This is a genomic window from Citrobacter sp. KTE30 (assembly GCF_000398825.1).
Taxonomy (GTDB): Bacteria; Pseudomonadota; Gammaproteobacteria; order Enterobacterales; family Enterobacteriaceae; genus Citrobacter; species Citrobacter freundii.
The window spans coordinates 3,561,989-3,619,659 of sequence record NZ_KB976055.1 but is presented as its reverse complement, the minus strand read 5'-3'; the positions used below and the strand labels follow the sequence as shown (position 1 = coordinate 3,619,659).

54 protein-coding genes and 3 tRNA genes are annotated in these 57,671 nt (G+C 52.0%); 26 read left to right on the top strand and 31 right to left on the bottom strand.

Translation table 11 applies throughout. The features are described 5' to 3' along the window. Positions 1–464 precede the first annotated feature (464 nt). From WC1_RS06000 to WC1_RS06055, 12 genes are all read right to left on the bottom strand, one after another. Positions 465–944 (bottom strand): hypothetical protein, encoded by a 480-nt coding sequence (locus tag WC1_RS06000; RefSeq protein ID WP_016150897.1) that lies wholly within the window; start codon positions 942–944, stop codon positions 465–467. Continuing rightward, positions 941–1,708 carry a winged helix-turn-helix domain-containing protein gene (locus WC1_RS06005; protein WP_003840308.1) on the bottom strand — a complete coding sequence of 256 codons (768 nt, stop codon included), beginning with the start codon at positions 1,706–1,708 and terminating at the stop codon, positions 941–943. Before WC1_RS06005 ends, WC1_RS06000 begins: the two co-directional genes overlap by 4 nt. A 284-nt stretch (positions 1,709–1,992) precedes the next feature. Further along, positions 1,993–2,967: a glycyl-radical enzyme activating protein gene (locus WC1_RS06010; protein ID WP_003037447.1), complete on the bottom strand. Its 975-nt coding sequence runs from the start codon at positions 2,965–2,967 to the stop codon at positions 1,993–1,995. Next, positions 2,930–5,308, bottom strand: a complete 2,379-nt coding sequence (gene cutC / locus WC1_RS06015) for a choline trimethylamine-lyase (RefSeq protein ID WP_016150896.1) — start codon at positions 5,306–5,308, stop codon at positions 2,930–2,932. Before cutC ends, WC1_RS06010 begins: the two co-directional genes overlap by 38 nt. Positions 5,309–5,321: 13 nt before the next feature. Further along, a complete protein-coding gene (locus WC1_RS06020) occupies positions 5,322–5,651 on the bottom strand; it encodes a DMT family transporter (RefSeq protein ID WP_008322725.1) in 330 nt (109 codons plus the stop codon). Further along, positions 5,648–5,977, bottom strand: coding sequence for a DMT family transporter (locus WC1_RS06025; RefSeq protein ID WP_225623509.1), 330 nt, complete (start codon positions 5,975–5,977; stop codon positions 5,648–5,650). Before WC1_RS06025 ends, WC1_RS06020 begins: the two co-directional genes overlap by 4 nt. Before the next feature lie 766 nt (positions 5,978–6,743). Further along, the gene (gene sitD / locus WC1_RS06030; protein ID WP_016150895.1) at positions 6,744–7,595 is read right to left on the bottom strand and encodes an iron/manganese ABC transporter permease subunit SitD; all 852 of its coding nucleotides are present in this window, start codon (positions 7,593–7,595) and stop codon (positions 6,744–6,746) included. Further along, positions 7,592–8,449: an iron/manganese ABC transporter permease subunit SitC gene (sitC, locus tag WC1_RS06035; protein ID WP_016150894.1), complete on the bottom strand. Its 858-nt coding sequence runs from the start codon at positions 8,447–8,449 to the stop codon at positions 7,592–7,594. The genes sitD and sitC overlap by 4 nt, the downstream gene beginning before the upstream one ends. A gap of 2 nt (positions 8,450–8,451) precedes the next feature. Further along, the gene (gene sitB, locus WC1_RS06040; protein WP_003840297.1) at positions 8,452–9,267 is read right to left on the bottom strand and encodes an iron/manganese ABC transporter ATP-binding protein SitB; all 816 of its coding nucleotides are present in this window, start codon (positions 9,265–9,267) and stop codon (positions 8,452–8,454) included. Continuing rightward, complete coding sequence (locus WC1_RS06045; protein ID WP_016150893.1) at positions 9,264–10,181, bottom strand: metal ABC transporter substrate-binding protein; 918 nt, start codon at positions 10,179–10,181, stop codon at positions 9,264–9,266. The genes sitB and WC1_RS06045 overlap by 4 nt, the downstream gene beginning before the upstream one ends. 180 nt (positions 10,182–10,361) lie before the next feature. Then, positions 10,362–11,135 carry an SGNH/GDSL hydrolase family protein gene (locus tag WC1_RS06050; protein WP_016150892.1) on the bottom strand — a complete coding sequence of 258 codons (774 nt, stop codon included), beginning with the start codon at positions 11,133–11,135 and terminating at the stop codon, positions 10,362–10,364. Between the two features lie 10 nt (positions 11,136–11,145). Then, complete coding sequence (locus WC1_RS06055) at positions 11,146–12,186, bottom strand: porin (protein WP_016150891.1); 1,041 nt, start codon at positions 12,184–12,186, stop codon at positions 11,146–11,148. Positions 12,187–12,591: 405 nt separating this feature from the next. On the opposite strand from WC1_RS06055, the gene WC1_RS06060 reads away from it, so the two are divergent. Further along, the gene (locus WC1_RS06060) at positions 12,592–13,962 is read left to right on the top strand and encodes a class-II fumarase/aspartase family protein (RefSeq protein ID WP_003840287.1); all 1,371 of its coding nucleotides are present in this window, start codon (positions 12,592–12,594) and stop codon (positions 13,960–13,962) included. A 46-nt stretch (positions 13,963–14,008) separates the two neighbouring features. Here WC1_RS06060 and WC1_RS06065 read toward each other — a convergent pair whose 3' ends face one another. After that, on the bottom strand, positions 14,009–14,902 hold the full coding sequence (locus WC1_RS06065; protein ID WP_003840284.1) for a MurR/RpiR family transcriptional regulator: 894 nt from the start codon (positions 14,900–14,902) through the stop codon (positions 14,009–14,011). Between the two features lie 353 nt (positions 14,903–15,255). Here WC1_RS06065 and dcuC point away from each other — a divergent pair, with 353 nt between their 5' ends. The 3 genes from dcuC to WC1_RS06080 all read left to right on the top strand — a co-directional run bounded on the left by dcuC (position 15,256) and on the right by WC1_RS06080 (position 18,799). Next, complete coding sequence (gene dcuC / locus WC1_RS06070; RefSeq protein WP_003846583.1) at positions 15,256–16,623, top strand: C4-dicarboxylate transporter DcuC; 1,368 nt, start codon at positions 15,256–15,258, stop codon at positions 16,621–16,623. Positions 16,624–16,675: 52 nt separating this feature from the next. After that, the gene (locus WC1_RS06075) at positions 16,676–18,370 is read left to right on the top strand and encodes an NAD-dependent malic enzyme (protein WP_016150890.1); all 1,695 of its coding nucleotides are present in this window, start codon (positions 16,676–16,678) and stop codon (positions 18,368–18,370) included. 84 nt (positions 18,371–18,454) lie between these two features. Continuing rightward, positions 18,455–18,799, top strand: coding sequence for a nitrous oxide-stimulated promoter family protein (locus WC1_RS06080; protein WP_016150889.1), 345 nt, complete (start codon positions 18,455–18,457; stop codon positions 18,797–18,799). A 39-nt stretch (positions 18,800–18,838) separates the two neighbouring features. Here WC1_RS06080 and flhA read toward each other — a convergent pair whose 3' ends face one another. The 6 genes from flhA to hypA all read right to left on the bottom strand — a co-directional run bounded on the left by flhA (position 18,839) and on the right by hypA (position 24,785). Then, the gene (gene flhA / locus WC1_RS06085; protein WP_003840276.1) at positions 18,839–20,917 is read right to left on the bottom strand and encodes a formate hydrogenlyase transcriptional activator FlhA; all 2,079 of its coding nucleotides are present in this window, start codon (positions 20,915–20,917) and stop codon (positions 18,839–18,841) included. A gap of 128 nt (positions 20,918–21,045) precedes the next feature. Beyond that, positions 21,046–22,056, bottom strand: a complete 1,011-nt coding sequence (gene hypE / locus WC1_RS06090; RefSeq protein ID WP_003037416.1) for a hydrogenase expression/formation protein HypE — start codon at positions 22,054–22,056, stop codon at positions 21,046–21,048. After that, positions 22,053–23,174, bottom strand: coding sequence for a hydrogenase formation protein HypD (gene hypD / locus WC1_RS06095; protein ID WP_003037413.1), 1,122 nt, complete (start codon positions 23,172–23,174; stop codon positions 22,053–22,055). The genes hypE and hypD overlap by 4 nt, the downstream gene beginning before the upstream one ends. Beyond that, positions 23,175–23,447 (bottom strand): hydrogenase 3 maturation protein HypC, encoded by a 273-nt coding sequence (gene hypC / locus WC1_RS06100; protein WP_003037411.1) that lies wholly within the window; start codon positions 23,445–23,447, stop codon positions 23,175–23,177. It abuts the gene before it with no gap. Beyond that, positions 23,438–24,310: a hydrogenase nickel incorporation protein HypB gene (gene hypB / locus WC1_RS06105; RefSeq protein ID WP_016150888.1), complete on the bottom strand. Its 873-nt coding sequence runs from the start codon at positions 24,308–24,310 to the stop codon at positions 23,438–23,440. The genes hypC and hypB overlap by 10 nt, the downstream gene beginning before the upstream one ends. 103 nt (positions 24,311–24,413) lie before the next feature. Continuing rightward, positions 24,414–24,785: a hydrogenase maturation nickel metallochaperone HypA gene (gene hypA, locus WC1_RS06110; RefSeq protein WP_016150887.1), complete on the bottom strand. Its 372-nt coding sequence runs from the start codon at positions 24,783–24,785 to the stop codon at positions 24,414–24,416. 198 nt (positions 24,786–24,983) lie between these two features. On the opposite strand from hypA, the gene hycA reads away from it, so the two are divergent. From hycA to hycI, 9 genes are all read left to right on the top strand, one after another. Beyond that, positions 24,984–25,442: a formate hydrogenlyase regulator HycA gene (hycA, locus tag WC1_RS06115; protein WP_003840271.1), complete on the top strand. Its 459-nt coding sequence runs from the start codon at positions 24,984–24,986 to the stop codon at positions 25,440–25,442. A 143-nt stretch (positions 25,443–25,585) separates the two neighbouring features. Continuing rightward, positions 25,586–26,197, top strand: coding sequence for a formate hydrogenlyase subunit HycB (hycB, locus tag WC1_RS06120; RefSeq protein WP_003037401.1), 612 nt, complete (start codon positions 25,586–25,588; stop codon positions 26,195–26,197). Continuing rightward, complete coding sequence (gene hycC, locus WC1_RS06125) at positions 26,194–28,020, top strand: formate hydrogenlyase subunit 3 (RefSeq protein ID WP_016150886.1); 1,827 nt, start codon at positions 26,194–26,196, stop codon at positions 28,018–28,020. Before hycB ends, hycC begins: the two co-directional genes overlap by 4 nt. A 2-nt stretch (positions 28,021–28,022) precedes the next feature. Further along, positions 28,023–28,946 carry a respiratory chain complex I subunit 1 family protein gene (locus WC1_RS06130; protein WP_003825914.1) on the top strand — a complete coding sequence of 308 codons (924 nt, stop codon included), beginning with the start codon at positions 28,023–28,025 and terminating at the stop codon, positions 28,944–28,946. Between the two features lie 17 nt (positions 28,947–28,963). Next, entirely contained in the window at positions 28,964–30,673 is a 1,710-nt protein-coding gene (gene hycE, locus WC1_RS06135) for a formate hydrogenlyase subunit HycE (RefSeq protein WP_003037393.1), read from the top strand. A gap of 9 nt (positions 30,674–30,682) precedes the next feature. Continuing rightward, the gene (gene hycF, locus WC1_RS06140; protein WP_003037391.1) at positions 30,683–31,225 is read left to right on the top strand and encodes a formate hydrogenlyase subunit HycF; all 543 of its coding nucleotides are present in this window, start codon (positions 30,683–30,685) and stop codon (positions 31,223–31,225) included. After that, the gene (gene hycG, locus WC1_RS06145) at positions 31,225–31,992 is read left to right on the top strand and encodes a formate hydrogenlyase subunit HycG (protein ID WP_003037388.1); all 768 of its coding nucleotides are present in this window, start codon (positions 31,225–31,227) and stop codon (positions 31,990–31,992) included. Before hycF ends, hycG begins: the two co-directional genes overlap by 1 nt. Beyond that, positions 31,989–32,399 (top strand): formate hydrogenlyase maturation HycH family protein, encoded by a 411-nt coding sequence (locus tag WC1_RS06150; RefSeq protein WP_016150885.1) that lies wholly within the window; start codon positions 31,989–31,991, stop codon positions 32,397–32,399. Before hycG ends, WC1_RS06150 begins: the two co-directional genes overlap by 4 nt. Continuing rightward, positions 32,392–32,862: a hydrogenase maturation peptidase HycI gene (gene hycI / locus WC1_RS06155; protein WP_003037382.1), complete on the top strand. Its 471-nt coding sequence runs from the start codon at positions 32,392–32,394 to the stop codon at positions 32,860–32,862. The genes WC1_RS06150 and hycI overlap by 8 nt, the downstream gene beginning before the upstream one ends. 56 nt (positions 32,863–32,918) lie before the next feature. Here hycI and WC1_RS06160 read toward each other — a convergent pair whose 3' ends face one another. From WC1_RS06160 to ascF, 3 genes are all read right to left on the bottom strand, one after another. Further along, the gene (locus WC1_RS06160) at positions 32,919–33,158 is read right to left on the bottom strand and encodes a SymE family type I addiction module toxin (RefSeq protein ID WP_003037379.1); all 240 of its coding nucleotides are present in this window, start codon (positions 33,156–33,158) and stop codon (positions 32,919–32,921) included. A gap of 172 nt (positions 33,159–33,330) precedes the next feature. Continuing rightward, positions 33,331–34,755, bottom strand: a complete 1,425-nt coding sequence (locus tag WC1_RS06165) for a 6-phospho-beta-glucosidase (protein ID WP_016150884.1) — start codon at positions 34,753–34,755, stop codon at positions 33,331–33,333. A gap of 22 nt (positions 34,756–34,777) precedes the next feature. Further along, a complete protein-coding gene (gene ascF, locus WC1_RS06170; protein ID WP_016150883.1) occupies positions 34,778–36,232 on the bottom strand; it encodes a PTS cellobiose/arbutin/salicin transporter subunit IIBC in 1,455 nt (484 codons plus the stop codon). Between the two features lie 264 nt (positions 36,233–36,496). On the opposite strand from ascF, the gene WC1_RS06175 reads away from it, so the two are divergent. The 3 genes from WC1_RS06175 (at position 36,497) to hypF (ending at position 40,585) form a co-directional block, all read left to right on the top strand. Further along, complete coding sequence (locus WC1_RS06175; protein ID WP_016150882.1) at positions 36,497–37,510, top strand: LacI family DNA-binding transcriptional regulator; 1,014 nt, start codon at positions 36,497–36,499, stop codon at positions 37,508–37,510. Positions 37,511–37,655: 145 nt separating this feature from the next. Then, complete coding sequence (gene hydN, locus WC1_RS06180) at positions 37,656–38,201, top strand: electron transport protein HydN (protein WP_003037366.1); 546 nt, start codon at positions 37,656–37,658, stop codon at positions 38,199–38,201. Positions 38,202–38,344: 143 nt separating this feature from the next. Beyond that, complete coding sequence (gene hypF, locus WC1_RS06185) at positions 38,345–40,585, top strand: carbamoyltransferase HypF (RefSeq protein WP_016150881.1); 2,241 nt, start codon at positions 38,345–38,347, stop codon at positions 40,583–40,585. 161 nt (positions 40,586–40,746) lie between these two features. Here the strand turns inward: hypF and norW are convergent, their stop codons facing one another. Beyond that, entirely contained in the window at positions 40,747–41,880 is a 1,134-nt protein-coding gene (norW, locus tag WC1_RS06190; RefSeq protein ID WP_016150880.1) for an NADH:flavorubredoxin reductase NorW, read from the bottom strand. Next, positions 41,877–43,325, bottom strand: a complete 1,449-nt coding sequence (gene norV, locus WC1_RS06195) for an anaerobic nitric oxide reductase flavorubredoxin (protein ID WP_003037359.1) — start codon at positions 43,323–43,325, stop codon at positions 41,877–41,879. The genes norW and norV overlap by 4 nt, the downstream gene beginning before the upstream one ends. 191 nt (positions 43,326–43,516) lie before the next feature. On the opposite strand from norV, the gene norR reads away from it, so the two are divergent. After that, on the top strand, positions 43,517–45,037 hold the full coding sequence (gene norR / locus WC1_RS06200) for a nitric oxide reductase transcriptional regulator NorR (RefSeq protein WP_003846057.1): 1,521 nt from the start codon (positions 43,517–43,519) through the stop codon (positions 45,035–45,037). On the opposite strand, the gene gutQ is transcribed toward norR, so the two are convergent. The 7 genes from gutQ to srlA all read right to left on the bottom strand — a co-directional run bounded on the left by gutQ (position 45,034) and on the right by srlA (position 50,022). Next, entirely contained in the window at positions 45,034–45,999 is a 966-nt protein-coding gene (gutQ, locus tag WC1_RS06205) for an arabinose-5-phosphate isomerase GutQ (RefSeq protein ID WP_003037353.1), read from the bottom strand. The two genes, norR and gutQ, sit on opposite strands and share 4 nt — an antisense overlap. Continuing rightward, positions 45,992–46,765, bottom strand: coding sequence for a glucitol operon DNA-binding transcriptional repressor SrlR (locus tag WC1_RS06210; RefSeq protein ID WP_016150879.1), 774 nt, complete (start codon positions 46,763–46,765; stop codon positions 45,992–45,994). Before WC1_RS06210 ends, gutQ begins: the two co-directional genes overlap by 8 nt. A gap of 137 nt (positions 46,766–46,902) precedes the next feature. Further along, complete coding sequence (gene gutM / locus WC1_RS06215; protein ID WP_016150878.1) at positions 46,903–47,262, bottom strand: transcriptional regulator GutM; 360 nt, start codon at positions 47,260–47,262, stop codon at positions 46,903–46,905. A gap of 55 nt (positions 47,263–47,317) precedes the next feature. After that, positions 47,318–48,097: a sorbitol-6-phosphate dehydrogenase gene (srlD, locus tag WC1_RS06220; RefSeq protein WP_003037345.1), complete on the bottom strand. Its 780-nt coding sequence runs from the start codon at positions 48,095–48,097 to the stop codon at positions 47,318–47,320. A 17-nt stretch (positions 48,098–48,114) separates the two neighbouring features. Beyond that, positions 48,115–48,477 (bottom strand): PTS glucitol/sorbitol transporter subunit IIA, encoded by a 363-nt coding sequence (gene srlB, locus WC1_RS06225; protein WP_016150877.1) that lies wholly within the window; start codon positions 48,475–48,477, stop codon positions 48,115–48,117. Between the two features lie 13 nt (positions 48,478–48,490). Beyond that, positions 48,491–49,462, bottom strand: coding sequence for a PTS glucitol/sorbitol transporter subunit IIB (locus WC1_RS06230; RefSeq protein WP_003840246.1), 972 nt, complete (start codon positions 49,460–49,462; stop codon positions 48,491–48,493). Continuing rightward, positions 49,459–50,022 (bottom strand): PTS glucitol/sorbitol transporter subunit IIC, encoded by a 564-nt coding sequence (srlA, locus tag WC1_RS06235; protein ID WP_003037339.1) that lies wholly within the window; start codon positions 50,020–50,022, stop codon positions 49,459–49,461. The genes WC1_RS06230 and srlA overlap by 4 nt, the downstream gene beginning before the upstream one ends. A gap of 265 nt (positions 50,023–50,287) precedes the next feature. Here srlA and mltB point away from each other — a divergent pair, with 265 nt between their 5' ends. From mltB to WC1_RS06280, 9 genes are all read left to right on the top strand, one after another. Further along, entirely contained in the window at positions 50,288–51,367 is a 1,080-nt protein-coding gene (gene mltB, locus WC1_RS06240; RefSeq protein WP_003037336.1) for a lytic murein transglycosylase B, read from the top strand. Between the two features lie 192 nt (positions 51,368–51,559). Continuing rightward, on the top strand, positions 51,560–52,057 hold the full coding sequence (pncC, locus tag WC1_RS06245; protein WP_016150876.1) for a nicotinamide-nucleotide amidase: 498 nt from the start codon (positions 51,560–51,562) through the stop codon (positions 52,055–52,057). Positions 52,058–52,149: 92 nt separating this feature from the next. After that, a complete protein-coding gene (gene recA / locus WC1_RS06250; protein ID WP_003037330.1) occupies positions 52,150–53,214 on the top strand; it encodes a recombinase RecA in 1,065 nt (354 codons plus the stop codon). An 86-nt stretch (positions 53,215–53,300) separates the two neighbouring features. Continuing rightward, positions 53,301–53,801, top strand: coding sequence for a recombination regulator RecX (gene recX / locus WC1_RS06255; RefSeq protein WP_003037326.1), 501 nt, complete (start codon positions 53,301–53,303; stop codon positions 53,799–53,801). Between the two features lie 128 nt (positions 53,802–53,929). After that, complete coding sequence (gene alaS / locus WC1_RS06260) at positions 53,930–56,557, top strand: alanine--tRNA ligase (RefSeq protein WP_016150875.1); 2,628 nt, start codon at positions 53,930–53,932, stop codon at positions 56,555–56,557. Between the two features lie 237 nt (positions 56,558–56,794). Further along, positions 56,795–56,980, top strand: a complete 186-nt coding sequence (csrA, locus tag WC1_RS06265; RefSeq protein WP_000906486.1) for a carbon storage regulator CsrA — start codon at positions 56,795–56,797, stop codon at positions 56,978–56,980. Between the two features lie 336 nt (positions 56,981–57,316). Then, positions 57,317–57,409 (top strand) — tRNA-Ser (locus tag WC1_RS06270). A gap of 3 nt (positions 57,410–57,412) precedes the next feature. After that, a tRNA-Arg gene (locus tag WC1_RS06275) sits at positions 57,413–57,489 on the top strand. 90 nt (positions 57,490–57,579) lie between these two features. After that, a tRNA-Arg gene (locus tag WC1_RS06280) sits at positions 57,580–57,656 on the top strand. Positions 57,657–57,671: the final 15 nt, after the last annotated feature.

Here is a 57,671-nt window from a genome sequence, read left to right as displayed (position 1 = left end):
AGCAGAATGCCAGCCAGAGGCTGACACAATGCAGACTCAGTTTGGTTGGTATATAACTTCCTTTAGTTTTTCCGCTAGTTACATGCATTCTTGTCGTACAAGAAGAAACAGATACAACATGGTCCTTACTCCGGAGGAATGGACAAGTTAATTCAAATTCTTATTGGTAAAATTTCATTCGCCGCCTTCAATATCACTGTGTATATAACAATGTTATATTTAGATGAAACCGGATCTCTGATAAATTGTGAATTCCAATCTCACTAATACTTAACAGATTCTTTAATATGTAATTTTTAATTAATACCGTATCCGCAACCGTAATGAGGGGTAGCCACTGGTACATGGTATGGTAAATTCAGGATGTTGTTTAATACTGCTGTGATTTAATATTAAAACAAAGGAAGTGATTTAATGTCATTACAGGTTTAATTATTTAACTCTGCAGTCACGCTTTTATTGTTTTAATATTCAACACAAGTGAGAACCCAGGCATCCGGATTACCGATAAGCCAGGCGTGGTTATCAATTCTTTCTCGCTCAAAAATCAGGGTTGCGTCATCACCGCTGACTTCTGCCAGTAAGATTTGAAAAATATCATCCTCAACATGATCTGCCGGTAATCTGCGAACGCCGTCATTCTGGTACTGGAGAGTATGGTTATCTATCTGATGACCATCCCGCAGAAGAATTTTACGGCTCACGCTTTGTGTTACATCGCCTCCCACAACCTTACCATTAAATGAAATAAAACCCGTATTATCTTCATATAATTGAATGGTTTGCTTAACATAGAAATCATATACCACTGAATTTCTTGTTATACGATAGCGTGACTGATTCGTACATTTGAAGTTACTGATTCCATGGGCATAGTTAAATGAAACACCCAGGCAGACAGCAATCAGGACAAGACCCATGCACACTATCCATTTAATTTTCATGATTGCTTCCAGTTGTGGTAGTAGACGTTGTCACACGCGATAATTTGATTATTTTTTCCTGCTGTGCAAAGCGAAAAAAGGGTGCGCCCGGCGCTTTGCGCGGTAAAGGAGTCATTGCTGTCAAATATCACCTTTTGTTCAGGGCCGCAGGTGGCGGCATTGTCCTTAAGAATGGCAGCAATATTCTTCCTGGCTTTCTCCCGATCTCGCTCACTCAGATTTTTCATATACACCACCTCGCACCCGGTCGCCAGACTGTCTTTATACAACGGGTAGTGACTGGTACTGACCGATGAGACGGTATTAAAAAAAACGATCGCACCGCAAATGAATAATGTCAGAACGATAATCATCGTGAGGTACGCATTTTTTAAAGAAAACAGTTTCCCGGTACGTTGAGAAGTGACCTGTTCAGGTATACTGAGCGGCACTGTCTGGGTTAACTGAAGTGTGATGTCAGGATTTAGCCTGAACCCCATCTTCGGCACAGTAATTATCAGTTCTTCACAGCCGAATGCAGATAATGCGCGACGTAAGATACTGATATACTGATTAAGGCTGCTATTGGACGCCTGTAAACCATAATCGTCCCAGACCATAGTTAATAATTTCTCACGTGATAGTATCCCTTCTGACGCCCTTAATAGGGTTTCCAGCAAGCGGCTGGCCGTTAGGGTGAGTTTTACCGTTTCCTTTGTGGCGCAATGGGTTAGCGATCCATCCTCTGGATTAAACTTTATTTTCTCCGCAATTAAAAAAATCATATTGGCAATTACCAGATACCTGCGTTATTACAGAAAATTATAACACAGATATCCGGGTGATTATGCGCTAAATTGCCTCCCGTATATTGGTTACATTTATGAAAATTCTCATCAATATAACTGGTAATTATTAACGAATTTAACAGTTGCTAATGAATTTAGCCCGAAGTAGTAATATTCTCAGTTATTAGCTTATAAGCAAAATCACTACAGATAACAGACAGTTTGCTGAAAAAATGAGTAATGTTGTTAAGCCAAAGTTGTGCAATTGCGGCACAGTTCTTTTAACCCACCAGGCTGGTTGAAAGCGTAGCGGAGATTCCTCTGTCTTTTGCAATCTGAAGGAATGTTGCGCCATTACTTTCTGTACCCTTCCTGATAATAGTACTGGCCGGGTAATCGCGTCCCAGCAGTGAGTATTTTTGTACGCCGTAAGCATGGTAAGGCAATAAATCAATACCCTGAAAAGATGTCTTTCCGGCAGTAAGATTGCTGATAAGCAGGAGCATATTATTTATTTCATGTGATGAATCGTTAACGCCGGGAATTACTGGGATCCTCAGGCGTACTGGAGTATTCAACGTCAGTAATTTTTCAAGATTGCGTAAAATACGGATATTACTGACCCCGGTAAATCGTTGATGAAGTGTGTCATCCGCCAGCTTGAGATCATAGAGCACCAGATCAGCCACAGTGCTGACTTTCTCAACCGCTGACCAGGGGGCGAACCCTGCCGTTTCCACCGCGGTATGGATACCCTCCCGGCGTAAGTTTTGTAGTACCTGGACTGCAAAATCCGGTTGAAGCATCACTTCACCGCCGCTGAGCGTAACGCCTCCTCCTGATAACTGATAATAAGCTACATCTTTTACGACCTCTTGATGTACCTCATCAACTGACATCTGACGTCCGACAATCTTAAGCGCCTGGGACGGGCAAGCTTCTTCACAAAGACGGCAGCCATCACACGACATACTGGGATCAATAACGTGATTCTTATTACTCCACTGATGAATACCTTTCTGGCAGGCATCAACGCAGGCCCCGCAGTGCTGGCAACTACTGGCACGCCACAGCACGTCATTATCCTGACGCAATCCTTCGGGATTCGCGCACCAAATACAGCTCATCTGACATCCTTTAAGGAATACGACGCTGCGAATACCCGGGCCATCATGTAACGAGAAGCGCTGAATATTAAAGACGCGGCCTGTTAGCGGCTCAGCATTCATGTTGAACGGTACGGCTAATGATTTCATCCTGCACCTCACGGCTGAGTTCAACAAAAAATGCGCTATATCCGGCCACACGAATCATCAAATTCGGATACTCCTCCGGACGTGCCTGCGCGCGCTTCAGCTCTTCATTATCGACGTAGCTAAACTGCATTTGCCCATTACCAAGCATACTGGCGGTGCGAAGCAGGTTAATCAGTTGATTAATGCCTTCATCGCTTTCCAACATACCGTGCATTAGTTTGAGGTTATGCACCATGCCGATTTCCATCTCTTCAACGTTTATCCTGCTCACCGAGTTAATCACTGCCGTCGGGCCATTGATATCGGTTTGCTGCGATGGGCTTATTCCGTCGGCCAGAGGTTTATGAGCCAGTCTGCCGCCAGGTAACGCACCGGTTGCCAGTCCGAACGGCGTATTATTTGAAATAGATAGCGTGCCATGCGTGAAGCGGCCATAAAGCATGTGATAGCGGCGATGCTCTTGCTCAGTGTAATGAATAAGGGAACGCGCCAGTTCGTCAGCTTCTGCAATATCATTGCCGTATTTCGGTGCTCGCAGGCAGCGCTGGCGAAGCGCTTCATGCCCAACAAAATTGGCTTTCAACACTTCATCCAGCTCAGACAAAGTGACCTGCTCTTGCTCATACACCACTTTTTTAATGGCCATCAACCCGTTCGCTAAATCAGCCAGACCTGTCCAGATAAGCCCGGGGCCGTTGTTTAACCACGCTCCGCCCGCGGTAACATCGCGACCTTTTTCCAGGCATCCCTCAATCAGGCAGGAAATAAGCGGTTTTGGGGCATACTGTCTGTGCAACTTCTGAATGATGAGTGTGGCTTGGGCCGCTTTAGCCGTAATAGCCGCCAGTTGCTGTTTTACTGCCGCTTCAAAATCGTTGTAACTGGTCATCTCTGTCAGTTCGCCGGTCTGAGGACCGATACGCTCACCCTGTGGCCCATAACCATTACTAAACGCCAGTTCCAGTGGCCGAGTAAACGTGGTATAGCCTACAGATGTCCATTGATACATTTTTCCGGACTTTTGAGGCTCAACACAGCCCATCAGGCAATAATCACGTGCATCTTCATAATCAAATCCCTTGCGCAGCATCATTTTGATATGCGCGTCATCGAAATGGCAGGCCGGAAAACCCGTTCCCCCGCGGATAACTTCCACAATTTCCCGCAGATAGTGCCACGGCGACTGGTTATGTATCCTTACAGCCAGGCTGGGTTGATAAATTTTCAATTTCCGTGAGCAGGCCATAATCATCATTGTCAGCTGATTAGTGGCATCGCCGCCCTCACGTTTTTGCCCGCCAACAACCATATTGATAAATGGTTGATATCCAGCGAAATATTTTGCTGTAGACTCACTACAGATCCACAAACTCTCTGCCATTTTAATCATCCAGCAACACAGTAATTCTTCTGCGTGGGCATGAGTCAATGTCCCTTCTGCCAGGTCACGCTCCAGTAATGGCCAGAGATACTGATCGACGCGTCCCAGTGAAATACCGGTCTGGTTTTCTTCAAGACAAAACAGAGACTGTACAATCCACAGGGACTGAAGCGCCTCATAAAAATTACGCGGCGCGTGTTCAGGTACACGGCGACAAATGTCAGCGAGACGGTTCAATTCTACTCTGCGTTGAGGATCGGTTTGTTCATCAGCCAGTTGTGCGGCGTAGTCGCTGTAACGATGGGCGTAATGGATCACCGCATCGCAGGTCTCTTTCGTTGCCAGATAAAATTGGTGGCGTTCCATATCTTCTGCGCAGGTTAAACTTAGCTGTTCAATTGCGTGAATAGCCCTGTCACGCAAACCGCCCATACCTTCTGTCAGTAATAACGTGTCGTAACCCGGACAGGTATCACCTCCGCCATTCTGGGTTTTAATGGTTACGTCGCAGACGCCGTATTCATTGCACCATTCCCAGAGGCCTGCATGACGGAGTTGAGTTTCCGCGATTTCATCCAGCGAGCGACCGCGCCAAAAAGGGAAGATTTCTTCTCTGAGAATACGCTTTGCGCTGTCACTTATCTGATAGGGATCCTGTTTACGCTCTTTTACGGTATCCAGTTCTTCAGCTACCCAGCGCCAGCTGAGCTCAGGTGATACTTCTCCACCGCGCGGACCGCCTGCCGGGTGGCTGATAATAAGCTCATTCTCGGCAATCCATAAAGGTGCCCGTTCGCAGGCGCGCCGAAAGGCAAGTGCCCGTAACATAATCAGATCCAGCCCGGGGTTGTTTTTATAGACCTCTGTAACCGCCTGTGCCCTTGAAACAGAGATAAACGGCTTTGCGCTGAAATATTGGGCTTTCAGGGCGTCAATACGATCGGTAAGTTGCTTTTCCATTTAATAACTCCTTTTATGCAAATCCCATCAGCAGCGTGCCACTCAGGATCAGTGCAATACCTGCTTTTTCAAATATGCTGGTATGCATGTCGTAATAAATACTACTTATCACAGTAATTAATACTGTGCCCATACCACACCAGATTGCGTAAGCGATACCTGGTGTCATTAATTTCATTGCTTGCCCCAGGGCATAAAAACAAACTACGTAACTTAACGCACAAAATATGGTTGGGGCGAGTCTCCGAAAATGTCGGGTTTTGGGTAGCATGGCAGTACCAAAAACTTCAGTAAGAATGGCAATAAATAACCATGTTGTACTCATGAGTATTATTTGAATCATGTGTTTTCCATCGTTTTATATTTTGCGGAAAAATTAATAACAATAACTCCGGCGACGATTAACCACATGCCCAGTAAGTGGCCGCCACTTATTGAATAGCCGAAATTTAACACGCCAATTATATTTACTGCGACGATACCCACACCAGACCAGATCGCATAAGCAACGCCAAGGTGCATTCTGCGAAATACATAAGTTAGGATATAATAGCAAAGCCCATACCCTATTATGGATAAAATAGAAGGAAGGATGCGAGTAAATCCTTCAGAAAGGACCAGCATAGTTGTTGCAAATATTTCGAACAAAATAGCCAGAGCAAGTTTCATGTATGTCTTTCTTAACGTCATATTAACTTTCCTGATTAATGAGCCTGGTTACAGGTCGGATTGGATGACGGACATGAAACAGTATTTTTATTTTTCTAGCTATATAATTCGAAAAAATTGGCGATTATAGTTTTTTATTCTTTGTTTATTTGCTTGTGAAGCGTTAAATTTCATCTTTTAATGATATGGGACGAGTACCTCTCAGTATTGCTTTTATGCCTGATATCATTTCCCGAAGTGCAGGCTAAATAATGATGTTGATGTAATTTAACCTTTGAGATTAATATCTGCCCAGGCAGCTCAAAGAGCGTACGTGAATGCTTAGAGTGTATATACGGTTCAGTTATGGGGTGTTTGGTGCGGCGAAGGATTTTGGAGCCATAACCCGCACTAGTATGGCTTAATAAAAAATTATTAATTATTTTCTGGGGTGTGATATGAGCTTTGCCGATGTTGTATGGATTTATCTATAAACCTGCAGATTATATTTCTTCAGTGAGTGGAGAAATAATGATCATAAAATTAGATAGTTAATTAAAAACTGGTTAATGAGTCGATTTCTTTATCTTTAACAGATGAACTTCAAGTATCAATGCCACACCCTAATTTACCATTGTGGTGTGGCCGGTGAAGTTTGTATCAAATTACTCTTTCATTTCGTGGTTGCTCTTTTTTATCTTATGGAATAACGATAATACCCGTCAGGATGTGGAAACGAGGCTCTAGAGGCATAAACATCATTAGCTGACATATTATGAAGCATTATTTATACATCATGCACCTGAAGTTGATTCTCTAAACGCCGATCGCGCAGGGTTGCATAAATAAAAGTAATCACAAACAGCAGTGAAAATAATACGACGATGGTGGGAGCCGGTGCGCTGTCGATGAAAAATGACAGATACACCCCCATAAACGAGGTAATGACCGACATCACCACCGCCAGCCACAAGGCGTGAGAAAATTTTCGCGTCATTAAGATCGCGATGGCGCCGGGTGCAATCAGTAAGGAGATCGACAAAATAATCCCGACTGATTTTAGCGTGGCGACAATCGTCAGGGCGATCATGCACAGCAGGCCGTAATGTAGCAGTGCAGTGTTAAGCCCACTGGCCTTGGCCTGATGCGGATCGAACGCATGCAGCAGCAGATCTTTCCACTTAAGCCCAATGATAAGCGCGATCCCCAAAGCGATCGCCGTTGTTTGCATGATATCGGTCAGTGATATACCGAGTATATCGCCGAACAGAATATGATCGAGATGCACTTCCGACTGAATGGAAACATACAGCACCAGTCCCGCACCGAACATCCCGGAGAAAACAATGCCCATGATGGTGTCGCGCTTAATGCGGCTGTTATCGTCGAGGTATCCAGTTGCTATCGCGCAGAACAATCCAGCGACAAATGCGCCAATTGCCAGCGGGATGCCTGCGATATAAGCCAGAACGATCCCTGGAAAAACCGCATGGCTCATGGCATCGCCCATCAGCGCCCAGCCTTTGAGTACTAAAAATACCGACAGCAGCGCGCAGGGCACGGCGACAATGGTGGAGATAACCAGCGCATTGACCATAAAGCTAAACTGAAAGGGTTCTAATAGCGTTGTTAAGATCATACTGACTCCTTGTTCACCAGTCGGGCGCGTCGGCGATTCGCCAGCAGACCATGTTTTGGTGCGAAGACAAATGCCAGCAGGAACAGCAATGTTTGCAGAACGACGATAATTCCGCCGGTTGCGCCGTCCAGCCAGTAGCTCAGCCAGGCGCCGAAAAAGCTGGTCAGGCTGCCGATAGCTACGGCGATGGTGAGCAGGCGTGGAAAACGATCGGTCAGCAGCCAGGCCGTCGCTCCGGGCGTAACCACCAGGCAAATCACCAGAAATGCACCGACGGTTTGCAGGGCGGCTACCGTTGAAACGGAGAGCAGCGTAAAAAACAGCAGTTTTAAACGCCCCGGATTCAAACCGATAGAGCGCGCGTGGTTTTCATCAAAAAAGACCACCATCAGATCTTTCCACTTCAAAAACAGGATAGTCAGCGAGATAACCCCGATGATGGCCAGTTGCAGAATATCTTCCGGCGCAATTGCCAGGATATTACCGAGAATAATGGTCTGGATGTTCACCGACATCGGATTGAGCGACACCATAAACAGCCCGATACCGAAGAAAGACGAAAAAATCAGCCCGATAATCGCATCTTCCTTCAGGCGTGAACGTTGATTGAGAAACAGCATACTGCCCGCTGCCAGCCCACCGGAAAGAAATGCGCCAAGCGCGAAGGGAAGCCCTAACATATAAGCGCCTGCCACGCCCGGAACAATAGAGTGCGACAGCGCATCGCCGATCAGCGACCAGCCTTTGAGCATCAAATAGCAGGAGAGAAACGCGCACAGGCCGCCGACCATCGCCGAGACCCACATGGCGTTGAGCATATATTGGTAACCAAACGGCTCTGTCAGCCAGTTCATGATTATTCCCCCTCGCTTGCCGCGCGTCGTGAAATAAACGGGCGTTCATCATCGGTAATCACGTGTTGTTCGCCGCCGCTCAGCGCAACGTGACGCAGTACGCCGCTGAATGCCAGCTCGAGATTCTCGGGGGTAAAGGTGGTATCGGTTGGTCCACTTGCCAGCACCGTGCCCTTAATCATCACCGTGTAATCACAAAACTCGGTGACGGATCCCAGATTATGGGTAGAGACCAGCATGGTTCGACCTTCATCACGCAGTTCACGCAGCAGGTCGATGATCCGGGCCTCGGTTTTTACATCCACGCCGGTGAAGGGTTCATCCAGTAAAATAACCTGTCCGTCCTGTGCGATTGCCCTTGCCAGAAAAACACGCTTTTTCTGCCCACCGGACAGTTCACCTATCTGACGATGGCGATAGTCCAGCATATCAACCCGCGCCAGCGCCGCATCCACGCAGGCGTGGTCGATCTGTTTTGGCCGACGCAGCCAGCCCATATGGCCAAAGCGTCCCATCATCACCACATCTTCCACCAGTACTGGAAACGACCAGTCCACCTCTTCTGACTGAGGGACATAGGCGATAAGATTCTGTTTGAGCGCCTTATTTACCGGCTGTTGCAGAATTGAGATTTCCCCTTGCGCCAGGCGGACAAAACCCATCAGCGCTTTAAAAAGCGTTGATTTTCCCGACCCGTTTACGCCGACCAGAGCGGCAATTGAGCCGCCCGGAACCTGAAAAGTGGCGTCCCGCAATGCGGTATGACCGTTGCGATACGTCACCGTAACCTGATTTACGGTAATCGCAGAGTGACTCATGGTTGGCTCTCCAGACCTTTGTTGATGCCGTTAACAATGGTTTGCGTGGTGACGCGCAGTAAATCCAGATAGGTCGGTACCGGACCATCGGCAGCGCTGAGCGAATCGACATACAGCACGCCTCCGTAATACGCGCCAGATTCACGGGCAACCTGACGCGCTGGTTTGTCGGACACGGTGCTTTCGCTAAATACCGTTGGGATATGATGCTCTCTGATCGCATCGATTACCTTGCGTACCTGCTTCGGCGTACCTTGCTGATCGGCATTGATCGGCCACAGATACAGCTCTTTCAGGCTGTTATCACGTGCCAGGTAGGAGAATGCGCCTTCACTGGTGACCAGCCAGCGTTTATCGGCGGGGAGTTTTACCAGTTCAGCATGCAGCGGCGCCAGGGTCTGCTGGATTTTCGCTTTATAATTCTGTGCATTTTTCTGGTAAGTGGCGGCATTGTCTGGATCGTATTTCATCAGCGCATCGCGAATGTTATCCACGTAGATGAGTGCGTTCTCCGCTGACATCCAGGCATGCGGGTTCGGTTTGCCGTTGTACGGCCCTTCGCTGATACCCATTGGCTGGACGCCGTTTGAGACCATCACTTCTGGTACGCCGGACAAATTTTGGTAGAAGCGGGCAAACCATAGTTCGAGGTTAAGACCGTTGGAGAGAATAAGCTGTGCGCCTTGCGCTCGTTTAATATCACCTGGGGTTGGTTGATATTCGTGAATTTCTGCGCCAGGTTTGGTGATGGAACTGACCTCTGCTGCATCTCCCGCCACATTGCTCGCCATATCGGCAATCACCGTAAAGGTGGTTACTACCTTAAATTTTTCTTTCGCCCAGGCAGGAGACAGCGTCAGCGCCGTGATTACGCTGGCAAGGAGAAACGATTTCAGATGGGGCAGATGCGGCATAGTATCCCTCACAACAAAATGGTTAATTTATCATCGAATATAGCCTTTGCTATGTTATATAGCACATGGCATAAATAAATGAAAATAATTCTTATTTGCGTAGGGCGCTAAGGAATGGATGAGGATAATGCGTTTACGCCGACACGATTGTCGGCGTGTGGGGGAAGACTAACCCGATGATTATGGCTTCTGGAACTCAGTGACGGTTTCCCAGGCCACTTGCTGCAAGGCTTTGGCGTCGCCAGGGCTCATGTCTGTATCAATAGGAAGCGCACCGCCGACCGGAGACTGGTTATACAGAGTAGCGAAAAATACACAGGCGGCGAGATACGTTCCAGAAATCGAAGGGTGTACACCATCTTGATAATACAGGTTAATTTCTGGGTGCGTTTTACGTGCTTTCTCGAAAGCCAGGCCTACCGGAGCCACATATCCCCCCGTTTTTTGCGCAATCGAGAGATAAGCATCTGCCAGTTTTTGGCTATCTTCAGGTTTGTCTTTTTTCGGCCAGGTCATGAAATAGACGACTTTTGCACCGGCTTTATGCGCCATTTCGGCCATTTGGGTTGCAGAGTCCACGAAGTTTTGCCGGGTACTTTCTTTCTTTGAAATCGTTTCTGTTGAGTTTCCCTGCAGGACGACGGCATCCCATTTCTGTAGCGTGTTCTGATAGCGCATATTCTCAATTTGCCAGCCTAAATGACCGCTGGAAATCGTGATCCCCCGATATTTATAGCCTTTGGCGTGATCAGGCAGTAAGGACTGCGTCAAATCCCGCAGGCGGGTATTAATATTATTGTTATAGAAAGTGAAAGAGTTACCATAAAGCGCGACAATTTTATTCTCACCATCCATTTTCGCATGTGCGGAAGGCGCTAATAACGTATCCGCGTGAACACAGATACTACTTAATGCGAAAGTCGTCGCTGCGGCAAGTAATGTTATTTTTTTCATTTTTTATCTCTTAGAAATCATAACGGAGCCCAACGATAAGCGCATCATCATTGGTCTTTTTGTTCTTACTTGCGAACTCTTTATCGTAAGTAAATGATAACCACGTGTCTTTAGCCAATGTTAATTGCGCTTCAGCACGCCAGTCTTCTTTTTCAGCAATATCTTTACCATCTTCATTTAAAAAGCTATATCCGGTAAGAACCTTGACGGTGCCAAAGTTGTAGGAAATGAGCGAATCCATCCCTTTGTAATTATTATCGCTTTTGTTATCGCGAGAGATAGACGTACGTAATGCGGTTACTGCGACTTCATAGGCTTTATAACTGAGTTGTAATCCTCCCATGATTTGATCGTTTTGATTACGTCCATCGGTGGTCACTACGCCGTCCTGTCGTTTATAACGGCTGGCCGCTATCGCAGGTGTAATCCTAAAGTCGCCAAATTTGAAAGACTTGCGATAGCTGGCCATCGCGCCGTAATCCAGAGCTTCGTTATCACTGTTGCCGTTACCGGAGACCCATGCCAGCTGAATCTCATTGCCGGCAAATTTAGCGTTCCACTGAACGGTGCCGTCCTGTCGGTTGAACTGGTACGAATCATCAATGGTTGTAATGCCATAGCTGTAGATATTAGGGGTGAAATTTTTGTATTTATCGGTCATTTTCATTACCTGATACAACGGGTTTTTGGTTCTCCCGGTGATCAGTTCACCCCATGTTTTATTTGACAGGCCGACATAGGAATATCGGGCCTCCATATCGCTTTCACCGGTATTGTTATCATTTTTTTCGGTACGCACCTGCCATTCCAGGCGCCCCACGATTTTGGTCTCTGGCAGAATATCCAAATCTCGCGTGAGATAAATACCTATACGTCCACCCAAATCGCTTCGGCTTTCACTGCCAGCAAATGAATTCTGACCACTCGCGATTTTACCCTCAACGCGGCCATAGATGTCCAGCGTATTTCCATCTTTATTATACACATTTAAGGCGAACGCCGAGGAACTCATACCCATTAGTAATATTAGTGAATAATTTTTTAGCTTCATATCATCCCTCAAACCAGCATTGATTTCCTGACCATAAATAAAGTTTACAGCGGGATAATTGTTCGTGAAAAAGGAATGGTAGTGATATGGGAATCATTTTTTCTCGTGATAAAATGTGATTATTTACGCATAAATATCTCTGTTTTTACTATTGTATTAATGGTTCTAATATTTAATTATGGGGCTTTTAAAATGTTACGGCTCTACAATATATGATCATGAAAATTACTGTGAAGTACGTCTCATTTCTACTGGGTAGAAAAGCTGAAAATGGGAATGTTGTATTCTCATGATTACTATTGAGGTGGGAATACTATTTTCCCCTATAATTTGGCAGACAAATCCCGCAAAATTGATTAATCAAATTTTCTATTATCACGCATTCACTAGCCGGAGAGGCGCTGTATGTACGGGAAGCAAACAACGGTATTTGATTCTGACCTTTATTCATCATTGTTCACTCAGGATAAGATGCGGGAAATATGGTCTGACGACAATCTGCTGCGTTGTTGGTTGCGTTTTGAGGCGGCGGTCGCTCGAGTGCAAAGTGAGTTGGGAATTATTCCTGAACAAGCAGCCGTTGAAATTGAACAAACCTGTCGGGAAATACAGATAGACTGGCCAGCCTTGGCGCAGGAAACACAAACGGTCGGCATGGCGATAAAGCCGCTGATCGATCAGATCTCCGCCAGCGGAACACCGCTGGTCAGTCAGTTTCTGCATTGGGGATGCACCACTCAGGATTTACTCGACTCAGGCATGGCGATGAGATTGCAGCAAACGCTGCGGCTATTGCGTGAGCAATTGCTTGATGTTGGCGAAGCCATGAAAGCGATGGCGTTACGACACGCGCGTACGGTAATGGTTGCGCGTACCAATTCGGTGGATGCCTCTGCAACGACGTGGGGGCTTCATGTTTGCAGTTATCTGGCGGAGATAAACCGCCACCTGACACGACTACAGCAGCTGTATCCGCGTGCCGTAACCGGACTTTTTGGCGGTGCGGTGGGGAATCTGGCTTCTGTAGGTAAGCAGGGAATGGAAACGCGCCAGCGGCTGATGTTAGCGTTGGGTCTGAACGTGCCCTGCGGGATTAATAATGCCAGCCAGGATGCGGTTGTTGAGGTTGTGCAGTTTTTTGCTCTTGTTCACGGCACGCTGTGTCGTCTGGCCAACGATGTCGAAACCATGGGACGCACGCCGATTGCAGAAGTACTCGAAGGAGAGGGCGGTGGCGGATCCAGCACCATGCCACACAAAGTTAATCCACGCGCCAGTAATATGGTGCAAACGTTGGCAAGAATGGGGTGGATGTATGCTTCCGGCGCGCCAGCAATGCTGGATCAACAGGATGTACGAGCTGCCTCAATGCGGGTATTAAACTGGACGATCCTCCCGGAGGCCTCTAATGCGTTATCGACCAGCCTGACACGCGCAAAGAATCTGCTTTCGCATCTCATTGTTAATGAAGATAAGATGCGCGCTAATTTTGACTGCTCAAAGCACTTTATTATGTCTGAGTCGCTGACGATGAAGCTTGCCGCCAAAATTGGCAGAGAGTCCGCCTATAACCTGGTGAAAAATCTGCTGAAGCATGCAACCGGCGAGTACAGCTTCATGGAGATCGTACAGGCTAGCCCGGAAATCCGCGCGTCATTATCTGGGGCGGAAATTGCTGCCGCCTGCGAGCCGCTGTCATATATCGGGGCTAACGACGCGTTAATCGCTGAGACTATCGCTGAGTTCGATCGCGTGAAAACCGCAGATATTGCCTGATTCGTCATGTCGCCGGGAAGGATAGCTCTCCTAGCGGTTGGTGGCACTAAGTATTGTGGGACGATGCCGAAAATGTTTCGAAAAAGACGAATAATTCTTCCAGTTGGGCAAAATTCCCCTCGCTATCTCCTTTCTCATAAGCCAGATGTAGAATGAGTTCGATAAAAAAGAAGCCAAGAATACGGCTTTGAAAAATGGAATGTACGTCGCTTGGGAGAACAAACTGCAGATCGCAGAACTTACCGTAAGGGTTCGCCTCTGAGTTGGTCACCAACACTACGGCAGCATTCTTTTTTCTGAACCATCTTGCAATATTGAGGGCGACCCGGTTAAATCGATAGTAAGAGAAAACAATCAGGACATCTCCTTCCTCAATGTTGACGAGACATTTGGGGAGTTCGCTGATGTCCGTCGGTAACAGGGAGATGTTACTGCGGAAGTACTTTAGCAGTGTACAAAAATGCGTTGCCATGGCATGAGACGATGAAGGGCCGACGACATAAATATGACGTTTGTTGTTCAGCACCAGATCGATAAATGCATTAAGGCTCTCAATATCGATATTATTTTTAAATTGATTAAATAATTCTGATACTTTGTAGGTGAAATCGGTAACGATACTTTCAGTGGTAATCCCAGGATTGTTACGCAGTTTGATGTTTTTCTCAAACGGTGCGGATATTTTATTTTTTGACAGCGTGATGTCTAATGCCTTGCGGAAAGCAGCATAACCCGTAAACCCCATTTTATTTAAAAATCGGCCAATAGTTGCTTTGCTTACCATCGCATTTTGCGAGAGATCAACAATGCCATGGTAAGGCAGTTCATTGAAGTGTTTATTAATGTACTCATTAAGTCGGCACTCAGATTCAGTTAGATCACCCATATTAAGAGTAAGTAAGTTATACTCATCCAGACTTAATGTGTTTTTATTATACATGGATAACACCCGATTGCTGTTGAATATCAACGTTGTTATAGGGTAATACGCTTTCGACGTCAATCATTGAATGAATATCCTGGAAACCCGCATCCAGCTCTTCCTGGAAGATATGACCATACTCATATAAGTTGCGATCTTACTCACAAAAAGGGGTGGGAAAATATCTTTCCCGTATTTTATAACCACACAACCCATTACAATTAAATCTCAATATTTGAGTGTGTAATACGATAAATTTACGTACATATTATAACTGCTTATATATGGAGGCGCTTTTTTACTATCCTACATAAGCAATGATGATATGACGGGTAACCCTACCAAATTTGTATGGCATAGGAATTGTTATTATGACAGCGTTTATTATAGCAATAGTGATAACAGTTATTGCAGCATGGTTAATTGTAAAAAACTATCAGCCGCAAACTGTTTTATTACTCGCTGGACTGGCATTATTGACCATTACCGTATTGTTTTATCCTGAAAACAGCATTCTCTATGATAAAGCGAAATCCACGGGGTCAACCTGGCTGGACATCTTTAGCTTTGCCAAAGAATCGCTGACCACACAAATTGCGGGTATTGGTCTTATCATCATGGCGGCGGGTGGATTTGCCAGCTATATGGATCACATCAAAGCGTCGAATGCGATGGTGAATATGTGCATTCGTCCGCTACAGGTGATTAAAGCGCCTTACCTGATCCTCGCGTTGGGGTACATCTGCGCACAGCTTCTGCACGTGGCAATTTCAAGTGCGGCGGGGCTGGCGATGTTGCTGCTGGTGACATTCTTCCCGGTACTGGTTCGTCTTGGGGTCAGTAAAGCTTCTGCAGCCGCGATGATCGGTCTGTGCGCATTTATGGATCTAGGGCCTGCGGTTGGTACTGCGAATCTGGCGGCCAAGCATGCTGGCATGGAAAGCGCTATCTACTTCGCTCATTACCAGATGCCGGTGGCGGTGGTGGTGATGTTGGCCGTTGCTGTAGTGATTTACTTCACCGCGAAGTATTTCGACAAAAAGGATGGCTTCATATCAGGCGAGCAAAGCGTCGCGCAAGCAGAAGAAGAGGGCCGCAAGGCACCCGCTATTTACGCGTTGTTACCGGTCCTGCCTGTAGCACTGGTGCTGGTCTTTAGCCCTTTGGTGATCAAATCCATCAAAATTGACGTGGTCACGGCAATGATCCTTGGCGCGGTCGTCGCGTTTTTCTTCGAACTGGTGGCTACCCGAGATTTCAAAAACTGCTGTAAAGGGTTACAGGTCTTTTTCAAAGGCATGGGCAGCATGTTTACCAGTATTGTTTCCTTGTTGGTGTGTGCGGATATCTATGCCCAGGGGCTGCAGAAAATTGGCGCGGTGGACTACCTGTTGCAGTCAGTGCAAAACGCAGGCCTGGGTTTTACCAGTATGACGCTGGTGATGACCGCGCTGGTGGGCGTCACCGCCGTCCTGACAGGCTCTGGCGTAGCCGCCTTTTTCTCTTTCTCCGGCCTGGCTCCCTCCATTGCGGCAAAATTTGGTGAGAGCGCTGTCAATATGATTCTGCCAATGCAGTTGATGGCGGGAATGGGGCGCTCAATGTCTCCTGTGGCTGGCATCATTATTGCGGTAAGCAAAGCAGGGGAATGTTCACCGTTTATGATCGTCAGAAGAACGCTGCTTCCAGCGCTGGCCGGTATCGCGGCGATGCTGGTTGCCAACTATGTCCTGATTTGAATCCCGAGAGCCTGTTAATGCAGGCTCTTATTTTTTTATCTGGTTGTAATTTATGGATGGCAACGTGACAAACGATGTTTTATACGTTCCGTTTACGGGGAAGTTACTGCTTGAGTCTCCGTTATTGAACAAGGGAAGTAGCTTCACGCAGCAAGAAAGACATGACTTTAATCTGAGTGGACTACTGCCTTGCGCCATTGAGAATATTGATGAACAAGCCGAGCGGGCGTATCAACAATATCTTGAGGCTGAATCCCACAACGCTCGACATATTTATCTGCGTAATATTCAGGATACCAACGAAACGTTATTTTATTACCTGCTGAAAAAGCATCTGCCGGAGATGCTGCCCATCGTTTATACCCCGGTAGTCGGGGCCGCTTGCGAAAAATTCTCCTGGATATATCGTCGTGCGCGTGGCGTCTTTATTTCATGGCCCGATCGCGATCGTATTGACGATATTTTGCATGATATTCCACGGCACAATATCAAGGTCATCGTCGTTACAGATGGCGAACGCATTCTGGGACTGGGTGACCAGGGCGTAGGCGGTATGGGGATCCCTATCGGAAAACTGTCGCTCTATACCGTATGTGGCGGGGTAAATCCGGCTAATACGCTCCCCATTCTACTGGATGTCGGGACGAACAATACGCGACTGCTGGACGATCCGCGCTATATCGGCTGGCGTCATCCGCGTATCACCGGTGAAGACTACTTCGCATTTATTGGCATGTTTATTGCGGCCGTAAAACGGCGCTGGCCTGACGTTTTGCTGCAGTTTGAAGACTTCGCTCAACATACCGCAGTGCCTCTGCTGGAGCGTTATCGCGATGATCTGTGCTGCTTTAATGATGACATTCAGGGCACTGCGTCGGTAGCTCTGGCGACCTTACTTGCCGCATGTCGTGGCAGCGGCCGCGATTTCTGCAAGCAACCGATCGTGATTGTGGGAGCGGGCGCAGCCGGATATGGCATAGCCCGGCATATCATTGCCTGTCGCATCAGTGAAGGGATGAGCCAGTCTGAAGCCAGACGGACAATTTTTATGGTGGATCGCGACGGTCTGGTGATGACCACCAATCATGCTTTAGCGGATTTCCAGCAACCGCTGGCACAACCTCCCGAGGCCTTATCTGACTGGCAGTATGAGGGGCTGGCGCCGTCATTACTGGAGGTGATTCATAATGTCAAACCCACGGTGATGCTGGGTGTGTCGGGCCAGGCCGGATTGTTCTCGCAGGAGGTGATTAGCACGATGTATCAATACTGCGATCACCCGATTGTTATGCCGCTGTCTAATCCCACCTCGAGAATGGAAGCGCGGCCAGAAGATATTGTTCGCTGGACCAGGGGACAGGCCATCATCGCGACCGGCAGCCCCTGTGATGCAGTTGAATTTAATGGGCGCTCCATTCCGGTTGCGCAATGTAATAACGTGTATGTTTTCCCGGCTATCGGTCTGGGGGCTATCGCCAGTGGTGCGACGCGCATAACAGACGCTATGCTGATGGCGGCAAGCTGCGCACTGGCCGATGCTTCTCCGCTGGTTCGTAACGGGGAAGGCGCTCTGTTGCCGGAGATTGGGACAATCTGCGACGTGACTCGCAGCATTGCTTTTGAGGTCGGTAAGGCGGCACAGCAGTCCGGTGTGGCAGAGAAGATAAGCGACGAGGTGTTGCTGCAGAGCATCAACGATAACTTTTGGCTACCGCACTACCGTCCTTATAAACGCCGGGCAATTTAGTCATTCTTCCTGGAATTGTTAACGGCTATTGGTTGCCTCTATGGTTAAGGTGTATTATTTATGCAACTTAATTGTGGAGGCATTATGTCCGGCAAACGTATTGCACGTGAAAAAATGACGATCCAGAGAATGATCTCGCTGTATGAAAGCCAGTGTCCGCAGGCTTCAGACGAGCCGGGGCATTACGATGCGTTATTTGTCTATGCGCAAAAGCGCCTCGATAAGTGCGTCTTTGGGGAGGAAAAACCGGCCTGTAAGCAGTGTCCGGTGCACTGCTATCAATCTGCCAAACGCGAAGAGATGAAGCAAATTATGCGTTGGGCTGGGCCAAGAATGCTCTGGCGTCATCCGATCCTAACCGTACGTCATCTGATTGATGACAAACGCCCTGTCCCGGAATTGCCAGAGAAATACCAGCGTAAGAAGTAATTCAGATGCCCGATAAGCGTGGCGCTATCGGGCGAACCGTTAAACCAGCGCATCCTTATCAATGCCCAGGCGTTTCATACGCGAGAGTAACGTGGTGCGTTTCAGCCCCAGCCGTTGTGCCGCGCCTTTAGGTCCGGCAACCACGCCGTTGGTCTCTTTCAGAACGCGCATGATCAACTGGTATTCATCTTCGCCGTCCTGTGCGACTTCGGTTGCCACCGGAGGCGTAGACGGCATCAAAGGGGCAATATCCGGCAGGGACAGTTGCAGTACGTTGCCTCGGGTAAGCAGAACCGCACGTTCTACCACGTTTTCCAGCTCGCGCACGTTGCCCGGCCACTCCATGCTGCTCAGCGTACGCAGCGCCTCGGCGGGAATGCTGTCGATATTGCGCCCCATCCGGCGAGCAATTTTAAAGGTAAAGGCTTTTACCAGCAGCGGAATATCTTCCGGGCGCTCACGCAGCGGCGGCAGATGGATCGGGAAGACGTTCAGTCGATAGTAGAGATCGTTACGAAACTCGCGATCGGCTACCATCTTTTTCAGATCGCGGTTAGTGGCGGCGATCAAGCGCACGTCGGTCTGGATCAGTTTATTGCTGCCCAGACGTTCAAACTCCTGCTCCTGCAAAACGCGCAGCAGCTTAGGCTGTAGCTCCAGTGGCATGTCGCCCACTTCGTCGAGGAACAGCGAGCTTTTATCGGCCAGTTCGAAACGACCAATCCGCTGCGTGCTGGCACCGGTAAACGCGCCACGCTCATGACCAAACAGATCGCTTTCCAGTAATCCGGCAGGCATTGCCGCGCAGTTCATCTTCACCATCCGACGGGCGTTACGTCCGCTCAGGTTGTGAATGGCCCGTGCGATCAGCTCTTTACCCGTTCCGGTCTCACCCAGAATCAGGACGGTGCTGTCGCTTTGCGCCACCATTTCGACCTGCTTGAGTACGCTGTACATCGCTTCGCTGCGGCCAATGATTTCGCCGAACTCACTCTCTACATTGTTGAGTTGTTCAGTCAGCGCCAGGTTTTCATCTACCAGACGTTCTTTCAGGCGGTGAATCTCCTGATACGCAAGCGCGTTATCCACGGCAATTGCCACACGCTCGGCAATTTGGCGCAATAGCTTGAGGTTAGCGGTAGTGAAAACTTTCTCTTCGCACTGTGCCAGCTTGAGTACGCCGAGCATAGTATTGCCGGACATCAGCGGTAACAGACACAGGGTTTGTAGCTGGTTGCCCCAGGTTTCGAACAGCATCCGTTCGTAAGGAGCGAGCGTATCGCGTTCGCTCAGATTAATCAGCAGCATCTCTTTGCTTTTGAACACGCGTTCGGAAAGCGTACCTGCTTCATCCACTTCACTTTGTTCGTGCGCTGGATGATGTTCATCCAGATAGTGGGTGGAATAAATGCTGAGCTTGTTTTTACGATCGCTGCGTAACACGATGCTGATGGCATCAATGTCGAAGTAGTGATGGATCTCTTTGGCGACTTCGCTGACCAGTTCGTCAATGTCCAGGCGGGAGAGTACCGCATTGGTGATGGCGACCAGGATGCGAAAGTTATCACGCTCGCGGCACAACAGATCGTAATCGACGTTGTTGCTGACCCTGCTTTGAATTTGTTCAGCAACGACGCCGACTATTTGGGTGAAGGTCTGTAGACGGTTATATTCTTTTTCACTCCATGGACGATCTTCATTACGGATGAACTCGCAACCGCCAAAGATACGCCCATCCGCCGCCAGCGGCAGCAGGCAGTAGTGGCCAAATTCAGAATACAGTCCACCTGAAGCCAACTGTGGCCAGGTTTCCGTAAACTCGTGATAGTTGCAGTGCAGCGCATCGGGGCGAGACAAAATACGGCGTACCGGACCATGGGCCAGTACCGTTTCGTCTTCATAATCGATGGGTTTACCATTTTCACGCGTCGCAAAATAACGCGCACGCTGCGTTTGTGCCTGCCATAAGACAATAGCCGCACAGTCGGCCAGCGCTGAACGCTTGACCAGCTGCGAAAGCGCCTCGCTGAGAGACGGGAGATCGGGCTGCTGTAATAATGTACGAGTAATATCGAACAGGCCTTGCTGTCCGAGGTCACTCATCGGTGTATACGACATATTGCTTTTCCAGGAAAAGCACCGCAGAACGGTGCGAAAACGGTAAATGAATTATAGGTATAAGTCGTAAATTGTTGCCGGATAGCGATTTCAGCTTATCCGGCCTACACGTTGCCGCTAATGGGCTGTTAGCATATACGAGGTAAGGGTTCGGCGTGTGGTAAATCAAGGGTTCGTTTCACGCCGTAAAGTCCGGCCAGACGCACACCTTTGCGTTCTACCACTTCGCCAATCATTGCGGCGTCGCGTCCTAAAGGATGCGCGCGCAGTGCGGCAAGCGCCGTTTCAGCAGCCTGACGCTCAACGGCAATCACCAGCTTACCTTCGTTAGCAAAATTGAGCGCATCCAGTCCCAGCAGTTCGCAAACTCCACGCACCGCGGGCTTCACGGGCAAGGCTGCTTCAGACAGCTCAATACCAAACCCGCATGATGCGGCAAATTCATGCGTTACCGCATTCACGCCGCCACGAGTGGCGTCACGCAGCGCCTTCACGCCAGGAATATCACGCAGCGTCTGGATAAGCGGCGTCAATACCGCGCAGTCGCTGACCAGTTCGCCATCAAGACCCAACTGTTCGCGCAGGTTAAGGATGGTTGCGCCGTGATCGCCAAGCGTACCGCTGACCAGCAGCACATCGCCCACGCTCAGGGTCTGTGCGCCCCAGTGAATGTTGGCGGGGATCGCGCCCATTCCGGCGGTGTTGATAAAAAGCTTGTCCGCCGCGCCGCGCTGTACAACCTTGGTGTCGCCGGTGACGATGGCGATACCCGCTTCGCGCGCGGTTGCCGCCATGCTGTTAACGACGGTTTTCAGCGTCTCCATTGGTAAACCTTCTTCGAGGATAAAACCGCAGGAGAGATAGCGCGGGATCGCGCCGCTGACCGCCACGTCGTTAGCCGTACCACAGATAGCCAGCTTGCCGATATTACCGCCCGGGAAGAACAACGGATCGATAACATAGCTGTCGGTTGAAAACGCCAGACGATCGCCTTCAGCGACCAGTTGCGCCAGTTCCAGACGTGCCTGATCTTCTTGTTCCGCCAGCCACGGATTCGCGAATGCCTCCATAAACAGACTGTTGATCAACTGCTGCATAGCCTGACCGCCGCTACCGTGGGCGAGTTGTACGCTGCTCATGCTTCACACTCCTGCTGACGATACTGATACCAGGCGGCACATGCGCCTTCTGAGGAGACCATCAGGGCGCCAAACGCGGTCTCCGGGTTACACGTTTTGCCAAATAATGGGCACTGATGTGGTTTACATCTGCCCGTCAGCACTTCCCCACAACGCGCGCGCGGATCGTCATACACCTGTTGCGGCGCTGGCTGGAAATGGGCTTCGGCATCAAAGCGCTGATAGTCAGGCGTCAGGTGAACGCCAGAGGATTCGATAACGCCCAGACCGCGCCATTCGCTGTCGCCATTGACGCAGAACACCTCGGCGATGGCCTGTTGCGCTAACGCGTTACCGGCATCCGGTACCACGCGGCGGTACTGGTTTTCTACCTGGCTGTGCGCGGCAATTTTCTGCTCAATTAACATCACCACGCCTTGCAGGAGATCGAGCGGTTCAAAACCGGCGACCACTAACGGACGATGGAAGTCTGAAGCAATGAAATTATAGGCATCTGTGCCAATCACCATGCTGACGTGGCCTGGTGCTAAAAAGGCGTCAATACCGTTGTCCGGCTGTTCCAGCAGGCTGCGCAGCGTAGGGATAAGCGTGATGTGCTGGCAGAAAAAGTAAAAGTTCTGCACGTCACGCTGCTTTGCCTGTTGCAGAGTGATAGCGGTCGTTGGCATTGTGGTTTCAAAACCCAGACCAAAGAACACCACCTTACGCGTTGGGTTTTCCTGTGCCAGCTTCAGCGCATCCATCGGTGAATAGACGATACGGATATCTGCACCGCGCGCCTTGGCTTGCAGCAGGGAGCCTTGCTTACCCGGGACGCGCATCGCATCACCAAAGGTGCAGAAAATCACTTCTGGATGGCTGGCGATTTCTACACAGCTGTCGATTCTACCCATCGGCAGAACGCAAACCGGGCAACCCGGACCATGAATAAACTCCACGTTTTCCGGTAGTAACTGGTCGAGGCCGAATTTGAAGATAGCGTGGGTATGACCACCACAAACTTCCATGATGCGCAGTGGGCGTTCAGCCGTGTAGGGGAGGTGGGCGGCACGTTCAGACAGGTGCTCTATCAGTTGCATCACCTGCTCTGGTGCGCGGTATTCGTCAACAAAACGCATTTATTTTTCCTCGCCGTACAGCAACGCGCCGACATCCGGCTCAACATCAAACATGTTTTGCAGCGCGTCGAGCGTATCGCGCGCTTCAGCTTCATTAATGATGCTCATGGCAAAACCGACGTGGACCAGTACCCACTGGCCGAGGCGCGGTTGGCCATGTTCATCACAGCTACCGACCAGCGTCAGGTCGACGTCGCGCTGAATACCGCAAACGTCGACTTTGGCCTGGTTGCCATCAATGGTGCGGATTTGACCCGGAACACCTATACACATCGCTGCGTCTCCAGCCAGGAGAGCCATTGATCCATCCCTTCACCACTGGTGGCGGAAATCAGGATAATCTCAATTCCCGGGTTCACTTCCCGGGCGCTGGCGATGCATTTTTCAACGTCAAAATTGAGGTACGGTAGCAGATCCACTTTGTTGAGCAGCATCAGCGATGCGGCGGCAAACATATGTGGATATTTCAGCGGTTTGTCTTCACCTTCGGTGACGGAAAGCACGGCCACTTTATGGCGCTCGCCGAGGTCGAAGCTGGCCGGGCAGACCAGGTTGCCGACGTTTTCAATGAACAGAATGCCGTTATCGTCAAGCGGCAAACGCGGCGCGGCGTCAGCGATCATTTGTGCGTCAAGGTGGCAACCTTTACCGGTGTTGACCTGAATGGCGGGCGTGCCTGTGGCGCGAATACGGGCAGCATCGTTCACCGTCTGCTGGTCACCTTCAATAACGGCGCACGGCACGCTATCTTTCAGCTTCATCAGCGTTTCGGTCAGCAGCGTGGTTTTACCGGAGCCCGGGCTTGAAACAAGGTTCAGCACCAGATGCTGACGGGCCGCAAAGCGGGCACGGTTGCGTTCGGCCAGGCGGTTGTTTTTGTCCAGTACGTCAATTTCCACTTCCAGCATACGGCGTTGGCTCATACCTGGTGCGTGGGTTCCTGCCTCACCGTGACCGTAGTGCAAATCGCCTTCTTCGGTCTGGCTCGGTGTGAAATTTGAGGTCTTCACACCGGTAATATTCAGCGCTGGACGAGCCGCTGGGGCAAATGGCGCGCTGCGAAACGCCGAGTGGGGATTATGCTCATCACCCTCTATATATAGGTTGCCTTCAGCGCAACCACATGTCGTACACATCGCTCACTCCTGATCTTTTTACTTGCGATACATCTGTTGCCGGATGACTGCGTTGCCTTATCCGGCCTACAAACGAGCTCTTTCTGTAGGCTGGATAAAACGCTTAAGCGTCGCCATCCGGCGCTGGAGTCTGATCTATTTCAATACGTCGAATCTGTAAGCCGTCATCGGCCACAATTCTCAGCATATCGCTGTTGCATTGCGGACATCGGCGCACGCATTGCGTCAGTAACGTGACGTATTGCTGACAAGATTCGCACCAACATTCGGCTTCTTGTTCTTCGAGGTGGAGTTTACAACCTTCTGCAAGGGTCCCGCGGCATACCAGATCAAAACAAAAGGAGAGAGCGCTGGTTTCTACGCAAGAAAATGCGCCAATTTTGAGCCAGACCCCAGTTACTCGCTGAGCACCGTGTTGCGTGGCCTGTTGTTCAATCAATTCCAGTGCCCGTTGGCAGAGGGTTATTTCGTGCATACCGCCTCCTGTGAAGTTGCCGTATCAAAAGCAATAAGCATGCCAGGTTGAACTCTTTCATTCATGACAATGACGACAATGACGAAATGACATGTCGTCACCCGCCTTTAATTTTTTATCTATATGAAAATTAAGAAATTTAATTTTGGCATGAAATGTGCTTAAGGCTGTTCATCTCTGCTAAACGGGTAACCTGACATGACTATTTGGGAAATAAGCGAAAAAGCCGATTACATCGCTGAACGGCATCGTCGCCTACAGGACCAGTGGCGTATTTACTGTAACTCGCTGGTTCAGGGGATCACCCTGTCGAAAGCGCGTTTGCATCATGCAATGAGCTGTGCGCCGGACAAAGATCTCTGCTTCGTCCTTTTTGAACACTTCACTATCTACGTCACGCTGGCGGATGGCTTCAATAGCCACACCATCGAGTACTACGTCGAAACAAAAGATGGTGATGATAAGCAACTGATTGCACAGGCACAGTTGACCATCGACGGTCAAGTCGATGAGCGTTTCAGTAACCGCGATCGCGAACAGGTGCTGGAGCACTATCTCGAGAAAATCGCCACCGTCTACGACAGCCTGTACACCGCGGTTGAGAACAATATGCCGGTGAATTTAAGCCAACTGGTTGAGGGACATAGCCCGGCTTAAGCCTCAGGTGCTGTCCACTTTGTCATGATGCGGTTTACATACTGCGTCACGATGTTTTAGGGAATGGGCATGTCGAAAAATGTCGAAATGACATTTTGCAGACATGTTTTCGTCAAAAATGACTATCACCTGAGGAATGCCTGGTGAATCGTTTTGTAATTGCTGACTCCACTCTTTGTATTGGCTGCCACACCTGTGAAGCCGCCTGCTCAGAGACTCATCGCCAGCATGGCCTGCAGTCAATGCCGCGCCTGAAAGTGATGTTAAATGAAAAAGAATCCGCGCCGCAGCTTTGCCACCAGTGTGAAGATGCGCCTTGCGCCACTGTGTGTCCGGTTAATGCCATTAACCGCGTTGATGGCGCCGTACAGCTGAATGAAAGCCTGTGCGTAAGCTGCAAACTGTGCGGGATCGCTTGTCCGTTTGGCGCGATAGAGTTTTCCGGTAGCCGTCCGCTGCATATCCCGGCAAACGCCAATACGCCAAAAGCGCCTCCGGCTCCGCCAGCGCCTGCTCGCGTGAGTTCGCTGTTGGACTGGGTTCCAGGCGTTCGTGCCATCGCGGTGAAATGCGATCTGTGCAGTTTTGACGAGCTTGGTCCGGCCTGCGTGCGCATGTGTCCGACCAAAGCCCTGCACCTGGTGAGCAACATGGATATCGCCCGCGCCAGCAAACGTAAGCGTGAGCTGACTTTCAATACCGATTTCGGCGATCTCACCTTGTTTCAGCAGGCTCAGAGTGGGGATGCAAAATGAGCGCAATTTCACTGATTAACAGCGGCGTGGCCTGGTTTACAGCGGCTGCGGTTCTGGCATTTCTGTTTTCATTTCATAAATCGCTGAGCGGCTGGATTGCTGGAGTTGGCGGTGCGGTCGGCAGCTTGTGTACGGCAGCCGCGGGTTTTACCGTTCTGACTAATGCGCTGGCGGTGAGCGGCGTGATGCCGTTTATTGGGCACAGTCTGCAAATTACTCCACTGAATGCTATCTGGCTGATTACGCTGGGACTGTGCGGCCTGTTTGTCAGCCTGTACAACATTGACTGGCATCGTCATCCGCAGGTGAAAGCTAACGGCCTGCTGGTGAATCTGCTGATGGCCGCGGCGGTATGTGCGGTGGTTGCCAGCAACCTCGGTACGCTGGTGGTGATGGCGGAAATCATGGCGCTGTGTGCCGTGTTCCTCACCGGATGCAGTAAAGAAGGCAAACTGTGGTTTGCGCTGGGGCGTATTGGTACGCTGCTGCTGGCGGTTGCCTGCTACCTTGTGTGGCAACGTTACGGCACTCTGGAGCTGCGTCTGCTAGACCTGCGCACCCAGGAGCTGCCGCTCGGGTCTGATATCTGGCTGCTGGGCGTGGCAGGTTTTGGCCTGCTGGCCGGGATTATTCCTCTGCATGGTTGGGTGCCACAGGCACACGCCAATGCCAGCGCACCGGCTGCGGCACTGTTCTCTACCGTGGTCATGAAGGTCGGTCTACTGGGTATTCTCTCCCTGTCGCTGCTGGGCGGTAATGCACCGCTGTGGTGGGGGGTTACGCTGCTGGTGTTGGGCATGATCACCGCATTTGTTGGCGGTCTGTATGCGCTGATGGAACACAATATCCAGCGCCTGCTGGCGTACCACACGCTGGAAAACATCGGCATTATTCTGTTGGGGCTGGGCGCTGGCGTGACCGGGATTTCCCTGAATCAACCGGCGCTGATTGCGCTGGGTTTGACCGGCGGTCTGTACCACCTGGTAAACCACAGCCTGTTCAAAAGCGTTCTGTTCCTGGGCGCAGGCAGCATCTGGTTCCGTACCGGTCATCGTGATATCGAAAAACTGGGCGGTATCGGCAAACGCATGCCGGTTATCTCTCTGGCGATGCTGGTTGGCCTGATGGCGATGGCCGCGCTGCCGCCGCTGAACGGTTTTGCCGGTGAGTGGGTTATCTATCAATCCTTCTTCAAGCTGGGTAACAGCGGGGCGTTTGTCGGTCGTCTGTTAGGGCCGTTGCTGGCGGTTGGGCTGGCAATTACCGGCGCGCTGGCGGTGATGTGTATGGCGAAAGTCTATGGCGTAACGTTCCTTGGTGCACCGCGCACGAAGGAAGCTGAAAACGCCTGCTGCGCACCAATCCTGATGGGCGTGAGCGTCGTTGCGCTGGCTATCTGTTGCGTGATCGGCGGCGTGGCTGCGCCGTGGCTGCTGCCGATGATCTCCTCTGCCGTTCCGCTGCCGCTGGAAACTGCGAACACCACCGTTTCTCAGCCAATGATCACGCTGCTGCTGATCGCATGTCCGCTGCTGCCGTTCATCATCATGGCAATTTTCAAAGGCAACCGTCTGCCGTCGCGTTCACGCGGTGCGGCATGGGTGTGTGGTTACGATCACGAGCAGTCAATGGTCATTACCGCGCACGGTTTTGCCATGCCGGTGAAAGAAGCCTTTGCCCCGGTACTCAAACTGCGTAAGTGGTTGAATCCGGTATCACTGGTTCCGGGCTGGCAGAATGCGGCTGCGCCGGTGCTGTTCCGTCGCCTGGCGCTGATTGAGCTGGCGGTGCTGGTGGTGATTGTGGTTTCACGAGGAGCCTGAAAATGAGTGTTTTATATCCGTTAATTCAGGCGCTGGTGCTGTTTGCCGTTGCGCCGCTGCTGTCCGGCGTTACCCGCGTGGCGCGCGCGCGTTTGCACAATCGCCGCGGTCCGGGCGTTTTGCAGGAATACCGCGACATTATCAAACTGCTGGGCCGTCAGAGCATTGCGCCTGCGGATTCCAGTTGGGTCTTCCGCCTGACGCCGTTTGTGATGGTGGGCGTGATGCTGACTATCGCCACTGCGCTACCGGTAGTGACCGTTGGCTCACCGCTGCCGCAACTGGGCGATCTGATCACCTTAATTTACCTGTTCGCCATTGCCCGTTTTTTCTTCTCTATCGCGGGACTGGATACCGGTAGCCCGTTTACCGCCATTGGTGCCAGCCGTGAAGCGATGCTCGGCGTGCTGGTTGAACCTATCCTGTTGCTGGGGCTGTGGGTAGCGGCACAGGTTGCGGGTTCAACCCATATCAGCAATATCGCCGATACCATTTACCACTGGCCTGCTGCGCGCAGCATCCCGCTGATTCTGGCACTGTGCGCCTGTGCTTTCGCCACCTTTATCGAAATGGGCAAACTGCCATTCGATCTGGCAGAAGCAGAGCAAGAGCTGCAGGAAGGTCCATTGACTGAATACAGCGGCAGCGGTTTTGCCGTGCTGAAATGGGGCATTAGCCTCAAGCAACTGGTCGTTCTGCAAATGTTCGTTGGTGTGTTCCTGCCGTGGGGACAGATGGAAACCTTCACCGCGGGTGGGCTGCTGTTGGCGCTGGTGATTGCCGTCGTCAAGCTGGTCCTCGGCGTGCTGGTCATCGCCCTGTTCGAAAACAGCATGGCGCGTCTGCGTTTTTGCGCCACTTCACGCGTGACCTGGGCCGGTTTTGGGTTTGCGTTTTTAGCGTTCGTCTCCTTGCTGGTGGCGTGATTTAAGAGAGTTTGAGCATGTCTGAAGAAAAATTAGGTCAACAATATCTCGCTGCGCTGCATCAGGCCTTTCCGGGCGTGGTGCTGGATGAAGCCTGGCAGACCAAAGATCAGCTGACGATCACCGTCAAGGTGAACTACCTGCCGGAAGTGGTGGAGTTCCTGTACTACAAACAGGGCGGCTGGTTGTCCGTGTTGTTTGGTAACGACGAACGCCAGCTGTGCGGCCATTACGCTGTTTATTATGTGATGTCGATGGAGCAGGGCACCAAATGCTGGATAACCGTCCGCGTTGAAGTCGATGCCAATAAGCTGGAGTTCCCGTCCGTCACGCCGCGCGTTCCGGCTGCGGTCTGGGGCGAGCGCGAAGTGCGCGATATGTACGGTTTGATCCCGGTAGGTTTGCCGGATGAGCGTCGTCTGGTACTGCCCGATGACTGGCCGGACGAACTCTATCCGCTGCGTAAAGACAGCATGGATTATCGTCAGCGCCCGGCGCCGACTACCGATGCTGAAACCTACGAGTTCATCAACGAACTGGGCGACAAGAAAAATAACGTGGTGCCGATTGGCCCGTTGCACGTCACCTCCGATGAACCCGGTCACTTCCGCCTGTTCGTGGACGGCGAGAACATTATTGATGCCGACTACCGTCTGTTCTATGTCCACCGCGGCATGGAGAAACTGGCGGAAACCCGTATGGGTTACAACGAAGTGACGTTCCTGTCAGATCGCGTGTGTGGTATCTGCGGCTTTGCGCATAGCACCGCCTATACCACCTCCGTTGAGAATGCGATGGGCATCGTGGTGCCGGAACGTGCGCAGATGATCCGTGCCATTCTACTGGAAGTTGAGCGTCTGCACTCGCACCTGCTGAACCTCGGCCTGGCCTGTCACTTCACCGGTTTTGACTCCGGCTTTATGCAGTTCTTCCGCGTGCGTGAAACGTCGATGAAGATGGCGGAGATCCTCACCGGGGCTCGTAAAACTTACGGTCTGAACCTGATCGGCGGTATCCGTCGTGATCTGCTGAAAGAAGATATGATCCAGACCCGTCAACTGGCGCAGCAGATGCGTCGTGACGTGCAGGAACTGGTCGATATGCTGCTCAGTACGCCGAATATGGAACAGCGTACCGTTGGTATTGGTCGTCTGGATCCGGAAATTGCCCGTGACTTCAGTAACGTCGGCCCGATGGTTCGCGCCAGCGGCCACGCGCGTGACACCCGCGCCGATCACCCGTTTGTCGGCTATGGTCTGCTGCCGATGGAAGTTCATAGCGAGCAAGGCTGCGATGTTATTTCTCGTCTGAAAGTTCGTATTAATGAAGTCTACACCGCACTGAATATGATCGACTTTGGTCTGGATAACCTGCCGGGCGGCCCGCTGATGGTGGAAGGCTTTACCTACATTCCTCACCGTTTCGCACTGGGCTTTGCTGAAGCGCCGCGCGGAGATGACATTCACTGGAGCATGACCGGCGACAACCAGAAACTGTATCGCTGGCGCTGCCGTGCGGCGACCTACGCCAACTGGCCGACGCTGCGCTACATGCTGCGTGGTAATACCGTTTCCGATGCGCCGCTGATTATCGGTAGCCTCGATCCTTGCTACTCCTGTACTGACCGTATGACCGTGGTCGATGTACGTAAGAAGAAGAGCAAAGTCGTGCCGTACAAAGAACTTGAGCGCTACAGCATCGAGCGTAAAAACTCGCCGCTGAAATAAGGAATCGCCATGTTTACCTTTATCAAAAAAGTCATCAAAACCGGGGCACCGACATCGTCGTATCCGCTGGAGCCGATCGCGGTCGATAAAAACTTCCGTGGCAAACCGGAACATAATCCGCAGCAGTGCATTGGCTGTGCGGCCTGTGTGAATGCGTGCCCGTCGAACGCGTTGACGGTCGAAACCGATCTGGCCACCAATGAGCTGGCGTGGCAGTTCAACCTCGGTCGCTGCATCTTCTGCGCCCGTTGCGAAGAAGTTTGCCCGACGGCGGCGATCAAGCTGTCGCAGGAGTATGAGCTGGCGGTGTGGAAGAAAGAGGATTTCCTGCAGCAGTCCCGCTTTGCGCTGTGTAATTGCCGCGTATGTAACCGTCCGTTTGCGGTACAAAAAGAGATTGATTACGCCATTGCGCTACTTAAGCACAACGGTGATAGCCGCGCGGAAAACCACCGTGAAAGCTTTGAGACCTGCCCGGACTGTAAGCGCCAGAAATGCCTGGTGCCGTCTGACCGTATTGAACTGACTCGCCATATGAAAGAGGCCAGCTGATGAGCAATTTATTAGGCCCACGTGACGCCAACGGTATTCCGGTACCGATGACGGTGGATGAATCCATTGCCAGCATGAAAGCGTCGCTGCTAAAAAGCATCAAGCGTTCAGCGTACGTTTACCGTGTGGACTGCGGCGGCTGCAACGGTTGCGAAATCGAAATCTTCGCCACGCTTTCTCCGCTGTTTGACGCCGAACGTTTTGGCATCAAAGTGGTACCGTCCCCGCGCCATGCGGATATCCTGCTGTTTACCGGCGCGGTAACCCGTGCCATGCGCTCTCCGGCGCTACGCGCCTGGCAGTCTGCGCCAGACCCGAAAATTTGTATCTCTTACGGTGCTTGCGGTAACAGCGGCGGTATTTTCCACGACTTATACTGCGTCTGGGGCGGCACGGACAAAATCGTACCGGTGGATGTGTATATCCCTGGCTGCCCGCCAACGCCTGCAGCCACGCTGTATGGTTTTGCCATGGCGTTGGGTCTGCTGGAACAAAAAATTCACGCGCGTGCGCCGGGTGAACTGGACGAACAGCCCGCCGAAATTCTGCATCCGGATATGGTTCAGCCGCTGCGAGTGAAGGTGGATCGCGAGGCTCGCCGTCTGGCGGGATACCGCTATGGCCGCCAGATTGCTGATGACTATATGACGCAGTTAGGGCAGGGCGAGCATCAGGTGGCGCGCTGGCTGGAGGCGGAAAACGATCCGCGTCTGACCGAGATCGTCACGCATCTTAACCATGTTGTCGAAGAGGCGCGTATCCGATGAGTGAAACGGTGGTGTTCAGTCAACTGAGCCGTAAGTTTATTGATGAGAACGATGCGACGCCCGCTGAGGCGCAGCAGGTTGTCTATTACAGCCTGGCGATTGGTCACCACCTTGGGATCATCGATTGCCTGGAAGCGGCGTTAACTTGTCCATGGGACGAATATCTGGCATGGATTGCTACCCTTGCTGAGGGAAGCGAAGCCCGCCGGAAAATGGAAGGTGTGCCGAAATACGGCGAGATCGTTATCGATTCCAACCATGTGCAAATGCTGGCACGCGCGTTCGATGATGCGCGTGCCGTACAGACCCCGCAGCAGCAGGAGTGGAGCAAGCTGATGCTTAGCATGCTGCACGACATACACCAGGAAAGCGCCATCTATCTGATGGTGAGGAGACACCGTGACTGACGTTTTATTATGTGTGGGTAACAGCATGATGGGCGATGACGGCGCGGGCCCGCTGCTGGCTGAAATGTGTGCTGCAAATCCTCAAGGCAACTGGGTTGTCATCGACGGCGGCAGTGCGCCAGAGAACGATATTGTCGCCATCCGTGAACTGCGTCCGCAACGTTTGTTGATTGTTGATGCTACCGATATGGGGCTGAACCCAGGTGAAATCCGCATTATCGATCCCGATGACATTGCCGAGATGTTCATGATGACCACCCATAACATGCCGCTGAATTACCTGGTCGATCAGTTGAAAGACGACGTTGGCGAGGTGATTTTCCTCGGCATTCAACCGGACATCGTCGGTTTTTACTACCCGATGACACAGCCGATCAAAGATGCTGTTGATACCGTCTATCAGCGATTAGCCGGTTGGGAAGGACACGGTGGATTCTCCGAGCTGGAAGCGCCAGAAGAGTAAACCGTATCAGTGCCGGATGTGAACGACATCCGGCCTGTTTTCCCAGTGTATCCTCGTCATTCAATTGCCTGCTCAATAATTAATTTCCCCTGCATCACTGATACATTCACTGCCGTACCGGTCGGAAATCCAGCTTGTTCCAGCCAGTCGCCGTTCAGCGTGAGCGAGGCGTGCCGACTGATTCGTCGCGTGTAACCCGTTTTTGGATCTTCATGGCGTTTTCTGACATAGCTGACTTTCAAGCGACGTACCGGTTTGGTGATTACCTCTGCTGATTTACCCTTTTTATCAAACATGCACGCTTCCTTGTGGTGAACGGCCAGGATTAAAAACTACTGAATAAAATGCCAGTAAAAAAGGATGAGGGCAAACCTGAAACTGGAAGGACGATTCCACATCTGGAATGTAATAAATGAAATGAAAATATGTAATTCTGCCGGAAGACTGTAACCCCCTCCGGCAGATCTGTTATGCCAGATCGGCGCCGTTGCTGGCGATTACTTTTTTGTACCACCAGAATGATTTCTTGCGGGTGCGCGCCAGCGTGCCGTTGCCCGCGTCATCGCGGTCCACATACACAAAACCGTAGCGTTTGCTCATCTCACCGGTTGAGGCAGAAACCAGATCGATACAGCCCCAGGTGGTGTAACCCATCAGGGGCACGCCATCTTCAATCGCGTCTGCCATGGCGCGAATATGTTCGCGTAAATAGCTAATGCGATAGTCGTCATTGATCTCACCATTGGCATCGATTTCATCCTTCGCTCCCAGCCCGTTCTCCACCAGAAATAGCGGTTTCTGGTAGCGGTCATACATCATATTCATGGTGATGCGCAGACCAAGCGGATCGATGCCCCAGCCCCATTCGCTGGCCGCAATATACGGATTACGCAGCGACTTCACCACGTTGGCGGCGCTGGTATTGCCGGTGTTCATTTCCGCCGAGGCGCAGCGCGATGCGTAATAGCTGAACGAGACGAAATCAACGGTGTTTTTCAGGATGTCGTCATCTTCTGGGGCTTTTTCTATGACCACGCCTTTTTCGCGAAACACGCGGGCAGAATAAGCCGGGTAGGCCCCGCGCGCCTGCACATCAATAAAGAACAGGTTTTCGCGGTCTTTTTCCAGCGCGGTCCACACATCTTCCGGCTTACACGAATAAGGATAAAAATTACCGCCAGCCAGCATACAACCGACCTGGTTTTGCGGATTAATTTCATGGGCTATTTTAGTCGCCAGGGCGCTGGCTATCAGTTCGTGGTGAGCGGACTGATATTTCACCTGATCCTGATTTTCACCTTCTTCAAATACCAGCCCGGCGCCTGAAAAGGGGCTGTGCAGCATAATGTTGATTTCGTTGAACGTCAGCCAGTACTTCACCAGACCGTCAAAGGCCTCGAAGCAGGTACGGGCGTAGCGGGTAAAGAACTCAACCATTTTGCGGTTACGCCAGGAGCCGTACTCGGTGACCAGATGCATTGGCACATCGAAGTGACACAGCGTGACTAATGGCTCAATACCGTATTTTTTACACTCGGCAAACACGCTCTGGTAAAACGCGATGCCCTCTTCATTCGGCATCAGCTCATCGCCGTTAGGGTAGAGACGGCTCCAGGCAATGGAAGTACGAAATACCGTAAAACCCATTTCCGCCATCAGCGCGATATCTTCTTTATAGCGATGATAAAAGTCGATCGCCTGATGGCTGGGATAAAATTCGTTATCCCGCAGCGCAAAGCGCTTTTCCTGACCCAGCTTGACGGGCATCCGATGTGTGCCGTGGGGGATCATATCGACGGTAGTCAGTCCTTTGCCGCCTTCCCGGTATGCCCCTTCAGACTGGTTGGCGGCCAGTGCGCCGCCCCATAAAAATCCTTGTGGAAAAACAGACATAATTAACCTCAGTTCATACCAGTCAAATGCTGGCTCCATTGATATTGCCCGGTTGTGCGGCCTGGTTTTTTCTGGCCTGCGCGGCTGCATCTTCGACAGGGATATCTTCAAAGCCGAGAATCAGCGTTAATACAAAGGAAAGCACTACCGCCAGCGCCATCACGCCAAATACCCAAACGATAGTCATCGGATTGGCCGGATCGAAAAACTGGACGCTGGTGAACAGGCCAGGAGCTGCCATGGAGTGGCTTGCAAGTCCGGCCATTCCGGCAACGGCACCGCAGATAAAACCGCTGATAAGACTCGCAATCAGTGGTCGTTTCAGGCGGATCGCTACGCCATACAGCGCAGGTTCGGAAATCCCCGCCATGATGGCGGAGGCGGCTGCCGCTAACGCCGTCTGACGCAGTTCCGGGTTTTTGGTTTTCCATGCTACTGCCAGCGATGAACCACCTAACGACAAGTTGGCGCCGATTTCTGACGGCATCACCATGCCTTCTTTTCCGGTTTCGGCAATGGTCTGAATAATGGTTGGCGTAAAGACACGGTGCATACCGGTCATTACCAGCAGCGGCCACAGTGCGCCCATAATGGCCACCGACAGCCAGCCGAGATAGCCGTGAATGGTATAGACCAGCGCTGAAATTGCGCTACCGATCCAGATACCGATCGGGCCAATGATGACGATGGCGAGCGGCGCGGCGATCAGCACGATTAGCATTGGTTTTAGGAAGTTTTTGGTTACCGCCGGAGTGATGCGATCGACCCAACGTTCGATGTATGACAGGCACCAGGTCATCACCAGCGCCGGGATCACCGTGTAGGTGTATTTCACTGCCGTCACCGGGATCAGGGCAAACTCAACGTGCTCACCCTGCGCAGCCTTCGCCATCAGATCGATGAAGCTGGGATGCACCAGTACGCCCGCGATGGCGATTGCCAGCGACATGTTGGTTTTGAATTTGATAGCGGCCGACGCGGCGACCATCAGCGGCAGGAAGAAAAATGCGCCGTCACCGATAACGGTCAGAATGGTGAGCGTGGACGATCCTTTCTCCAGCACGCCGGTCATTTCGAAGATCATTGCCAGCAGCTTGAGCATTGATCCGCCGATAATTGCCGGGATCAACGGCGACATGGTGCCGATCAGCGCGTCGAGGATCCCCGCGCCAATCCGCTTCAGCGTCAGTCGGGGTTTGGTTTGCGGCTCAGCAGGCTGCATATTGGCAGGCAACAGGCTGACCACTTCGCGATACGCCTGCGAAACGGTGTTGCCGATGATCACCTGGCACTGGTTATCGCTACGCACCACGCCAAGTACGCCAGAAAGCGTCTTCAGCGTCGCGCTGTCGACCTGCGAGTCATCTTTGATAACGAAACGCAAACGGGTCATACAGTGGGTCACTGCTGTGATGTTGTCGACGCCTCCCAGAGCCGTCACAACGGAGCGCGCCAGCGCTGCATAATTCTTGGACATCGGATTTAATCCTGTTTTATCAGTAGGATACGTTATGTTTTATCCGTTTACGTTGGGTCGCTTTTCTGGGTTATGAAACGCAGATAAGAAACCGGTTCCACAAAATCATGTTTAAAATATAAGTAATGAGCAAGATTTAATTTTGATCATTTTTTGTAATTGTGACTACGATCACCAGATGTCAGCGTCTGCGATTTAGCAGCAAGGACAGCGGCGAAACGGTGCAGTACACTGCGTCACATTGAGAGAATAGGGATGAGTAATATGACCACGATGCTGGAGGTGGCGAAGCGTGCCGGGGTGTCGAAAGCGACAGTTTCCCGGGTGCTTTCCGGGAACGGCTACGTCAGCCAGGAGACCAAAGACCGCGTGTTTCAGGCCATTGAAGAGAGTGGTTACCGCCCAAACTTGCTGGCGCGCAGTCTGGCGGCGAAAACCACGCAGACGCTGGGCCTGGTGGTAACAAATACCCTTTATCACGGCGTCTATTTCAGCGAGCTGCTGTTTCATACCGCGCGGATGGCGGAAGATAAAGGACGCCAGTTGTTGCTGGCTGACGGTAAGCACAGCGCTGAGGAAGAGCGTCAGGCGATCCAGTACCTGCTCGACCTGCGCTGTGACGCGATTATGATTTATCCGCGTTTTCTCAGCGTGGATGAGATAGACGATATCATCGATGCCCACAGCCAGCCGATTATGGTGCTTAATCGACGCCTGCGGAAAAACAGTAGCCACAGCGTATGGTGTGATCAAAAGCAGACCAGCTTTAACGCCGTTACTCAGCTCATTGCCGCCGGACATAAAGAGATTGGTTTTATTACCGGCTCGATGGATTCTCCAACCGGCGTGGAGCGACTTTCAGGTTATAAAGACGCGCTGGCACATCATGGTATCGCGCTAAATAATGATCTGATTGTTAAAGGGAAATGGACGCCAGCCTGCGGCGCAGCGGGTGTGGATACTTTGCTTTCGCGCAAGGTCAATTTTACCGCGCTGGTGGCCAGTAATGACGATATGGCGATCGGCGCGATGAAGCAGTTGCACGAGCATGGCGTGAGCGTTCCTGCACAGGTGTCGGTGATTGGCTTTGATGATATCGCCCTCGCGGCATACACTATTCCGGCGCTTTCCAGCGTTAAAATTCCGGTAACAGAAATGATTCAGGAAACGATTGGGCGCCTGATCTTTATGTTGGGTGACGGGGCGTTTACGCCGCCAAAGACTTTCACCGGTGAACTCATCCAGCGCGACTCAGTTGCGCCGCCCGCTTCGCGCTGACGGCTGTCATTTGTCATCGTCACTAGTGACGATGACACGCCCTTCTTGCGTCCATCAAAATAAAATTCCTTTAATAACAGTGAATTAAATTCTGGCACGATTTGTGAATGCTTCGGCAGATATTCTGTCATTGCTGGAGAAATTGATGAACCGTTTCATCATTGCAGACGCCAATAAATGCATTGGTTGCCGTACCTGTGAAGTGGCCTGCGTGGTATCCCATCAGGATAACCAGGACTGCGCATCGCTGACCCCTGAAACTTTTTTACCCCGCATTCACGTCATCAAAGGCGTTAATGTCTCTACGGCGACGCTGTGCCGCCAGTGTGAAGACGCGCCGTGCGCTAACGTCTGCCCGAACGGTGCGATCAGCCGTGATAAAGGTTTTGTTCACGTAATGCAGGAACGCTGCATTGGCTGTAAAACTTGCGTTGTGGCTTGTCCTTACGGCGCAATGGAAGTGGTCGTGCGTCCGGTTGTGCGTAACAGCGGCGCGGGTCTGAACGTCCGTGCAGAAAAAGCTGAAGCCAATAAGTGCGACCTGTGCCACCATCGCGAGGCCGGTCCTGCCTGTATGGAAGTGTGCCCGACTCACGCGCTGATTTATGTAGATCGCAATAAGCTTGAGCAACTTAGCGCGGAAAAACGCCGTCGCGCGGCGCTGGATTCCACCGCATCTTTGCTGTTCTGATATCTGAAAATCCGCGTAAAATACGGTAGTACTTATGCCGGATGGCGGCTTCGCCTTATCCGGCCTACTGTTCGCATCCCCGTAGGCCTGATAAGTATCGCGCCATCAGGCTAACCGGGATTGATGACTGCGGGAATAATCTAATGACAATAAACAACCACTCCGGCGTACAGTTGCGTATTCGCGGCAAAGTACAGGGCGTCGGATTTCGCCCCTACGTCTGGCAACTGGCGCAGCGGTTACAACTGCATGGTGATGTGTGTAACGACGGTGACGGTGTGGTTGTGCGCTTACAGGAAGATCCGGCGGTATTTATTGCGCAGTTACATCAACACTGCCCACCGCTGGCGCGCATTGACAGCGTTGAGAGCGAAGCATTCGCCTGGACGCAGCAGCCTGCTGATTTCTCGATTCGTCAAAGTACTGGCGGTACGATGAATACGCAAATCGTTCCGGATGCCGCGACCTGTCCCGAATGCCTTGTTGAAATGAACACCCCCGGCGAACGTCGCTACCGATACCCCTTTATCAACTGCACCCACTGTGGTCCACGCTTTACGATTATCCGCGCCATGCCCTATGACCGCCCGTTCACCGTGATGGCGTCGTTCCCACTCTGTGCGCAATGCGACAAAGAGTATCGTGACCCGTATGATCGTCGCTTCCATGCCCAGCCCGTTGCCTGTCCGGTGTGCGGCCCTCATCTTGAGTGGTTCAGCACGGATGAGCGGGCGGAGAAAGAAGAGGCGCTGCAGGCGGCGGTATCGCGACTGAAAGCAGGCGGTATTGTGGCGGTTAAAGGCATTGGTGGGTTTCATCTGGTGTGCGATGCGCGCAATGATGACGCCGTCGCGCTGCTCAGGCTGCGTAAACACCGTCCGGCGAAACCGCTGGCGGTAATGCTGCCAGGTGATGACGGACTGCCCGAACCTGCTCGTCGTTTGCTGACTACACCTGCTGCGCCGATCGTGCTGGTGCAGAAACGCTATGTCGCTGCATTGAGCGAGGGCATTGCGCCAGGGTTAACGGAAGTGGGCGTCATGCTGCCCGCGAATCCGTTGCAGCATTTGCTCTTACAAGAGATGAATTGTCCACTGGTGATGACCTCCGGCAACCTCAGCGGCAGGCCTCCGGCCATTACCAACGCCCAGGCGCTGGAAGATTTAAGTGCGATTGCTGATGGTTTCCTGCTGCATAACCGCGAAATTGTGCAGCGGATGGATGACTCCGTGGTGCGTGACAGTGGGGAAATGCTGCGTCGTTCCCGGGGTTACGTGCCGGATGCGGTCGCGCTGCCGCCAGGATTTCGCGACGTGCCGCCGATGCTGTGCTTAGGCGCGGATCTGAAAAATACCTTCTGCTTGGTGCGTGGCGAACAGGCGGTTATCAGCCAGCATTTAGGCGATCTCAGCGATGACGGCATTCAGCAGCAGTGGCGTGATGCGCTACGCCTGATCCAGAATATTTATGATTTTACGCCACAGCGTATCGTACATGATGCCCACCCTGGCTATGTTTCCAGCCAGTGGGCCAGCGAAATGAATCTGCCAACCGAAACGGTATTGCATCACCATGCTCATGCCGCTGCATGTCTTGCCGAGCACGGCTGGCCGCTCGATGGCGGCGATGTGATTGCTCTGACGCTGGACGGCATCGGCATGGGGGAAAATGGCGCGTTGTGGGGCGGCGAATGTCTGCGGGTCAACTATCGTGAATGCGAACACCTTGGCGGCTTACCGGCGGTAGCGCTGGCGGGCGGCGATTTAGCGGCAAAACAGCCATGGCGCAATCTGCTCGCGCAGTGCCTGCGTTTTGTTCCTGACTGGCAGCGTTACCCAGAAACATCGGGGCTACAGCATCAAAACTGGAACGTACTGGCGCGCGCCATCGAGCGGGGAATCAATGCCCCGCTGGCATCGTCGTGCGGACGACTGTTTGATGCGGTTGCCGCCGCGTTGCATTGTGCGCCGGAATCGTTGAGTTATGAAGGTGAGGCGGCCTGTGCGCTGGAGGCGCTGGCATCGCAGTGTGCAGGTGTTGATCACCCTGTTACGGTGCCGCTTAATGGCAATCAACTGGACTTAGCAATTTTTTGGCAGCAATGGCTGACCTGGCAGACCGCCCCTGCAGAAAGAGCGTGGGCGTTTCACGACGCGCTGGCGTGTGGTTTTGCCACGCTGATGCGTGAGCAGGCCGAAGCGCGCGGAATTAAAACGTTAGTATTCAGCGGTGGCGTGATGCATAACCGCTTATTGTCGGCCCGTCTGGCGTTTTATCTGCGTGATTTTACCTTACTGTTCCCGCAGCGTTTACCGGCGGGCGACGGCGGGTTGTCATTGGGGCAGGGCGTGATTGCCGCGGCGCGGGTGTTGACGCAAAAATAAAAAAAGCCCCGGGACTGGCGGGGCAAGAAAAACATGTCGGGGCATACCGACAAGTGGCAACGCACATCCATGTGCGTGAGGTTAATAAATCAGTAGCAGCGTTGCCGGGCAAAGTCGTAGGCCGGATAAGACGCGAAGCGGCGCTATCCGGCATCACAGACTTACACGGGCAACGTTTTCAGCAGCGCAAAGGCCTCTTTCATGCGGTCTTCACTGACGACAAATGCACACAGCTGGCCTTCGTCGTTCATCCCTCTGGCTACCATCCCCTGTGCTTCGGCGGCGATGTGCCAGTTCAGATCGCGGCGCTGGGTTTCCCCGGCCAAATGTAAAGGCAGTTCTGGCGTTTTGACTTTTACCAGCATGGCTGGCAGTTTCAATGGCGCATTGCCGCCGAGCAGGTTTTTCGCCAAATACATGGCGCTCAGCTGAATCGGCTGCAGGAACGGGAGCACCTGACCGTTAATCTCCGCACAGTCGCCGAGAGCATAAATGTCCGGGTGGCTGGTTTGCAGGTAGCTGTCGACGCAGACGCCACGATTGATGTTCAATCCGGCGCGACGCGCCAGTGCGGTTTCCGGGCGCAGACCGGTGGCGGCAATCACCGCATCGACTTCTACGTTGCGGCTACGATCGAGCGTAGCGCGAATACCGGTGCTGGTTTTCTCCAGACTCTGGAGCTGTGATTTCAGCAGCAGGTGTACGCCCATATCGGTCAGACGATGCTGTAAGCGACTGCTGACTTCTGGCGGCATCAGCGAAGCCAGAATGCTGGCAGCGTTGTCGATAAGCGTTACCGCTTTACCGGCACGACAAAAATCCATCGCCAGTTCACTACCAATCAAGCCGCCGCCGACAATCAGCACCCGCTGGGCGTCACGCAGTTGCGTTTCACAAGCGCGATACTCTTGTTGGCTGTTTAACGTGAGCATTAACTCACGTCCGGTAACCTGCGGTACAAAGGCTGAAGCGCCCGTCGCTAGCACCAGCTTGTCGTACTGCCACTGCTTGTCCTGACTTTTCACTACGTGGGCATCGGCGTCGATGTCGGTTACCCAGGTATGTGGAAACAGGCGCAAATTAAACTGTTCGGCAAACTCCCCCGCCGACTGGCGGGTGAGGTCGTCTGCACGCTGTGACTGACTGATAACATGGCTGAGATCTGGCTTGTTGTACTCATCCATGCTGTCCGCGGCAATCAAGGTCAGCGGAACATTCGCATCCTGCTTACGGATATTTTTGACTAACTGGCGGGCGGCGAAGCCCGAACCAATGATGACAATGCCGTGACTCATTTTGCCTCCGTTGCCAGTACGTCGAAGACGTCTTTACCTAGTGAGCATTCCGGGCACAGGAAGTTGTCCGGAACTTCGCTCCATGGCGTACCCGGTGCAACGTCCTGCAACGGTTCGCCTTTCGCCGGATCGTAAATCCACTGGCACACGCTGCACTGCATGCTTGGACCAAGATCGGCGGCAGCCGCAGCGGCACATGCACAGGCTTCTTCCTGGGCTACGGCTTTCACGGTTGTTTCCGGCAATGGAGCCAGCGCCCACTGACGCGCGATTTCACGGCCGTGCTGGCGGCACAGTTCCAGTGCATCCTGGTCCGGACGCCATTTCGCTTTCAGGCTCAGTGACATCTCGAAACCTGCATCCTGCAAACGCGTGGACAAACGGTCTACTGCACCGCCGCTCCAGCCGTGTGAACCAAAGGCGCTGGCACGCTTGTTACGAAAACGCAGGCCGGTCATCTCTTCCACCAGACCGGCGATTTTCGGCATCATCACGTTGTTCATTGTGGAAGTCCCGACCAGCACGCCTTTAGAGCGGAAGACGTTGGTCAAAACTTCGTTTTTGTCGCTGCGGGCGACGTTAAAGATTTTCACCGCTACATTCGGGTCAACTTCGTTGATGCCCTGGGCAATCGCGTCCGCCATCATGCGGGTGTTGTTGGACATGGTGTCGTAGAAAATGGTGATGCGGTCTTCCTGATAATCCGCCGCCCATTTCAGGTACAGCTCAACGATTTGTGTCGGGTTGTCGCGCCATACCACGCCATGGGAAGTGGCAATCATATCGACCGGCAGGTTGAAGCCGAGGATCTCAGTAATTTTCGGTGTAACCAGACGGCTGAATGGCGTCAGGATGTTGGCGTAGTAACGCTGGCACTGTTCGAACAGTTCAGTCTGGTCAACTTCGTCGTTAAACAGACGTTCGTCGCAGTAGTGCTGACCGAAGGCGTCGTTACTGAACAGCACCGCATCGCCGGTCATGTAGGTCATCATACTATCCGGCCAGTGCAGCATCGGCGTTTCAACGAAGATCAGCTGCTTGCCGTTACCAATGTCCAGCGAATCACCGGTTTTCACTACGTTAAAGTTCCATTCCGGGTGATGGTGGTGCCCGTTGATAGAGTCAATGGCGTTGGCTGTGCAGTAAATCGGCGTGTCCGGGATGCAGGACATCAGCTCGGTCAGCGCCCCGGCATGGTCTTCTTCAGCGTGGTTAATGATGATGTAGTCGATATCCGCGAGGTCAATTTCACTGCGCAGGTTCTGCACGAATTCACGACTAAACTTGTGGTCTACTGTATCGATCAGGACATTTTTTTCTTCACGGATGAGATAGCTGTTGTAGCTGCTGCCGCGCAGCGTTTTGTATTCAGTCCCGTGGAAATCACGCACTTCCCAGTCACGTTGGCCAACCCAATGAATGTTATTTTTAACCAGAATAGACATAGCAACCTCAGTAATTAATTCAGCGTTTTTCTAAAAAAGATGTTTTGCTAATTGCAGGTTGCGTGCCAACTTTTTATTTATTTGATTTTGAAGGGTTTGTTATTTATTGCCTATAAGGTGGTAGTCAAAATGACTATGTATTTTATTGTCAATATGACAATATGAATTGTCAAAATGACAATGAGGTAGCCATGAGCTTTTCCGTAGACGTGCTGGCGGGCATCGCCATTGAATTACAAAGCGGTATTGGGCATCAGGACCGTTTTCAACGCCTGATCACCACCTTGCGTCAGGTGCTGGAATGCGACGCGTCGGCACTGCTGCGCTATGAGTCGCGACAGTTTATTCCGCTGGCGATCGATGGTCTGGCGCAGGATGTTCTCGGCAGACGCTTTACTCTGGAAGGGCATCCGCGTCTGGAGGCGATTGCCCGCGCCGGGGACGTGGTTCGTTTCCCTGCCGACAGCGATTTGCCAGACCCGTATGATGGTCTGATTCCGGGGCAGGAGAGTCTGAAGGTGCATGCCTGTATTGGGCTGCCGTTGTTCGCCGGTCAAAATTTGATTGGTGCGTTAACCCTGGATGGCATGGAGCCTGATCAGTTCGATGTTTTCAGCGATGAGGAGCTTAGGCTGATTGCCGCGCTGGCGGCTGGCGCATTGAGCAATGCGTTGCTGATTGAACAGCTGGAAAGCCAGAATATGCTGCCAGGTTCGTCGACGGCTTTCGAGCAGGTGACGGAAACCCAGATGATTGGCCTGTCGCCCAATATGATGCAGTTGAAAAAAGAGATTGAGATTGTGGCGGGGTCCGATCTCAACGTGCTGATTAGCGGCGAAACAGGGACCGGGAAGGAGCTGGTGGCTAAAGCTATCCATGAAGGTTCACCGCGCGCGGTGAATCCACTGGTGTATCTGAACTGCGCGGCGTTGCCGGAAAGCGTTGCCGAAAGCGAACTGTTTGGTCACGTAAAAGGCGCGTTTACCGGGGCTATCAGCAATCGTAGCGGTAAGTTTGAAATGGCCGACAATGGAACGCTATTTCTCGACGAGATAGGCGAACTCTCGCTGGCGCTACAGGCTAAGCTGCTGCGCGTATTGCAGTACGGTGATATTCAGCGCGTGGGTGACGATCGCAGCTTGCGCGTGGATGTGCGAGTGCTGGCGGCGACGAACCGTGATTTACGCGAAGAGGTGTTGGCCGGGAATTTCCGTGCGGATTTGTTCCACCGGCTGAGCGTCTTTCCCCTTTCGGTACCGCCTCTGCGTGAGCGCGGTGAAGATGTGGTTTTGCTGGCGGGTTATTTTTGCGAACAGTGTCGGCTGCGGCTGGGACTTTCCCGCGTGGTGTTAAGTCCTGGCGCGCGTAGTCATCTGTTGAGCTACGCCTGGCCCGGGAATGTGCGCGAGCTGGAACATGCCATTCACCGTGCGGTGGTTCTGGCAAGGGCGACCAGGGCAGGGGATGAAGTGGTGCTGGAGGCGCAGCATTTTGCCCTGCAGGATGAAGCGCCAGTAACACCGGCGGCGGAAGTTGTTGCGGAGATCCCACAGCATCACAACCTGCGTGAAGCAACAGAGTCGTTCCAGCGGGAGATGATCCGCCGGGCGCTGGCACAAAATAACCATAGTTGGGCGGCAAGTGCGCGGGCGCTGGAAACAGACGTCGCCAACCTGCACCGGCTGGCGAAGCGTCTGGGGTTGAAGGATTAGATAATACCGGCCTGATAGAAATCCTGCAGGTTGATAGCACCGGTGAGTTTACCGTTTTCATCGACCACCGGTGCGGCAGTGATTTTGCGCTTCATCAGGATCTCTTTGGCGTCAATCGCGCGGCTCTGCGCCTGCAGTGTAATGCCATTCTGGGTCATTGCTTCGCTAACCTGAGTGGTGAGCGCTCCGCCGCCAACCAGCCAGCGGCGCAGGTCGCCGTCGGTAAAGACCCCTTTCACCAGTGACTGGTCGTCGCAGACCGCGACCAGGCCAAGACCCGTGCGGCTGAGCTCCAGCATCGCGTCCATGACGCTGGTGGTAAGCGTCACCTGCGGGATGGCATCGTCACGGCGCATCAGATGATGCACTTTATTTAACAGACGAGCGCCCAGCGCACCTGCCGGATGCGAGCGGGCAAAATCTTCCTCGTTAAAGCCGCGCGCCTGCATTACGGCGATTGCCAGCGCATCGCCCATCATCAACGTATTTACGGTACTGGACGTCGGTGCCAGGCGCATCGGACAGGCTTCGCGTTCAACGGAAATATCCAGCACGGCTTTGGCGGCCAGGCCCAACGGTGAGGTCGGTTTTCCGGTCATTGCCAGCAGGGCGACGGATTTGTCTTCCAGGCGCGGAATGATGAGATCCAGCTCTTTCGCACCGCCGGAGTAGGAGATAAACAGCATGACATCACGGCTTTCGATCATCCCTAAGTCACCGTGCAGCGCTTCCGCCGGATGCACAAAAAAGGCAGGCGTGCCGGTACTGGCGAGGGTCGCCGCAATTTTTTTGCCAATATGACCTGATTTACCAATACCGGAGACAATGACTTTGCCTTCACAGTGGATGATAGTATTGGCGGCGCGGACAAAATCATCGCCCAGTCGCTCAGGCAAACGGCTGGCTTCCTGTAGTTCCAGCATTAACGTCTGACGGCCCGCGTTCAGTAGTGCATCACTCATTGGTTTCTCCGGTTATGATCACTCCAATCCCTTTTGCTTCCAGCGCCTGACGAAATGCAGGGTCGATACCTGCATCGGTAATCAGCTTGTCGACGCTTTCCAGACTGCATACAACATTAGGACTTTTGCGCCCAAATTTTGACGAGTCAGCCATCAGAATCACTTCGCGAGCGGCATTACACATCGCTTTACTGACGCTAAACACCTCATTAAAAGTGGTCACGCCGGCATTGAGGTCAATGCCGTCGGTGCCCATGAAGAGTTTATCAAAGCTGAACTGCTCAAAGGCGTTTTCTGCCAGCTGACCGTGAAATGACGCAGATTTTTTGCGAAAGGTCCCGCCCGGCATCAGGATGGTTTGCTCGTTGTCCAGCTCCGAAAGGGCGTTAACAATGTGCAGACTGTTGGTCATGACGGTGATATTGCTAAAGCGCGTGAGCATCGGCACCATCTGCAGTACGGTGCTGCCCGCATCCAGGATAATAGAGTCTCCATCGTGTATAAAACGGACGGCAGCTTCGGCAATCTGCTCTTTTTTATGCGTATTAATTAGCGTTTTGTGATCGATTGGCGGATCGGATTCGTCTTTATTTAATACTACGCCGCCATAGGTACGAATGACGGTTCCGGCGTTCTCCAGAATGACCAGGTCTTTGCGAATGGTCGTGCCAGTCGTGTCAAAGTAGTGGGCCAGTTCTTCAACCGAGCATTTTCCCTGCTTTTGCAGGTGCTCCAATATGGCAGCCTGACGCTGACGAGGTTTCATAGGCGTGATTACCCTGACTTATGTATTTACCCGTCATACTTCAAGCTGCACGTGCGTTGGTCTTCCTGCGACTCGAATTATTTGGGGTATAGGTTGCAAAATGATAATTTCGCAAGCTATTAGCATTCACAACGAAATTACCCATGTTTCAGTTTAAGCGCCAATGATAGTGCATTCTGTGCTAACGGATCATGGGGAAAGATCACATCAGGCTGTAAATCATCAAGATGTTTGCCGGTTATCGTGGCAATTTTGCCGGGGCTGGCGAATACCGTAAGACCTTTCATAAATAACGTGTCGGTCACCCGCTGCTGCTCATTCAACGCGATGGCCACTACCACGCGCGGTTTAAAACGCCCACCGGAGCGACCGACACCAACCCGACCCTGTTGGCAAAGCCTATCAAACGCCCGGTTAAAGCGGGATATTTGCCAGCCACCAAGCGCCAGTTGCAGGCACCAGGCGATAGCGGCGACGGTAATCAGTGCGGAAACCATTTTGTACTCCTTTGATTTTGCCGGATAAGCGCAGCCGCCATCCGGCAATTCAACATTAAAACATCACCTGACCGCCGGTGACGTTGATGGACTGCCCGGTACAGTAAGAGGCTTTCGGACTGGCGTAAAACAGCAGCATGTTTAGCACGTCCTGATAATCGCAGCCGCGCTTAAGCGGAACCTTATCAATGTAGTACTGCTCAACTTCATCTGGCTTAAGGCCAAGTTTGGTTGCATATTGCGGTAATAACGACTGGAACATCGGTGATTTCAACAGATTGCCGAGCATCAGTGAATGCACGGTAATGCCGTATTCCGCCAGATCCAGCGCCAGTGACTGGGTTAAGCCCACGCCGCCAAATTTTGCCGCACTGTAGCCTGAATTGTGTTTGCTGCCCACTTTCCCTGATTTGGAGTTGATCTGGATAATGCGTCCCTGCACGCCATCGCGGATCATCAGGCGTGAGAATTCACGTGCACAGAGAAAGTAGCCAACCAGATTGACCTGCAGCGAGCGGTCGAAATCCCCAAGCTGAAAGTCGCTGATAAACGCGGCTTTAGCGATACCCGCGCTGTAAACCAGCAGATCAACACGACCGAATATTTCATCCACTCCGCGCGACAGCGCCAGCACGCTCTGTTCGCTGGTGGCATCTGCGCCAAAACCGTAGGCTGTACCTTCGCCAAACTCGGCGTTAATTTCCTGCGCCACGTTGGCGGCTTTATCGCTTTGAATATCCACCACCGCGACGCGGTATCCTTCTGTCGCAAGCCCACGGCAAAGGAATGCCCCAAGGGTCTGGCCTCCACCAATGACAACGGCAACCTGATTCATCTTTATCTCCTTCAATCTTAAGCAACAAACTTCAAAATACAGCCCGGCGCAATACCGTCCGGTACGGGACCTGCAACGTGTACGGTACCGGGGAATTCCGCTTTACTCAGTCCGTCAAAGCGCAGAGTGATATGCCCGAGTTCACGTAAGTTTTGTTCCGCCACGCTGCCAACGGCGGTGACCGGGTAGTGATGCTGGCCTAGTTCAAACTGGATCCCAGCTTGCAACGAACCGTTCAGCTCGCCGTGGCAATGGATGAAGCAAAACTCCTCGATATCCGCGGGCGCGCCTTCACGAAAGGTAATCAGCATCTGGTCGCACAATGCATCCGGGGCGCTCTGGCCGATACGGGTGATGGTGGTTTGATAAATCACGGTCATTTTTGAGTGCCTCTTATTGGTAAATAAAGCCGGAAACAAACCAGGCGATGAGAACAGTTGGCGCGCCGGTCAGAAAGCGGCTCACCAGAACGGATGGCACGCCGACGCGGACCGTGTCCTGACGCGCTTCGGCCAGCGACAACCCGACAGGAATAAAGTCACATGCGGCCTGGGCGTTAATGGCGAACAGGGCAGGTAGCGCCAGATGTGGGGGAATATTCCCCAAACCAATCTGTACACCGATCAGCACTCCGATAACCTGGGCGATGACCGCACCGGGGCCGAGGAAAGGCGAAAGCAGTGGGAAAGAGCAGATCAGTGCCAGCGTGACCAGTCCCAGCGGATGGCTGGCCAGTGGTGCGAGTCCATGGGCGATCCAGTCTCCCAGACCCGAAGCCATAATGATGCCGATCAGTGCTGAGACGAACGCCATAAATGGCAAAATAGTTTTCAGGACGGTATCAATAGTGTCGCGCCCGGCCTGGAACAGAACCGCAACGGCTGAACCCATGCCCATTCCGACTTTTGCCAACAGACCATCACTTTGCTCGGTAATTTTCTTGCTGGTGTCGTAATCGCGTCCCATGCTGCTGCTTGCGGGCGTTGGCGTGGCGGACGCTTCGCCGACAACAGTAATGTTTTCTTCTTTTACGCCAGAGACATAGATATCTTCGACAATATACTGAGCCAGTGGGCCGGATTTACCCGTAGCGTGAATATTCACCGTCGGTATACGACGTTTGGGATAGATCCCACAGCGCAGCGTGCCGCCGCAGTCGATGATCGCCACACCAATTTCGCTCTCCGGCGGCTCGCCCTCTTTGAAGCCATCAACGGCCTGCCAGCCGGTCAGGCTTGCTATCCTGTCGACGATCGCGGGGCGAGTTCCTGCGGTGATATAGACAATTTTCTTGCCCGGAACGGCATCCAGTTCAAGTGGGCCACCCCAGCCGCCGGTGCCTTTTTCAATACGAATACGTGTCATGATGTTGCTCCCGCCAGATGTACCTTCTGCTCAAGTTGAATGCCCATTTTTTTCTCGAAGATAGTGGTGGTGAAATCGGTCACCCAGCCACGGAAGAAGTTGGTCACCAGACCGACCAGCAAATAGCTCACCGCCAGTGGGCCAAGCGGAAGCCCCAGCGTGGTCAGTCCGCTGGCGATCCCCAGATAGACAAACAGTTCGCCGGGGTTGATGTGCGGGAATAAGCCGTTCATGGAATGGCAACTGTAAGACGCGGCGGCGTAGTAACTGGGCTTGTATTTTTCTGGCATAAAGCGACCCAGACTCAGCGTCATTGGGTTACAAAATACAAATGTGCCGATGCACGGCAGTAGCAAATAGCGGGATAGCGGGTTTCCGGCGCAACGCTGGGCAAAACGTTCAATACGCTGCTGACCGATAAAGTTAATCAGCGCATTCATGATGACCAGCAGACTGATCAGCAGTGGCAGAATACCGGTCACCATGCCGGTAAACACTTCTCCGCCTTTCTGGAACAGCCCGATAAACCACTCAGCACCGAGTGTGATGGTGTCGATCATTATTCTCTCCTGTAGGGATTTTTAGTTATCTTGCCAAACGGTGGCTGATTTTAATCAGATTGAAAGATATAAAAGTGTTATTTTGATCTCAAAATAAAAGATAAATATTTTAATTTGAAAGTTTTTGCGTGAAAGCTCGCAAATGTGATGGTCAGAGATGAAAGGGGATGTAAATTCTGTGAAGGAGAGCGACTACCGCTTCCTTGTATGGCGGAGGATGCTTTACCATACTTCTCCCAGGCTGAATTTGTTTAATGGATGTCTCATGTTCAAGCGTCGTTATGTAGCGTTACTCCCCCTTTTCGTACTGCTCGCTGCCTGTAGCAGCAAACCTAAACCTTCAGAGACTCAAACGACTACGGGTGCGCCATCCGGCGGCTTCCTGCTTGAGCCACAGCACAACGTCATGCAAACGGGCGGCGATTTTGCCAATAATCCGAACGCGCAGCAGTTCATCGAGAAAATGGTGAACAAGCACGGCTTTGACCGCCAGCAGCTGCAGGAGATCCTGTCGCAGGCCAAGCGTCTGGACTCGGTATTGCGTTTGATGGACCGCCAGGCACCGACGACTCAACCGCCAGCCGGACCTAACGGCGCATGGCTGCGCTATCGCAAACAGTTCATCACACCTGACAACGTGCAAAACGGCGTGGCTTTCTGGAATCAATATGAAGATGCGCTGAACCGTGCGTGGCAGGTCTACGGAGTTCCGCCGGAAATTATTGTCGGTATTATTGGTGTAGAGACTCGCTGGGGCCGCGTGATGGGTAAAACGCGGATTCTGGATGCGCTGGCGACGCTGTCGTTTAACTATCCTCGTCGTGCGGAATACTTCTCTGGTGAACTGGAAACCTTCCTGCTGATGGCGCGAGATGAAAGCGACGATCCGCTCGATTTGAAAGGTTCTTTCGCGGGGGCAATGGGCTACGGCCAGTTTATGCCGTCTTCCTATAAACAATATGCCGTTGATTTCAATGGCGATGGACACATTAACCTGTGGGATCCGGTTGATGCCATCGGTAGTGTGGCGAACTACTTCAAGGGCCACGGCTGGGTGAAAGGCGATACGGTCGCGGTTCCGGCAAATGGTCAGGCACCTGGGCTTGCGAACGGCTTTAAAACCCAGTACAGCATTTCTCAGCTTGCTGCCGCGGGTCTGACGCCGCAGCAGTCGTTGGGGAATCATCAGCAGGCCAGCCTGCTGCGCCTGGATATTGGCACGGGTTATCAGTACTGGTATGGGTTGCCGAACTTCTACACGATTACCCGCTATAACCACAGCACGCATTACGCGATGGCAGTCTGGCAGTTAGGTCAGGCGGTGGCGCTGGCGCGCGTACAGTAATCGCTCCACCGGCCTACCGGAAGATATCTCTTGTAGGCCGGATAAGATGTCCTGGCATCGCCATCCGGCAGGCCTTATTTGTGCAACGGAGCAATTTTTGGAATCCCCCTCGTAAAACGTTCTCCCCATCCCCACATTGGTCATGAAAGTGCTATCTTGTCCGGCATATTTTTTTAACTGACAGAGGCTGAAATGACCGACAGTGAACTGATGCAGTTAAGCGAGCAGGTTGGCCTGGCGCTGAAAGCGCGCGGGGCAACCGTGACGACGGCGGAATCCTGCACCGGCGGCTGGGTAGCCAAAGCGATTACGGATATTGCCGGAAGCTCCGCCTGGTTTGAACGCGGGTTTGTGACCTACAGCAATGAAGCCAAAGCGCAGATGATTGGCGTGCGCGAAGAGACGCTGGCCCAGCATGGCGCGGTGAGTGAGCCTGTGGTGGTGGAGATGGCGATAGGCGCGTTAAAAGCCGCCCGTGCGCATTTCGCTGTTTCGATAAGCGGTATTGCGGGGCCGGATGGCGGTAGCGAAGAAAAACCTGTGGGAACGGTATGGTTTGCCTTTGCCAGCGCGAGCGGCGAGGGGATTACCCGCCGGGAATGCTTTAGCGGCGATCGCGATGCGGTCCGTCGACAGGCGACCGCCTACGCGTTACAAATCCTGTGGCAACAATTTCTACAAAATACTTGATACTGTATGAGCATACAGTATAATTGCCTCAACAGAACATTATCTATCACGTTTCGCGGTTTAACCCGAAAGCGGCATGACAGGAGTAATTAATGGCTATCGACGAAAACAAACAGAAAGCGTTGGCGGCAGCGCTGGGTCAGATCGAAAAGCAATTCGGTAAAGGCTCCATCATGCGCCTGGGTGAAGACCGTTCCATGGATGTGGAAACTATCTCCACCGGTTCGCTTTCTCTGGATATCGCATTGGGCGCGGGCGGTTTGCCAATGGGCCGTATCGTCGAAATCTACGGGCCTGAATCCTCCGGTAAAACAACGCTGACCCTGCAGGTTATTGCCGCTGCGCAGCGTGAAGGTAAAACCTGTGCATTTATCGATGCAGAACACGCACTGGACCCGGTCTATGCCCGTAAGCTTGGCGTTGATATCGATAACCTGCTGTGTTCTCAGCCGGATACCGGTGAACAAGCGCTGGAAATCTGTGATGCACTGGCGCGCTCCGGTGCGGTTGACGTTATCGTTGTCGACTCCGTTGCCGCATTGACGCCGAAGGCAGAAATCGAAGGCGAGATTGGCGACTCTCACATGGGCCTTGCGGCGCGTATGATGAGCCAGGCGATGCGTAAGCTGGCCGGTAACCTGAAGCAGTCCAACACGCTGCTGATTTTCATCAACCAGATCCGTATGAAGATTGGCGTTATGTTCGGTAACCCGGAAACCACCACCGGTGGTAACGCCCTGAAATTCTATGCGTCTGTTCGTCTGGATATCCGTCGTATTGGTGCGGTGAAAGAAGGTGACAACGTGGTTGGCAGCGAAACCCGCGTTAAGGTTGTGAAAAATAAAATTGCAGCGCCGTTCAAACAGGCTGAATTCCAAATCCTTTACGGTGAAGGCATCAACTTCTACGGCGAACTGGTTGACCTGGGCGTGAAAGAGAAGCTGATTGAAAAAGCTGGTGCATGGTACAGCTACAACGGTGAGAAAATCGGTCAGGGTAAAGCGAATGCGACCAACTGGCTGAAAGAAAACCCGGCAACTGCGAAAGAAATTGAGAAGAAATTACGTGAGCTACTGCTCAATAACCAGGATTCAACGCCTGATTTCTCCGTTGATGACAGCGGCGAAGACGTAAAAGAAACGAACGAAGATTTCTGATAATCTGTTTTGAATCGCATGTTTTGAATCGCATATAGTAAAGGGCTGCATATCATGCAGCCCTTTTTCATTTCTGAAGGTTTACTATGACAGAAGCAACTTCCCGCCGTTCCGCTTATTCCCGACTGCTTGACCGCGCCGTACGTATTCTGGCGATGCGCGATCACAGCGAGCAGGAACTGCGGCGCAAGCTGGCCGCTCCGGTGATGGGGAAAAATGGACCAGAAGAAATTGATGCCACGCCGGAGGATTACGACAAGGTCATCGCCTGGTGTATTGAAAGTCGTTATCTGGATGATGATCGCTTCGTGCAGCAGTTTATCGCCAGCCGTAGCCGCAAAGGTTATGGGCCTGCCCGGGTGCGCCAGGAATTAAACCAAAAAGGGATCACGCGTGAAGCTATTGAGCGGGCCATGCGTGAGTGCGAAATTGACTGGGCAGTGCTTGCGCGTGAGCAGGCCATTCGGAAGTACGGTGAACCTTTACCTGTCGATTTTTCAGATAAGGTAAAGGTCCAGCGTTTTTTGCTCTATCGCGGCTATCTGATGGAAGATATTCAGGCAATATGGCGAAATTTTGACGATTGACCGCATACGGGATTTTACTTCCCAGTAAAGAAAACTTATCTTATTCCCACTTTTCGATTGCCAGAGGCGCAGTTTGCTTGCCGATGCTGGTAATGACATTTCGTTAGCTTGATTTCTTCAGGATAATTATGAGCAAGAGCACCGCTGAGATCCGTCAGGCGTTTCTCGATTTTTTCCATAGTAAAGGACACCAGGTAGTTGCCAGCAGCTCCCTGGTACCGAACAATGACCCTACTTTGTTGTTTACCAACGCCGGGATGAACCAGTTCAAGGATGTTTTCCTTGGCCTCGACAAGCGTAATTATTCCCGCGCAACCACCTCGCAGCGTTGTGTACGTGCGGGTGGTAAGCACAATGACCTGGAAAACGTCGGTTACACTGCACGTCACCACACTTTCTTCGAAATGCTGGGCAACTTCAGCTTCGGCGATTACTTCAAACACGATGCTATTCAATATGCATGGGAACTGCTGACCGGTGAAAACTGGTTTGCCCTGCCAAAAGAGCGTCTGTGGGTCACCGTCTATGAAACTGACGATGAAGCCTATGAAATCTGGGAAAAAGAAGTCGGTATTCCGCGCGAACGTATCATCCGCATCGGTGATAACAAAGGTGCGGCTTATGCGTCCGACAACTTCTGGCAGATGGGTGATACCGGTCCTTGCGGTCCATGCACCGAAATTTTCTACGACCACGGCGACCATATCTGGGGTGGGCCTCCGGGAAGCGCAGAAGAAGATGGCGATCGCTACATTGAGATTTGGAACATCGTCTTCATGCAGTTCAACCGTCAGGCTGACGGCACCATGGAACCGCTGCCGAAACCGTCCGTGGATACCGGTATGGGTCTGGAGCGTATTGCGGCCGTGCTGCAACACGTTAACTCCAACTATGAAATCGACCTGTTCCGTTCACTGATTGAGTCCGTGGCGAAAGTCACCGGCGCGACCGATCTGAGCAACAAGTCGCTGCGCGTTATCGCCGACCATATCCGTTCCTGTGCGTTCCTGATTGCTGATGGCGTTGTGCCGTCGAATGAAAACCGTGGCTATGTGTTGCGCCGTATCATTCGTCGCGCGGTACGTCATGGCAACATGCTAGGCGCGAAGGATACCTTCTTCTACAAGCTGGTTGGTCCGTTGGTGGACGTCATGGGCTCTGCTGGTGAAGAACTGAAGCGTCAGCAGGCTATGGTTGAGCAGGTTCTGAAAACTGAAGAAGAGCAGTTTGCGCGTACGCTGGAGCGTGGTCTGGCGCTGCTGGATGAAGAACTGGCAAAACTGTCTGGCGATACGCTGGACGGCGAAACCGCATTCCGTCTGTATGACACTTACGGTTTCCCTGTTGACCTGACGGCAGACGTTTGCCGCGAGCGTAACATTAAGGTTGATGAAGCTGGCTTTGAAGCTGCAATGGAAGAACAGCGCCGTCGCGCACGTGAAGCCAGCGGTTTTGGCGCAGACTACAATGCAATGATTCGTGTTGATGGCGCTTCTGAATTTAAAGGCTACGAGCAGCTGGAACTGAACGGCAAAGTCACCGCGCTGTTTGTTGATGGTAAAGCGGTAGACGCAATTAACGCTGGTCAGGACGCTGTTGTCGTACTGGATCAGACGCCGTTCTATGCGGAGTCTGGTGGTCAGGTTGGCGATAAGGGTGAACTGAAAGGCGCAGGTTTTGCGTTTGCCGTTAGCGACACACAGAAATATGGCCAGGCCATTGGTCACATTGGCAAGCTGTCTGCGGGTTCTCTGAAAATTGGTGATGCAGTACAGGCTGATGTGGATGAAGCGCGTCGTGCGCGTATTCGCCTGAACCACTCCGCAACGCATCTGATGCACGCGGCGCTGCGCCAGGTTCTGGGCACACATGTGGCACAGAAAGGCTCGCTGGTTAACGATAAACTGCTGCGCTTCGACTTCTCTCATACCGAAGCGATGAAGCCTGCTGAAATCCGTGCTGTTGAAGATCTGGTGAATGCGCAAATCCGTCGCAACTTGCCGATTGAAACGAACATCATGGATCTCGAAGCGGCAAAAGCCAAAGGCGCAATGGCCCTGTTTGGCGAGAAATATGACGACCATGTGCGCGTTCTGAGCATGGGTGATTTCTCTACCGAACTGTGTGGCGGTACTCACGCCAGCCGTACGGGTGATATCGGTCTGTTCCGCATAGTGTCCGAGTCAGGTACTGCGGCAGGCGTTCGTCGTATCGAAGCGGTAACCGGTGAAGGCGCTATCCAAACCGTGCATGCTGAGAGCGATCGCTTAAGCGATGTTGCGCAGCTGCTGAAAGGCGATAGCCAGAATATCGCTGACAAAGTTCGTTCCGTGCTGGAGCGTACACGTCAACTGGAAAAAGAATTGCAGCAATTGAAGGAACAGGCTGCGGCGCAGGAGAGTGCAAATCTTTCCAGCAAAGCGGTTGATATCAACGGTGTGAAGCTGCTGGTCAGTGAACTCGCGGACGTTGAGCCGAAAATGTTGCGTACCATGGTTGATGATCTGAAAAATCAACTGGGGTCTACCGTTATCGTTCTGGCAACGGTAGTGGAAGGTAAGGTTTCTCTGATTGCGGGTGTGTCTAAGGACGTGACAGATCGCGTGAAAGCAGGGGAACTGGTTGGAATGGTCGCTCAGCAGGTCGGCGGTAAGGGTGGCGGTCGTCCGGACATGGCGCAAGCCGGTGGTACGGATGCAGCGGCTCTGCCTGCAGCGTTAGCCAGTGTGAAAGGCTGGGTCAGCGCAAAACTGTAATAACTATAAGCGTCAGCGCATGCCGAAACCCTAAGTTACGGCATGCGAATCAACGCTATCGACAATGATAAAGTCAGGTTGAAGTTGTGTATATCGGCTAAACTTAGGTTTAACAGAATGTGATGCCGTGACTGCTTACACTTAGGTGTTTGTCATCGCTTACTTTTTGGCGTTATATGATGGATAATGCCGGGATACAGAGAGACCCGACTCTTTTAATCTTTCAAGGAGCAAAGAATGCTGATTCTGACTCGTCGAGTTGGTGAGACCCTCATGATAGGCGATGAGGTCACCGTGACAGTTTTAGGGGTGAAGGGCAACCAGGTGCGCATTGGCGTAAACGCCCCGAAAGAAGTTTCTGTCCATCGTGAAGAGATCTACCAGCGTATCCAGGCTGAAAAATCCCAGCAGTCCAGTTACTAAGGTTTTCGCGTCTCACCTTTCTGGTGAGGCGCAACCTGATTGAGTTACCCTTTTTCTTCTCTTTTCCTCTTCGTCCTCCCCATTTTTTCGATTCCACTGGGCGTAATGCCTTTCCCGACGAAGTTTCCGTTTGTTCACTGCTTCAGGAAATTGCCAATTTATCTGTTGATAAAACACTCTTTTTGCCGTTTTTGCAGACTAATTGCGCGTGAAATGTGCAAACGATAAAAGCTCTGGAAAAATTGTTTGACTTATAAGTCCCAGAAAGTAATATGTGCGCCACGCAGCGACGATGAGCAGAAACAAGTTCTTCGAAGCACTCGCAAGAGGCGTGTTGGTGAGGTGGCCGAGAGGCTGAAGGCGCTCCCCTGCTAAGGGAGTATGCGGTCAAAAGCTGCATCCGGGGTTCGAATCCCCGCCTCACCGCCATTTGCATCCGTAGCTCAGCTGGATAGAGTACTCGGCTACGAACCGAGCGGTCGGAGGTTCGAATCCTCCCGGATGCACCATCTTCTCTGCAATAACGCATTAGCGTTGTTACGGAAATCGATATCACTTTAGCAGCGATATCAAATCTGCAGTAAGTAAGTTTTCCTGATGCATCCGTAGCTCAGCTGGATAGAGTACTCGGCTACGAACCGAGCGGTCGGAGGTTCGAATCCTCCCGGATGCACCATCTTCTTCGCAGTAT

What these genes read in the sequence shown, in the direction of transcription:
- WC1_RS06000 (WP_016150897.1), bottom strand. Translation starts at nt 944, where the DNA reads ATGAAAATTAAATGGATAGTGTGCATGGGTCTTGTCCTGATTGCTGTC.
- WC1_RS06005 (WP_003840308.1), bottom strand. Translation starts at nt 1,708, where the DNA reads ATGATTTTTTTAATTGCGGAGAAAATAAAGTTTAATCCAGAGGATGGA.
- WC1_RS06010 (WP_003037447.1), bottom strand. Translation starts at nt 2,967, where the DNA reads ATGAAATCATTAGCCGTACCGTTCAACATGAATGCTGAGCCGCTAACA.
- cutC (WP_016150896.1), bottom strand. Translation starts at nt 5,308, where the DNA reads ATGGAAAAGCAACTTACCGATCGTATTGACGCCCTGAAAGCCCAATAT.
- WC1_RS06020 (WP_008322725.1), bottom strand. Translation starts at nt 5,651, where the DNA reads ATGATTCAAATAATACTCATGAGTACAACATGGTTATTTATTGCCATT.
- WC1_RS06025 (WP_225623509.1), bottom strand. Translation starts at nt 5,977, where the DNA reads ATGAAACTTGCTCTGGCTATTTTGTTCGAAATATTTGCAACAACTATG.
- sitD (WP_016150895.1), bottom strand. Translation starts at nt 7,595, where the DNA reads ATGATCTTAACAACGCTATTAGAACCCTTTCAGTTTAGCTTTATGGTC.
- sitC (WP_016150894.1), bottom strand. Translation starts at nt 8,449, where the DNA reads ATGAACTGGCTGACAGAGCCGTTTGGTTACCAATATATGCTCAACGCC.
- sitB (WP_003840297.1), bottom strand. Translation starts at nt 9,267, where the DNA reads ATGAGTCACTCTGCGATTACCGTAAATCAGGTTACGGTGACGTATCGC.
- WC1_RS06045 (WP_016150893.1), bottom strand. Translation starts at nt 10,181, where the DNA reads ATGCCGCATCTGCCCCATCTGAAATCGTTTCTCCTTGCCAGCGTAATC.
- WC1_RS06050 (WP_016150892.1), bottom strand. Translation starts at nt 11,135, where the DNA reads ATGAAAAAAATAACATTACTTGCCGCAGCGACGACTTTCGCATTAAGT.
- WC1_RS06055 (WP_016150891.1), bottom strand. Translation starts at nt 12,186, where the DNA reads ATGAAGCTAAAAAATTATTCACTAATATTACTAATGGGTATGAGTTCC.
- WC1_RS06060 (WP_003840287.1), top strand. Translation starts at nt 12,592, where the DNA reads ATGTACGGGAAGCAAACAACGGTATTTGATTCTGACCTTTATTCATCA.
- WC1_RS06065 (WP_003840284.1), bottom strand. Translation starts at nt 14,902, where the DNA reads ATGTATAATAAAAACACATTAAGTCTGGATGAGTATAACTTACTTACT.
- dcuC (WP_003846583.1), top strand. Translation starts at nt 15,256, where the DNA reads ATGACAGCGTTTATTATAGCAATAGTGATAACAGTTATTGCAGCATGG.
- WC1_RS06075 (WP_016150890.1), top strand. Translation starts at nt 16,676, where the DNA reads ATGGATGGCAACGTGACAAACGATGTTTTATACGTTCCGTTTACGGGG.
- WC1_RS06080 (WP_016150889.1), top strand. Translation starts at nt 18,455, where the DNA reads ATGTCCGGCAAACGTATTGCACGTGAAAAAATGACGATCCAGAGAATG.
- flhA (WP_003840276.1), bottom strand. Translation starts at nt 20,917, where the DNA reads ATGTCGTATACACCGATGAGTGACCTCGGACAGCAAGGCCTGTTCGAT.
- hypE (WP_003037416.1), bottom strand. Translation starts at nt 22,056, where the DNA reads ATGAGCAGCGTACAACTCGCCCACGGTAGCGGCGGTCAGGCTATGCAG.
- hypD (WP_003037413.1), bottom strand. Translation starts at nt 23,174, where the DNA reads ATGCGTTTTGTTGACGAATACCGCGCACCAGAGCAGGTGATGCAACTG.
- hypC (WP_003037411.1), bottom strand. Translation starts at nt 23,447, where the DNA reads ATGTGTATAGGTGTTCCGGGTCAAATCCGCACCATTGATGGCAACCAG.
- hypB (WP_016150888.1), bottom strand. Translation starts at nt 24,310, where the DNA reads ATGTGTACGACATGTGGTTGCGCTGAAGGCAACCTATATATAGAGGGT.
- hypA (WP_016150887.1), bottom strand. Translation starts at nt 24,785, where the DNA reads ATGCACGAAATAACCCTCTGCCAACGGGCACTGGAATTGATTGAACAA.
- hycA (WP_003840271.1), top strand. Translation starts at nt 24,984, where the DNA reads ATGACTATTTGGGAAATAAGCGAAAAAGCCGATTACATCGCTGAACGG.
- hycC (WP_016150886.1), top strand. Translation starts at nt 26,194, where the DNA reads ATGAGCGCAATTTCACTGATTAACAGCGGCGTGGCCTGGTTTACAGCG.
- WC1_RS06130 (WP_003825914.1), top strand. Translation starts at nt 28,023, where the DNA reads ATGAGTGTTTTATATCCGTTAATTCAGGCGCTGGTGCTGTTTGCCGTT.
- hycE (WP_003037393.1), top strand. Translation starts at nt 28,964, where the DNA reads ATGTCTGAAGAAAAATTAGGTCAACAATATCTCGCTGCGCTGCATCAG.
- hycF (WP_003037391.1), top strand. Translation starts at nt 30,683, where the DNA reads ATGTTTACCTTTATCAAAAAAGTCATCAAAACCGGGGCACCGACATCG.
- hycG (WP_003037388.1), top strand. Translation starts at nt 31,225, where the DNA reads ATGAGCAATTTATTAGGCCCACGTGACGCCAACGGTATTCCGGTACCG.
- WC1_RS06150 (WP_016150885.1), top strand. Translation starts at nt 31,989, where the DNA reads ATGAGTGAAACGGTGGTGTTCAGTCAACTGAGCCGTAAGTTTATTGAT.
- WC1_RS06160 (WP_003037379.1), bottom strand. Translation starts at nt 33,158, where the DNA reads ATGTTTGATAAAAAGGGTAAATCAGCAGAGGTAATCACCAAACCGGTA.
- WC1_RS06165 (WP_016150884.1), bottom strand. Translation starts at nt 34,755, where the DNA reads ATGTCTGTTTTTCCACAAGGATTTTTATGGGGCGGCGCACTGGCCGCC.
- ascF (WP_016150883.1), bottom strand. Translation starts at nt 36,232, where the DNA reads ATGTCCAAGAATTATGCAGCGCTGGCGCGCTCCGTTGTGACGGCTCTG.
- WC1_RS06175 (WP_016150882.1), top strand. Translation starts at nt 36,497, where the DNA reads ATGACCACGATGCTGGAGGTGGCGAAGCGTGCCGGGGTGTCGAAAGCG.
- hydN (WP_003037366.1), top strand. Translation starts at nt 37,656, where the DNA reads ATGAACCGTTTCATCATTGCAGACGCCAATAAATGCATTGGTTGCCGT.
- hypF (WP_016150881.1), top strand. Translation starts at nt 38,345, where the DNA reads ATGACAATAAACAACCACTCCGGCGTACAGTTGCGTATTCGCGGCAAA.
- norW (WP_016150880.1), bottom strand. Translation starts at nt 41,880, where the DNA reads ATGAGTCACGGCATTGTCATCATTGGTTCGGGCTTCGCCGCCCGCCAG.
- norV (WP_003037359.1), bottom strand. Translation starts at nt 43,325, where the DNA reads ATGTCTATTCTGGTTAAAAATAACATTCATTGGGTTGGCCAACGTGAC.
- norR (WP_003846057.1), top strand. Translation starts at nt 43,517, where the DNA reads ATGAGCTTTTCCGTAGACGTGCTGGCGGGCATCGCCATTGAATTACAA.
- gutQ (WP_003037353.1), bottom strand. Translation starts at nt 45,999, where the DNA reads ATGAGTGATGCACTACTGAACGCGGGCCGTCAGACGTTAATGCTGGAA.
- WC1_RS06210 (WP_016150879.1), bottom strand. Translation starts at nt 46,765, where the DNA reads ATGAAACCTCGTCAGCGTCAGGCTGCCATATTGGAGCACCTGCAAAAG.
- gutM (WP_016150878.1), bottom strand. Translation starts at nt 47,262, where the DNA reads ATGGTTTCCGCACTGATTACCGTCGCCGCTATCGCCTGGTGCCTGCAA.
- srlD (WP_003037345.1), bottom strand. Translation starts at nt 48,097, where the DNA reads ATGAATCAGGTTGCCGTTGTCATTGGTGGAGGCCAGACCCTTGGGGCA.
- srlB (WP_016150877.1), bottom strand. Translation starts at nt 48,477, where the DNA reads ATGACCGTGATTTATCAAACCACCATCACCCGTATCGGCCAGAGCGCC.
- WC1_RS06230 (WP_003840246.1), bottom strand. Translation starts at nt 49,462, where the DNA reads ATGACACGTATTCGTATTGAAAAAGGCACCGGCGGCTGGGGTGGCCCA.
- srlA (WP_003037339.1), bottom strand. Translation starts at nt 50,022, where the DNA reads ATGATCGACACCATCACACTCGGTGCTGAGTGGTTTATCGGGCTGTTC.
- mltB (WP_003037336.1), top strand. Translation starts at nt 50,288, where the DNA reads ATGTTCAAGCGTCGTTATGTAGCGTTACTCCCCCTTTTCGTACTGCTC.
- pncC (WP_016150876.1), top strand. Translation starts at nt 51,560, where the DNA reads ATGACCGACAGTGAACTGATGCAGTTAAGCGAGCAGGTTGGCCTGGCG.
- recA (WP_003037330.1), top strand. Translation starts at nt 52,150, where the DNA reads ATGGCTATCGACGAAAACAAACAGAAAGCGTTGGCGGCAGCGCTGGGT.
- recX (WP_003037326.1), top strand. Translation starts at nt 53,301, where the DNA reads ATGACAGAAGCAACTTCCCGCCGTTCCGCTTATTCCCGACTGCTTGAC.
- alaS (WP_016150875.1), top strand. Translation starts at nt 53,930, where the DNA reads ATGAGCAAGAGCACCGCTGAGATCCGTCAGGCGTTTCTCGATTTTTTC.
- csrA (WP_000906486.1), top strand. Translation starts at nt 56,795, where the DNA reads ATGCTGATTCTGACTCGTCGAGTTGGTGAGACCCTCATGATAGGCGAT.